Source organism: Ralstonia sp. 110700041-2, from assembly GCF_056280165.1.
Map to the genome: position 1 here is coordinate 1 of NZ_JBSFAI010000001.1, position 57671 is coordinate 57671.

46 protein-coding genes (1 of these 46 running past the window's edge) are annotated in these 57671 nt (G+C 62.9%); 22 read left to right on the plus strand and 24 right to left on the minus strand.

What is annotated here, in order from left to right; translation table 11 throughout:
- Positions 1–985 precede the first annotated feature (985 nt).
- The 3 genes from ACUXH0_RS00005 (at position 986) to ACUXH0_RS00015 (ending at position 6170) form a co-directional block, all read left to right on the plus strand.
- Entirely contained in the window at positions 986–1669 is a 684-nt protein-coding gene (locus ACUXH0_RS00005) for a type 1 glutamine amidotransferase domain-containing protein (RefSeq protein WP_004631575.1), read from the plus strand.
- Positions 1670–2283: 614 nt separating this feature from the next.
- Entirely contained in the window at positions 2284–4974 is a 2691-nt protein-coding gene (locus ACUXH0_RS00010; RefSeq protein WP_182593652.1) for an excinuclease ABC subunit UvrA, read from the plus strand.
- 35 nt (positions 4975–5009) lie between these two features.
- Entirely contained in the window at positions 5010–6170 is a 1161-nt protein-coding gene (locus tag ACUXH0_RS00015; RefSeq protein WP_182593650.1) for a low temperature requirement protein A, read from the plus strand.
- A gap of 771 nt (positions 6171–6941) precedes the next feature.
- On the opposite strand, the gene ACUXH0_RS00020 is transcribed toward ACUXH0_RS00015, so the two are convergent.
- Positions 6942–7136, minus strand: coding sequence for a hypothetical protein (locus ACUXH0_RS00020; RefSeq protein WP_259393653.1), 195 nt, complete (start codon positions 7134–7136; stop codon positions 6942–6944).
- A gap of 384 nt (positions 7137–7520) precedes the next feature.
- On the opposite strand from ACUXH0_RS00020, the gene ACUXH0_RS00025 reads away from it, so the two are divergent.
- The 3 genes from ACUXH0_RS00025 to ACUXH0_RS00035 all read left to right on the plus strand — a co-directional run bounded on the left by ACUXH0_RS00025 (position 7521) and on the right by ACUXH0_RS00035 (position 11457).
- Positions 7521–8528: a GGDEF domain-containing protein gene (locus ACUXH0_RS00025; protein ID WP_310735943.1), complete on the plus strand. Its 1008-nt coding sequence runs from the start codon at positions 7521–7523 to the stop codon at positions 8526–8528.
- 286 nt (positions 8529–8814) lie between these two features.
- A complete protein-coding gene (locus ACUXH0_RS00030; RefSeq protein ID WP_024541805.1) occupies positions 8815–10239 on the plus strand; it encodes an alkaline phosphatase family protein in 1425 nt (474 codons plus the stop codon).
- A 3-nt stretch (positions 10240–10242) separates the two neighbouring features.
- Positions 10243–11457, plus strand: a complete 1215-nt coding sequence (locus ACUXH0_RS00035; RefSeq protein ID WP_004631569.1) for an alkaline phosphatase family protein — start codon at positions 10243–10245, stop codon at positions 11455–11457.
- A 91-nt stretch (positions 11458–11548) separates the two neighbouring features.
- On the opposite strand, the gene ACUXH0_RS00040 is transcribed toward ACUXH0_RS00035, so the two are convergent.
- The 3 genes from ACUXH0_RS00040 to ACUXH0_RS00050 all read right to left on the minus strand — a co-directional run bounded on the left by ACUXH0_RS00040 (position 11549) and on the right by ACUXH0_RS00050 (position 13636).
- Complete coding sequence (locus ACUXH0_RS00040) at positions 11549–11710, minus strand: hypothetical protein (protein ID WP_249262951.1); 162 nt, start codon at positions 11708–11710, stop codon at positions 11549–11551.
- 429 nt (positions 11711–12139) lie between these two features.
- On the minus strand, positions 12140–12589 hold the full coding sequence (locus ACUXH0_RS00045) for a hypothetical protein (protein WP_024541803.1): 450 nt from the start codon (positions 12587–12589) through the stop codon (positions 12140–12142).
- 180 nt (positions 12590–12769) lie between these two features.
- Positions 12770–13636 (minus strand): CHAD domain-containing protein, encoded by an 867-nt coding sequence (locus ACUXH0_RS00050; RefSeq protein WP_004631567.1) that lies wholly within the window; start codon positions 13634–13636, stop codon positions 12770–12772.
- Between the two features lie 381 nt (positions 13637–14017).
- Here ACUXH0_RS00050 and ACUXH0_RS00055 point away from each other — a divergent pair, with 381 nt between their 5' ends.
- From ACUXH0_RS00055 to ACUXH0_RS00065, 3 genes are all read left to right on the plus strand, one after another.
- Positions 14018–15562 (plus strand): methyl-accepting chemotaxis protein, encoded by a 1545-nt coding sequence (locus ACUXH0_RS00055; RefSeq protein WP_024541802.1) that lies wholly within the window; start codon positions 14018–14020, stop codon positions 15560–15562.
- Positions 15563–15858: 296 nt separating this feature from the next.
- Positions 15859–16923, plus strand: a complete 1065-nt coding sequence (locus ACUXH0_RS00060; RefSeq protein ID WP_004631565.1) for a porin — start codon at positions 15859–15861, stop codon at positions 16921–16923.
- Between the two features lie 863 nt (positions 16924–17786).
- Positions 17787–18950, plus strand: coding sequence for a GGDEF domain-containing protein (locus tag ACUXH0_RS00065; RefSeq protein ID WP_024541800.1), 1164 nt, complete (start codon positions 17787–17789; stop codon positions 18948–18950).
- 478 nt (positions 18951–19428) lie between these two features.
- On the opposite strand, the gene ACUXH0_RS00070 is transcribed toward ACUXH0_RS00065, so the two are convergent.
- Together ACUXH0_RS00070 and ACUXH0_RS00075 are read right to left on the minus strand one after the other, a co-directional pair.
- The gene (locus tag ACUXH0_RS00070) at positions 19429–19815 is read right to left on the minus strand and encodes a hypothetical protein (RefSeq protein ID WP_024541799.1); all 387 of its coding nucleotides are present in this window, start codon (positions 19813–19815) and stop codon (positions 19429–19431) included.
- A 156-nt stretch (positions 19816–19971) separates the two neighbouring features.
- A complete protein-coding gene (locus ACUXH0_RS00075) occupies positions 19972–20424 on the minus strand; it encodes a hypothetical protein (protein ID WP_024541798.1) in 453 nt (150 codons plus the stop codon).
- 714 nt (positions 20425–21138) lie between these two features.
- Here ACUXH0_RS00075 and ACUXH0_RS00080 point away from each other — a divergent pair.
- From ACUXH0_RS00080 to pdeM, 4 genes are read left to right on the plus strand one after another with little or no spacing between them, the layout of a single operon-like run.
- Entirely contained in the window at positions 21139–22203 is a 1065-nt protein-coding gene (locus ACUXH0_RS00080) for a ligase-associated DNA damage response exonuclease (protein WP_024541797.1), read from the plus strand.
- The gene (locus ACUXH0_RS00085; RefSeq protein ID WP_024541796.1) at positions 22200–23846 is read left to right on the plus strand and encodes an ATP-dependent DNA ligase; all 1647 of its coding nucleotides are present in this window, start codon (positions 22200–22202) and stop codon (positions 23844–23846) included. The genes ACUXH0_RS00080 and ACUXH0_RS00085 overlap by 4 nt, the downstream gene beginning before the upstream one ends.
- On the plus strand, positions 23843–26458 hold the full coding sequence (locus tag ACUXH0_RS00090) for a ligase-associated DNA damage response DEXH box helicase (RefSeq protein ID WP_024541795.1): 2616 nt from the start codon (positions 23843–23845) through the stop codon (positions 26456–26458). Before ACUXH0_RS00085 ends, ACUXH0_RS00090 begins: the two co-directional genes overlap by 4 nt.
- On the plus strand, positions 26455–27114 hold the full coding sequence (gene pdeM / locus ACUXH0_RS00095) for a ligase-associated DNA damage response endonuclease PdeM (RefSeq protein ID WP_024541794.1): 660 nt from the start codon (positions 26455–26457) through the stop codon (positions 27112–27114). Before ACUXH0_RS00090 ends, pdeM begins: the two co-directional genes overlap by 4 nt.
- A 266-nt stretch (positions 27115–27380) precedes the next feature.
- On the opposite strand, the gene ACUXH0_RS00100 is transcribed toward pdeM, so the two are convergent.
- A complete protein-coding gene (locus tag ACUXH0_RS00100) occupies positions 27381–28250 on the minus strand; it encodes a manganese catalase family protein (protein ID WP_024541793.1) in 870 nt (289 codons plus the stop codon).
- Between the two features lie 143 nt (positions 28251–28393).
- Between ACUXH0_RS00100 and ACUXH0_RS00105 the strand changes: the two genes are divergently transcribed.
- Positions 28394–29689 carry an Nramp family divalent metal transporter gene (locus ACUXH0_RS00105; protein ID WP_024541792.1) on the plus strand — a complete coding sequence of 432 codons (1296 nt, stop codon included), beginning with the start codon at positions 28394–28396 and terminating at the stop codon, positions 29687–29689.
- A gap of 306 nt (positions 29690–29995) precedes the next feature.
- On the opposite strand, the gene ACUXH0_RS00110 is transcribed toward ACUXH0_RS00105, so the two are convergent.
- Positions 29996–31198 (minus strand): DUF2252 family protein, encoded by a 1203-nt coding sequence (locus ACUXH0_RS00110; protein WP_004631553.1) that lies wholly within the window; start codon positions 31196–31198, stop codon positions 29996–29998.
- Positions 31199–31390: 192 nt separating this feature from the next.
- On the opposite strand from ACUXH0_RS00110, the gene ACUXH0_RS00115 reads away from it, so the two are divergent.
- Positions 31391–31816, plus strand: coding sequence for an HU family DNA-binding protein (locus tag ACUXH0_RS00115; RefSeq protein WP_004631552.1), 426 nt, complete (start codon positions 31391–31393; stop codon positions 31814–31816).
- Between the two features lie 117 nt (positions 31817–31933).
- On the opposite strand, the gene ACUXH0_RS00120 is transcribed toward ACUXH0_RS00115, so the two are convergent.
- The 5 genes from ACUXH0_RS00120 to ACUXH0_RS00140 form a co-directional block, all read right to left on the minus strand.
- Positions 31934–32569, minus strand: coding sequence for a DUF2894 domain-containing protein (locus ACUXH0_RS00120; RefSeq protein ID WP_024541789.1), 636 nt, complete (start codon positions 32567–32569; stop codon positions 31934–31936).
- Positions 32556–33209: an OmpA family protein gene (locus ACUXH0_RS00125; protein WP_004631550.1), complete on the minus strand. Its 654-nt coding sequence runs from the start codon at positions 33207–33209 to the stop codon at positions 32556–32558. The genes ACUXH0_RS00120 and ACUXH0_RS00125 overlap by 14 nt, the downstream gene beginning before the upstream one ends.
- Positions 33206–35512, minus strand: a complete 2307-nt coding sequence (locus ACUXH0_RS00130; protein ID WP_024541788.1) for a DUF802 domain-containing protein — start codon at positions 35510–35512, stop codon at positions 33206–33208. Before ACUXH0_RS00130 ends, ACUXH0_RS00125 begins: the two co-directional genes overlap by 4 nt.
- A gap of 18 nt (positions 35513–35530) precedes the next feature.
- On the minus strand, positions 35531–36265 hold the full coding sequence (locus tag ACUXH0_RS00135) for a DUF3348 domain-containing protein (RefSeq protein WP_024541787.1): 735 nt from the start codon (positions 36263–36265) through the stop codon (positions 35531–35533).
- A 145-nt stretch (positions 36266–36410) separates the two neighbouring features.
- Complete coding sequence (locus ACUXH0_RS00140; protein WP_182593648.1) at positions 36411–37538, minus strand: DUF4034 domain-containing protein; 1128 nt, start codon at positions 37536–37538, stop codon at positions 36411–36413.
- 344 nt (positions 37539–37882) lie between these two features.
- On the opposite strand from ACUXH0_RS00140, the gene ACUXH0_RS00145 reads away from it, so the two are divergent.
- A complete protein-coding gene (locus ACUXH0_RS00145; RefSeq protein WP_024541785.1) occupies positions 37883–39037 on the plus strand; it encodes a methyltransferase in 1155 nt (384 codons plus the stop codon).
- A gap of 9 nt (positions 39038–39046) precedes the next feature.
- Here ACUXH0_RS00145 and ACUXH0_RS00150 read toward each other — a convergent pair whose 3' ends face one another.
- On the minus strand, positions 39047–40309 hold the full coding sequence (locus ACUXH0_RS00150) for a TIGR03862 family flavoprotein (RefSeq protein WP_024541784.1): 1263 nt from the start codon (positions 40307–40309) through the stop codon (positions 39047–39049).
- A 216-nt stretch (positions 40310–40525) separates the two neighbouring features.
- On the opposite strand from ACUXH0_RS00150, the gene ACUXH0_RS00155 reads away from it, so the two are divergent.
- On the plus strand, positions 40526–41368 hold the full coding sequence (locus ACUXH0_RS00155) for a class I SAM-dependent methyltransferase (protein WP_024541783.1): 843 nt from the start codon (positions 40526–40528) through the stop codon (positions 41366–41368).
- A 44-nt stretch (positions 41369–41412) separates the two neighbouring features.
- Here the strand turns inward: ACUXH0_RS00155 and ACUXH0_RS00160 are convergent, their stop codons facing one another.
- A complete protein-coding gene (locus tag ACUXH0_RS00160) occupies positions 41413–42885 on the minus strand; it encodes a sensor domain-containing diguanylate cyclase (RefSeq protein WP_024541782.1) in 1473 nt (490 codons plus the stop codon).
- Positions 42886–42968: 83 nt separating this feature from the next.
- Complete coding sequence (locus ACUXH0_RS00165) at positions 42969–43157, minus strand: hypothetical protein (protein WP_161779849.1); 189 nt, start codon at positions 43155–43157, stop codon at positions 42969–42971.
- Between the two features lie 295 nt (positions 43158–43452).
- Between ACUXH0_RS00165 and ACUXH0_RS00170 the strand changes: the two genes are divergently transcribed.
- Positions 43453–45693, plus strand: coding sequence for a M1 family metallopeptidase (locus tag ACUXH0_RS00170; protein ID WP_024541781.1), 2241 nt, complete (start codon positions 43453–43455; stop codon positions 45691–45693).
- Positions 45694–45800: 107 nt separating this feature from the next.
- On the opposite strand, the gene ACUXH0_RS00175 is transcribed toward ACUXH0_RS00170, so the two are convergent.
- The 7 genes from ACUXH0_RS00175 to ACUXH0_RS00205 form a co-directional block, all read right to left on the minus strand.
- Positions 45801–46124 (minus strand): P-II family nitrogen regulator, encoded by a 324-nt coding sequence (locus ACUXH0_RS00175; RefSeq protein ID WP_024541780.1) that lies wholly within the window; start codon positions 46122–46124, stop codon positions 45801–45803.
- Positions 46121–49270 carry an efflux RND transporter permease subunit gene (locus ACUXH0_RS00180; RefSeq protein WP_182593647.1) on the minus strand — a complete coding sequence of 1050 codons (3150 nt, stop codon included), beginning with the start codon at positions 49268–49270 and terminating at the stop codon, positions 46121–46123. Before ACUXH0_RS00180 ends, ACUXH0_RS00175 begins: the two co-directional genes overlap by 4 nt.
- The gene (locus ACUXH0_RS00185) at positions 49267–50487 is read right to left on the minus strand and encodes an efflux RND transporter periplasmic adaptor subunit (RefSeq protein WP_024541778.1); all 1221 of its coding nucleotides are present in this window, start codon (positions 50485–50487) and stop codon (positions 49267–49269) included. Before ACUXH0_RS00185 ends, ACUXH0_RS00180 begins: the two co-directional genes overlap by 4 nt.
- Positions 50484–51830 carry a TolC family protein gene (locus ACUXH0_RS00190; RefSeq protein ID WP_024541777.1) on the minus strand — a complete coding sequence of 449 codons (1347 nt, stop codon included), beginning with the start codon at positions 51828–51830 and terminating at the stop codon, positions 50484–50486. The genes ACUXH0_RS00185 and ACUXH0_RS00190 overlap by 4 nt, the downstream gene beginning before the upstream one ends.
- A gap of 113 nt (positions 51831–51943) precedes the next feature.
- Positions 51944–52471 carry a hypothetical protein gene (locus ACUXH0_RS00195; protein ID WP_024541776.1) on the minus strand — a complete coding sequence of 176 codons (528 nt, stop codon included), beginning with the start codon at positions 52469–52471 and terminating at the stop codon, positions 51944–51946.
- Positions 52472–52535: 64 nt separating this feature from the next.
- Entirely contained in the window at positions 52536–52937 is a 402-nt protein-coding gene (locus tag ACUXH0_RS00200) for a winged helix-turn-helix transcriptional regulator (protein WP_004631535.1), read from the minus strand.
- Between the two features lie 168 nt (positions 52938–53105).
- Complete coding sequence (locus ACUXH0_RS00205; protein ID WP_024541775.1) at positions 53106–54194, minus strand: tartrate dehydrogenase; 1089 nt, start codon at positions 54192–54194, stop codon at positions 53106–53108.
- A 283-nt stretch (positions 54195–54477) separates the two neighbouring features.
- Here ACUXH0_RS00205 and ACUXH0_RS00210 point away from each other — a divergent pair, with 283 nt between their 5' ends.
- The 4 genes from ACUXH0_RS00210 to ACUXH0_RS00225 all read left to right on the plus strand — a co-directional run bounded on the left by ACUXH0_RS00210 (position 54478) and on the right by ACUXH0_RS00225 (position 56693).
- Positions 54478–54807, plus strand: a complete 330-nt coding sequence (locus tag ACUXH0_RS00210) for a DMT family transporter (RefSeq protein WP_024541774.1) — start codon at positions 54478–54480, stop codon at positions 54805–54807.
- A 20-nt stretch (positions 54808–54827) separates the two neighbouring features.
- A complete protein-coding gene (locus ACUXH0_RS00215; protein WP_024541773.1) occupies positions 54828–55664 on the plus strand; it encodes an FMN-dependent NADH-azoreductase in 837 nt (278 codons plus the stop codon).
- Entirely contained in the window at positions 55547–55984 is a 438-nt protein-coding gene (locus ACUXH0_RS00220) for an Rrf2 family transcriptional regulator (RefSeq protein ID WP_024541772.1), read from the plus strand. Before ACUXH0_RS00215 ends, ACUXH0_RS00220 begins: the two co-directional genes overlap by 118 nt.
- A 97-nt stretch (positions 55985–56081) precedes the next feature.
- Positions 56082–56693, plus strand: coding sequence for an NAD(P)-dependent oxidoreductase (locus ACUXH0_RS00225; protein WP_024541771.1), 612 nt, complete (start codon positions 56082–56084; stop codon positions 56691–56693).
- Positions 56694–56728: 35 nt separating this feature from the next.
- On the opposite strand, the gene ACUXH0_RS00230 is transcribed toward ACUXH0_RS00225, so the two are convergent.
- Positions 56729–57671, minus strand: partial view of an ATP-binding protein gene (locus tag ACUXH0_RS00230; RefSeq protein ID WP_024541770.1) — the 3' portion only. Its footprint extends 545 nt past the window's final position; the window shows 943 of its 1488 coding nt (coding positions 546–1488); the start codon falls outside the window, past its right edge — the gene reads right to left on this strand; its stop codon occupies positions 56729–56731.

Sequence of the window (57671 nt, forward strand, 5' to 3'; positions counted from 1 at the left end):
TAATCTGTTCTTCGGTGAATCGCTTCTTCATGACCGTTCCTCTCTTGGGAACGGACTCTACATCGTCAACGTACTAATCGCGGGGAGCAGGTCAGGGCATCCTCATCAATCGGTCGCACAACGTACTGCTCAAGTTGCTCGACGACTTCCTCTCGGCCAGGGAACTCAGCTGCGGTCAAATCGGAGATGAGGTTTCTTTCGTCTGCCGAGGGCGGGCGAAAACTATTGAAGTTCCCACCTCTACGCTTTACGGGTCCCCTTACGGTCGCCCTCGTCAAGAGGGCACAAGGACGTTGCCACTCACTCAGACTCACCTCGACTGAGCCTAGGTTTGCGGCTTGGCCTCATCAGGCTCATAGCCCAGTCGCTCCCACCGCTCAACCTAAGCGGCAACTTCACCTACAGCGACATTCTTCGGGCCCCTTGACCCTGCAGTGACTTGGGCGGTCGAAGTGAATCTTCGGGACGAAAATCGCAATACCGAACTTCCGTTGCGCACGCGGTTTCAGCTTCGGTAGACGCTGAACGGCAGTTCGCGGTGATGACATGAAATTCCTTTCTCCATCCGAATGTTCAACACGGCTGGAAAGTGAGGGCTGTTGCGAGAATCCGTACGGGGGACAGCACTAAGCACGGCCTCGTATCTACAGTTCGCAATTCCTAAATTCGATGGCAGAGGCGCCCATACGGTAGATGCCATCCGTACTTGCGTTGGGTCACCGCGACCTTGCCTCTTTCAGGTTACCGATTGGTCGCGTTATGCGGAGCTTAGGAATTCGATACTGGCGGAACTGGAATCGACATGTTCCGGCGACCTCCGACCGTTCGATGCCGACGTGGTCAAGGGGCGGGGAAGAACACAGCACAAAAACCGGCAACACCCTCAGCGCTCCTGACAGCCGCCTATACTGCCAGAATGACTTGGGTCGACGACACCGCTCTTCGGCTCGTTGCAACGTGAATTGAACGGACTCGCGAGGTTGTCATGAAGATTCTGGTGGTACTGACTTCACACGACCAGCTCGGCGATACGGGCCGGAAAACCGGATTCTGGCTCGAAGAGTTTGCCGCGCCTTATTTCGTGTTCAAGGACGCAGGCGTCGAGATGACGCTCGCTTCGCCAAAAGGCGGCCAGCCGCCTCTCGACCCCAAGAGCGACGATCCGGATTCGCAAACCGAAGCAACCCGGCGTTTCAAGAACGATAACGAAGTGCAAGCGGCCCTGGCAAATACAGCGAAGCTCTCAACTGTCTCGGCCGCGGACTATGATGCCTTGTTCTATCCCGGCGGACACGGACCGCTCTGGGATCTGGCAGAAGATCCGCAGTCGATCTCATTGATCGAAACCATGTATGCGGCGGGAAAGCCGGTCGCCGCCGTTTGCCATGCACCCGGTGTGCTCCGTCATGCAAAGGCGCCCGATGGCTCTCCGCTCGTGCGCGATAAACCCGTAACCGGCTTTGCCAATTCAGAAGAAGCGGCCGTCGGTCTTACGGAAGTGGTGCCATTCCTCGTCGAGGACATGTTGAAGAAGAATGGAGGCAAGTATTCGAAGGGGCCGGATTGGCAATCCTATGTGGTCGTCGCGGCAAGCCTGATTACTGGACAGAATCCCGCCTCGTCGGAAGCAGCGGCAAAAGCGCTGCTCTCGAGGCTGAGCATGGCTTGATACGTCGCCGGAGTTGAAGGAGTGAGTCATGCAAAAGGAGAGTGGGCCAGCAGATCCGAAACCCGAAACCAATCGAAGGACGTGATACATGCGCCCGAGCCGAACCTGAACCGGCGCGCACCAAGCACTTTGCTTTGATCGCACAGGGAATCTTTTCAGAAAATCGGCGTCGCTGGCTGGTAGAAGCGCGAACGATGATCGTTTGATCATGTCATGGGGCTTTCTGTTGCTGTCCGTGTCAGCCCTGGCTGGTCCCCCTGATTGTCTAAAAAGAATGGAGGAGCCGCGTCATGCAATCTTCCCTTGAAGAACACATGCTCTTCGATATGACACAGTGCGGAATTCGTTGCAGGCATCCTCATGCTGGTCTCGCACATCATGTTTGAATCTTTAGGGATGGCTCTTTACAGTCTCGGCTGTCTGGGGAAATGTGCCGCTGTCATGCTGGCGCTTCGGGTTTAATTGAAGCGGTGAGGATGCCCCGACAATGCTGGCCGCAGCGGCCATCCCCGCCCTCGTTGCTCAACAACCTTCGAGCCCGAATAGCCTGTGCCGAGCGCCTTCATTAGTTTTCGCTCGATTAGCCGAGCCATGCTTATTCGTTACTCATCGATATGGACGCCATCCGCAACGAAGCTCGCTCGACGCCGGCGCAATCCGACGCACCCGCTTTCACCGGCTTCGTGTGCGTGCGCGGCGCTCGCGAACACAATCTGAAAAACATCGACGTGCAGATTCCGCGTGATGCGCTAGTCGTCTTCACCGGCGTGTCGGGATCGGGAAAATCGTCGCTGGCATTTGGCACGTTGTACGCCGAAGCGCAGCGGCGCTATTTCGAATCGGTCGCGCCGTATGCCCGGCGCCTGATCGAACAGGTCGGCGTGCCCGAAGTGGACGCGATCGAAGGCCTGCCGCCCGCGGTCGCATTGCAGCAGCAGCGAGGCACGCCGAGCGCGCGCTCGTCGGTTGGCAGCGTGACCACGCTGTCGAGTCTCGTGCGCATGCTCTATTCGCGCACTGGCGACTATCCGCCAAAGCAACCCATGCTGTTCGCCGAGGATTTCTCGCCAAACACGGTGCAAGGCGCCTGTCCGACTTGCCATGGACTCGGCCGCGTGTACGAGGTTACGGAAAAATCCATGGTGCCGGACGACTCGCTGACCATTCGCGAGCGCGCAATCGCTGCATGGCCGCCGGCCTGGCACGGACAAAATCTGCGCGACATTCTGGTGACGCTCGGCTACGACGTCGATAAACCGTGGCGCGATTTGCCGAAGAAAGTCCGCGACTGGATTCTCTTCACCGACGAACAGCCGACCGTGCCCGTCTACGCCGGCCTCACGCCGAAAGAAACCCGCGCCGCGCTAAAGCGCAAGGACGAACCGAGCTATCAAGGGACATTCTCCGGTGCGCGCCGCTATGTGCTGCACACGTTCGCGAACACGCAAAGCGCGCTGATGAAAAAACGCGTGTCGCAATTCATGGTCGGCAGCGTCTGTCCGACCTGCCATGGCAAGCGGCTCAAGAAGGAAGCGCTGTCGGTGAAGTTCGCCGGGCTCGATATCGGCGATTTTGCTCAGTTGCCGCTCGCCAGACTTGCCGAGATGCTCGAACCGATCGCGCGCGGAAAATGGCCCGAGCCGGATGCCGCTCATTCGGTCAAAGACGCCGCCAGAGGCAGCGTGCTCAGCAGGAGCGCCATGCGCGATGCCGTCGAAAAGCGGGTCGCCGCAGGCGGTTCCGCGCACAAAGCCTCGCCCGACGTGAGGCGCACGCCCAACCTGTCCGAGGAGAAGCGCGTCGCTGCCCAGCGTATCGCAGCCGAACTTCTAGAGCGCCTGACGACGCTGGTCGATCTGGGCCTGGGCTATCTCGCGTTGGAGCGCAGCACGCCCACGCTGTCATCCGGCGAAACGCAGCGCCTGCGACTCGCCACGCAGTTATCGTCGCAGTTGTTCGGCGTCGTGTACGTGCTCGATGAGCCATCAGCCGGTCTGCATCCCGCCGATAGCGAAGCACTCTTCAGCGCGCTGCAGGGATTGAAGGCGGCGGGCAATTCGCTGTTTGTCGTCGAACACGATCTGCAGATGATGCGGCGCGCCGACTGGCTGGTCGACGTCGGCCCCGCAGCGGGTGAGGCCGGCGGCTATGTGGTCTATAGCGGGCCGCCCGCCGGACTCGCGAAGGTGGAGGCGTCGCAAACGCGCCGGCATCTGTTCGCGCCGCCGGCGCCAGTCGAACGTATGCCGCGTAAACCTACCGGCTGGCTGCGGCTCGCCGGCATCACGCGCAACAATTTGCTCGGGCTCGATGCCGCGTTTCCGCTCGGCTGTCTGACTGCCGTCACAGGCGTGTCGGGCTCGGGCAAATCGAGCCTCGTGAGCCAGGCACTGCCCGAGCTGGTCGCTAGCCACCTTGGACGCGCCTTCGAAAACCCGGACAACGACGAGCAGGACCCGTTGTTCGCCGCCACCGCCGTGCCGACCGGAGGCCGCATCACAGAAGGGATGGACACCGTGCGGCGACTCGTGCGCGTCGATCAGAAACCGATCGGCCGCACGCCGCGTTCCAACCTTGCCACTTACACGGGCCTGTTCGACCATGTGCGCAAGCTGTTCGCCGACACGCCGCTCGCCCGCAAGCGCCGCTACAGCGCGGGCCGCTTTTCGTTCAACGTGGCGCAAGGCCGTTGCCCGACTTGTGAAGGCGAAGGCTTTGTCAGCGTCGAACTGCTATTTCTACCGAGCGTCTACGCGCCCTGCTCGACATGTCACGGCACGCGCTACAACGCGCAGACGCTGGAAGTCACGTGGCGCGATAAAAACATCGCCGAGGTGCTCCGCCTGACCGTCGACGCCGCCTGCGACTTCTTCGCCGACGAAGCCAGCGTGATGCGCGCGTTGAACGTGCTGCGCGACATCGGCCTGGGCTATCTGCGGCTCGGCCAGCCGGCCACCGAACTGTCCGGCGGCGAAGCCCAGCGCATCAAACTCGCCACCGAACTGCAACGCGCGCAGCGCTCCGACACGCTGTATATCCTCGACGAGCCGACCACCGGCCTGCATCCCGCCGACGTGGACCGGCTCATGGTGCAACTCCAGGGACTCGTGGATGCCGGCAATACCGTCGTGGTGGTCGAACACGACATGCGGGTGGCCGCGCAGAGCGACTGGGTTATCGACGTCGGCCCGGGCGCCGGCGACGCCGGCGGCAAGATCGTGGCGAGCGGCACACCAGTGGAGATCGTGCGCGCGAAGGAAAGCCGCACCGTCGAGTATCTGCGGCAGTACCTCAACAACCACTGAAGATTGGTGCGCTAGCATTACTTGTTAGGCCCAAAATGCAGAACACAAAATATTTCGAACTCAATCGCCGTGCCACCTGGCTCGAGTTGTTCTTCGACCTGATTTTTGTGGTGGCGATCGGTGACGTAACGAATATCCTGAACCACACGCACGAGGGTCATCTTGACCCACCCCAGTTCTGGCAATACGTCCTCGCTTTCATACCCTTGTGGTGGATTTGGGTCAGCCACACGATGTATGCCAACCGGTTCGACGCGGATGACCGGAAGCATCGGCTCGCAACCCTGTTCATCATGTTCCTGATGATTATCATCTCAGGCTTGATCGACCAACGATTCCTGGCCAGCTTTGAGGCCATCATCGTCTGCTACGCTTGTTCGAAATACATCATCGCCATGATGTATTTCGTATCGAAGCAACGGCATAAGGAAAGCGTGCATCTCACAACGGCAGTTGGGTGGGTGACCCTCGCTGGCGCCACCATCAGCCTCGCTTCGATCCTGTTCCCGGCGCCACAGCGATATGTCGTGTTTTACCTTGGAATACTGTTCGATCTGGTTGCGTTCCTCTTTTTTTTGCCCCGTCATCTCCAGGGTATCCCAGTGCATACCGAACACCTGATCGAGCGTGTGGGCCTGCTCACGCTCATCTTACTGGGAGAGTCCGTTATCAGCCTGTCGGCGGGACTGGCCAATATTAGCTGGACTGTGGTGAGGCTGATGACCGCCGCCACCGGCTTCGTGACGATATCCAGCATCTGGTGGGTCTACTTTGACAGTTTTCACCTGTTGTCCAGACAGAAGCTCGCGACCGGTCATTCGGTCGCGTATTCGCATCTTTTTGTTTTCATCGGCCTGTCGATCCTGGCGAGCCTGATCCGGCATGCGATCCTGGACGACATGCAGGTATCCGATTTCCGGATACTGTTGGTCATCGGCACGGTCTGCTTTTTCATTGGCAGGCAGTACGCCTATTTCATGGAGCGTCCTGAGTTGCGGCGCCAGTTGGTCGTCAACACCCTGGTCGTGTTTGTGTTGACCGGGCTTGCCCTGCTATTGCCCAGAACCAGTTACATCCTGCTTGGCCTGACCGCTACGGTGATTTGTTATGCTTTCCTCAGTCTCAAATACCTGACCGTCCCCCGTGGGCGTCAGGATCATCCACGCAACAGCGCTATCACGGGAGACCAGCCATGAGCGACACAGCAAGTTCGGGTGCGATGCGGATGGCGTCCCAAGTTATCTGTGTCGAAGTAAAACGAGTCGAAACGGCCGGACTTCTGGCGGTTGTCGACGGCGAATATAGGCGCGAGCCCCTGCATCCTGCTACCGGCGTTGTACGTTGGATCAACCTGCTGTCTAATAGACAACGTCGCTGTCTATTAGAGAACGCCGAAGTAGGCCGTTCGGCACATTCCTACGACCCGAAGCTTAATTCATTGGAAGGTCGGAGGCAGTTCCATTAGGGCCAAAGATTTCAGCCCTGCCCGTGGCTCTATGCCCTACCGCCTGAGCCGAGCAGCAGCATGCGTCGTCATGATCAGTAGGTAGACGGTCCAATGACGAACTCGCGACTCGGGACGCTCTGCTACAACGTCCCAAGACCCGCATTGCGCGGGCCTCAACGGGAAGAAATCCGTTTGGACAGGTTATGCCTTATTCCGTCCCATTGGGCCAAGTTGTGCTTTATGGCCTAGCGCCAAGCCAGACTAAGCCCCTGTGCAGCCGGCCACGTTATGCTTTATTCGTCGGCCACGTTATGCTTTATCGGCACGGCGCACCTTAACGGGCGGGTCTTCAAACGGTCGCAAAACCGATGGGCAAAAAAAGCTGACGTTTGCGCGTCGGCTTTTTTCATTGCGGTTACGCTTCGGCGACCTTCAGTCCGCCTCCATACGATCCCGCGCTTCCTGCAGCAAGGTGATAACCCCTCTAACGCTGCCAAGCGCCTCTTGCGGACACGCTTTCTTATTTCGCGAAAATTGATCGCTCCCCTTCGCTGAGGATTTCCTGGCATGCGGCATCAATCGCATCTCGGGCTTTTTCCACGCTCTGCTCGCCCCGGCGTCGCATATGCTGCCGCCAGCGCTCCAGTTGACCACGAATATCGTCCCAGACCAAGGTTCGACGCGGGGCGCGCTGCGCTGTGCGATGAAACAGCATGGTCACTTGTTTGCAAGTGTCGGCCGGTGGGGACCGGTTCTTCAGAGCGGCGTCAGTACTTTGGCAAGTGATCCCAGCGATCTGAGGAAGCGCTGGCAATGTAGGCATGCCGCGATGCTTGAGCCAGTGATGTACCGTAACGTAGATGAACGACGTCAATATATATGTGCCCCCCTCGAGAGGGGGGACGCCCTACATCCACCAACGTCGGTAATCAACGGTTCGATTTGGTTTGCGCGGTCGCGCAACCCCACCAATTAACTACGTTGGCAGATGAACCGAAGCGCCTGCGCATCAACTACACTCGGCCAAAACAAGAAAGGTTGTGGTTTGCGAATTCATATGAGATGGGCAGATTTACTTGGCGTAAGCGGAGCCCGGCGTTTGAGCACCGTTGAAAGGCTGCCGGAGTATGAGCAAGCGCTGTTGCGGGTCTATCTAGGCCCGTTCCCCTTCCTGGCCTATACAGTCGTTGCACTCATCCAACCAACGCCTGAGGCATACCGAACGCTATTGGTATGTCTTTTTTATGCCGTATTCAGCGTCGGTACGTATTTGGCTGTCAACACAGTGTCCGCCCCATCGCGCACGCGCTTAGTGACGACCACCGTCATGGACCAGGCGTCGGTGGTGATGATTCTTGCCGCAGGAGGCCGGATTGCATTGCCCATGCTTTGGGCCTTTTTCTGGTTTTTGGTAGGCGCAGGGTGTCGCCATGGCAAGCGCATGTTGGCACTCTCCTGTACTGTCGCGCTTGCTGGCATTGTCACGCTCATGCGATGGGCACCGTGGTGGCAAGAGAATTTTTCCGCCGCGCTGGGCATCGCCTTTGGGGTTACCGCAACCTCGATCTACTTGTCAGTGCTGGTCAACAGGCTCGAGAAGCGAGCCGCTACCGACCCTTTGACGGGTCTGAGCAATCGCAAGAGCCTTGAGAAGGCCGTCGCACGCGTCCTTTCTGCTCAAGACGGGGAAGCGTACCGAACGGCTCTGTTGCTCATTGATTTGGACGGATTCAAACAAGTCAACGATGCATATGGGCACGGAGTAGGAGACTTGCTGCTGCAACGCTTTGCCCATGCCTTGCAAGCTCGGATGCGCCGGGGCGATACGCTCTCCCGCTTGGGAGGCGACGAGTTTGTGATTCTGGCGCGCGACCTTTATAGCAAGACAGACGCGCAAGCCATTGCAGATGAAGTCCAATCGGTACTGAATGCGATTCAAACCGTTGATGGGCATCCGGTTTCTGTGTCGGCCAGCATCGGCGTCTACCTGTTTTCAGCCGACACGCGAGACGCCCCACTCGACATCCCCGCCATCATGCGTCGCGCAGATAGTGCGATGTATCGCGCGAAGACCTCTGGCAAGAACCGGACTGTGTTCATCGACTAGCGTTTCCTCTGTGATAGCGGGTGAGCTGACAACTCGCTCGCCTCCAACTGCGATTCCGCTGCCGTTGCCAGATTTTTATCCCGCGCCCGTCCGCCAGGCGTTGCATACCCGCACCTAATCTCGAAGCAGTCTTGACGACGTGTGCACCACACGCCGCATCCAGACCGTTTGAATAAGAGCCACGACTCTACTTCGCGATCCTGTCACATGATGGTCCGAGCACCACTGCTACTGTCCGCGCGTTCTAGGGATGCCCTCAGGGCGATAAATAAGCAGGAGAAGTAGCGTGACTCAGAAGATTTCAACGGTGCGTTTCCAGACGCGCCGCCGATTGCTTGGTGCGGCGGCCGCAACGCTCGCCGGTGCCGGCTTGTCTGCATGTGGCGGAGGCGGCGATGGCAGCCTCTCGGGGGATTCAGGTGGCGCCTCATCTACGGGCAGCGCGCCCGTGCCAACCCAGTTGGTGCCACCGGTCTTGCCCGGTCCTGCGCAGTCGGGTATCGACCACGTCGTGCTGGTGGTGATGGAAAACCGATCGTTCGACCACTATCTGGGCTGGCTGCCAGGCGCCCACGGAAAGCAGGCTGGACTCCAGTTCATCGACGCCTTTGGCAATCCGCAGAATTCGTTCCGCCTCGCGACTGATCCCAAGTATGGTTTCCAGGGCTGCGGCTTTGCCGATCCGGATCACAGCTACGAGGGAGCGCGCACCCAGCTCAATGGCGGGAAGATGGACGGATGGTTGCTCACGGCCGACACAAACAAGACGCCTGGCGACCTGTTTCCAATCGGCTACTACCAGGCCGAGGATTTGTCTTTCTTCGGATCCGCCGCTCGCGATTGGACGGTATGCGACAGCTACCACTGCGGCATTCTGGCGGAGACGTATCCGAACCGGTTTTACTTGATGTGTGGCGAGACTGACCGGTTACACAACTCCAATGCAACCTGTTCGCTCCCGACGATCTTCGATCGCTTTGCCGAAAAGGGCGTGTCGGCCAACTATTACTTCAGCGACGTGCCGTTCACGGCGCTGTTTGGCGCCAAGTATCTCAATACCTCCAAACCGTTCGCAACGTTTTTGACGGACGCCGCAGCCGGCACCCTACCTGCATTCTCATACGTCGATCCGCGCTTTACCGGGGAGAACCCGCAAGGCGTATCGGCCGATGATCACCCGAACTCGGATATCCGCAACGGACAGGTCTTTCTCAATCAAATCTATGATGCCGTGCGTAATGGTCCAGGTTGGCAAAAAACGCTGCTGATCATCACCTACGACGAGTGGGGCGGCTTCTTCGACCACGTGCCGCCGTTCAAGCGCCCGGTGTCTGCCGCAGAGACACAGTTGGGCAACGACGGCTACCTCGGCTTCCGTGTGCCGATGGTGCTGATCGGGCCCCGGGTCAAGCGTGGGCACGTCAGTCATTGGCCGCTCGACCCGAGTTCAATCCATCAGTTGCTAACCTGGCGCTTCGGGCTGAACGCCCTCGGCGCGCGTGGCGGGCTGCCGGACACCAATTCGATCGCCTACGCGCTCGACTTCGTCGCTCAGCCAAACCTGTCTGCGCCGGCTTACTCGGTCCCGCAAGGTCCGTTCGGGGGCGTGTGCTCCGGCTCCATCACCGGCAGCGTCCCCGGCATCAGCGGCGTTCCTGGCATCAGCTCCCTTCGCACGATCGCCACCTCGTTGGGCTTTCCTCTTCCTTGAATCATGGCCATCATGCGACTTTCCAAATTGAACTGGCTGACCAGCGGCATCCTCGCAACCTTCCTCGCCTGCCTGCTGACGGGCTGCGGCGGCGCGAGCGATGCAGCCAACTCGACAGGTGGGCCTTCGGCAGCAGTGTCGCCGGCTCCAGTCTCGCCACCCGCGCAGGCCCCAGTGACGCCAACCGCAAGCCGGATCGGCCATGTGTTCGTCATCGTGCTGGAGAACAAAGGCTATACCCAGACTTTCGGCTCTGGCAGCCAAGCGCCTTACCTCGCAAACACGCTGACGAGCCAAGGCGCGTTGCTGACTCAGTACTACGGTACCGGCCACAACAGCAACGATAACTACCTGACCATGATCAGCGGTCAGGCACCCAATGCGCAGACCCAGGCTGACTGCCAGTACTACACCGACTGGTTGGGCACCATGAGCCCCGATGCCAACGGGCAGGTGACTGGAACCGGCTGTGTCTACCCTGCCGCCATCGGCACGATCGCCAGCCAACTGGATGCCAAAGGGTTGGCTTGGCGCGGCTATATGGAAGACATGGGCAACGATCTCACGCGCGACGGCAGATCGACCTGCTCCCACCCCGCCCTCAATGGCAAGGACGGCACGCAGTCCGCCATCGCGACGGACGGATACGCGACGCGCCACAACCCGTTCATGTATTTCCACTCCGTGATCGACAACCAGTCGTATTGCGACAGTCATGTGGTGCGGCTCGATTCGCTGGCCACCGATCTGAACAGCGTTGCAACCACGCCCGCGTTCTCCTTCATCGTGCCAAACCTGTGCAACGATGGTCACGACGAGCCCACCTGCGCGGACGGCAAGAGCGCAGGCGGACTGCCGGCGGTCAACCGGTTCCTGCAGGCCTGGGTGCCGCAGATCATCAACTCACCGGCGTTCCAGTCCGATGGCCTGCTGATCATCACGTTCGACGAAGCGGATACGAATGACACCTCGGCCTGCTGCGGTGAGCCGACTGGGCCAAACTCGGTCGCGCCGGGCCTGACCGGCCCTGGCGGTGGCCGCGTCGGCGCGGTGGTGCTCTCCCCCTTCGTCAAGCCGGGCACGGTCAGCAATACGCCCTACAATCACTATGCCCTGCTCAAGAGCATCGAGGACGTTTTCGGGTTATCGCATCTTGGCTATGCTGGCATGAACGGCCTGCAGGGCTTTGGCAGCGACGTGTACAGCGCCGCGCGCTGATCTCTCCCGCGATGCCGTCGCGATCGACATCGGGCTGGCCAAAAAGACTACGGCGAGATGCCCTCGGTGGCTGAGGGCATGCGCCAAGCTGTCAGATGGGCGTCTGCGGCTCCGTCTGCCCCCCCTCAAGGAACGCCGGGAACCACCGCTCGGCGATCACACGACCCTCGCGCATGCCTGCGGCGATCGCTGCATCGGCCGAATCAAGATCGGCGGACACACGATGGAGCCGCTGCATCTGCGGATAGGACATGGCACCGTCCCGTGGTGCGCAGATAAACCCTGTGTATGCGTATCTGAATCCGGAGCCCCTGCCGAGCACGGCCAGCACCTGTATTGAGCAGCCCCTGAACTGCTGAATTGCCCACTGCTGCATTCCAGCGCCCCCAAGTATTCATCGCTGTCTTGATATTGTCGGCAGGCGACGGCTGCAAGGCAATTGTCGAAGACTTACATTACATGTATGACATTTTTGTCATTGCTTTCATGTAACTTAATTCAAAGAAGATAGGTCGGGTTTTTCCTCCTCGTGCGCAGCCAAGATGGCTGCGTTTTTTTTGCCGATTCGGTGTTCAGGGGTCCGCTGTAGGTTCGCACCTGTAGGGGGCAAGGGGGCAGTTCGCGTATGCCGGTCCATACAAGCGCTGATTGGCAGATCGTCGTCAGCGTGAATACCGCACCATCAATCCTTTGCTGGTCGGCCCGTCTTCACAGACTCTAGTTTCGCTACGACGGCGAGCAGACGATTCGCCGGCATCGCGGCCAGTAGGTTGACTCCAGCGCGCAAGAGTTCGCTCTTCTTGACCTTCCTACCACCTGCGAGACACCTCTCCTTGATCTCGGCGAGCATTCGATAGTCTGATTCCGGCATCGTGAAACTGTCCCGCACAACCTTGGTTTTCTTCGGCTTCTCCGGTGCCATCTCTCCCGCTGGGGTAGCCACGCTGGCAGCACGCTTTATCTTCTTCTGGTTCTTCTCTTGCCCGGTTGGCAATGCCGCCGGCTTGGCCGAGCTTTGTTTGGTTGCTCGCGCGCCTGCGCTCGCTTCAGATTTGGTTCGGCCAGTCTTTGCTGTCGCACTGGACGATGCGTTCTCAGCCACTGCCGCTTGCTTTGCCATTTCGAGTTCCATCTGGTGCCCCCTTTTCTGATGTGTACTGAAACAGTATATATAGTTTCCGACGGGCAAAAAATTTGAACACACCGATCAGGCTGAGGCCCGACGCCTCCTGACAAAGCTCGGACCGGATCTTGCCCACTGCTTCTGTGGATAAGTGACTGCACCTCCCCGACCGGTGCTCCAAGTAGAACCTCAGCGCTCGCAAGGAAGACACCCTAATGCGGCAATAGCAGCACGACGTCGGGCCTTCTTCTCCTTTCTAAGCCATTGCACAAACAGTTCGTGGGCTGTCGCGTACTCCGGCCTGACGGGGACTTGGGAGATGTAGGTTGCCCCGACAACCACGTCGTTCAGCTCTCCTAAAGCGTCTTGAAGCTGTTCCAGTCGGCGAATTCGTTTGATGTCCTTCTTTCCCAACACGGGCGAGAAGAACTCAAGCAGGTAACGCAGTCGCTTGATTTGGATACGCGTCTGATGCAATTCCTGCAAGCCACCATTCGACGCGCGACGAAGCGCTCGATTCACCCGCCTGGACGCCGCTGCAATACTGGCGGGCGCAAACTTTCCGAGCGTCTCGCTGGTCTCTGGCTGTGCCTGCGTTGCGTTGCCAATCGCTTCTCTAAAGTCAGCCATCAGCTTCTCAGGCCCGATGCCTTCGAAGGTAACGCGGCTCTCGGCACGCGCGCGCTGCCTGATGTCTTCCAACGCCTCCAGCAAGATCAAGGCAGAGGGCTGGCTCGGCGGAACGGCAGCGCGCAACAGCACGTTGACGATGATGTCCCAGTTCCTCGGCGGCCCAATTTGAGCCGCAACATCCGCTAGCCTGCATCGCCAGTCATCGGCCAGCGCCTTCGGAAGCAGGTCCCGATAGGCCCACAACAGCGCCCGCAGTCTACGGATGGCGACTCTCATCCGATGACCGATCTCGGGGTCGTTGCTCCGTAGATACTCTGGTGCCCAGTGCTCGACGATTGCGATCTCAGGCGTGGCCAGCCGAGAGAGCATCGACAGGGCCTGTGCTTCGGCATGCAAAGGAGATGATGCGGCGGAGTTGACCATCAGAATTGCCCATTGAGATCAGAGCACCGGTCGCAGCGAGCAGCCCAATCTCCCAATTGAATCGATGCGCGGCTTGCTGACACACACATGCAGTCTCATCACTCCATTGAGAGGTAGGAGCCAAGCCGGAGACGTTGGCCACCAGACTATCAGCCCACTGTAGACGAGTCCTCGGCACTGGCCTTGACACCTATCAACCGTAAATATAGAGGACACGGCGCGGGCGCGTCGCGCTTCAACAGCGGCAGGGTGGTAGACGGCGCACATATTTTCGCAGCAATAGTGCACTGCAAAAATTCATCTTAAGTGGCACGCAGATTGGCCGATAAGAAGACGTCCAGGCGAGGACCAGGTCTCGCCGAACTCGTCTTACCCGTCATCATGAAACTGTCGATCAAACTGCCCCTCGCCTTTGGTATTGCGCTGCTGCTGATGTTCTCCGGAGCAATCTACGGAATCGCTTCGCTCAACCACTCCATCGTTGAATACAACACCACCGTGCAGGCCCGCGTCGCCGATGAGCGGGCGGTGACGAAAATGCTCGTTACCTTCAAAACGCAAGTGCAGGAGTGGAAGGACACGCTTCTGCGTGGTGAAGACCCAGTCAAGCTGGACAAATATTGGGCGGCCTTCCTGAAAGGTGAGCAGGCTGTTTCTGATCAGGCAAAGGCGCTGCAGGATTCGCTTCCACCTGGCAAGAGTCGAGACCTGATCAAGCAATTTGCCGAAGCGCATGTCGCCATGGGCGTCGGCTACCGAAAGGGCCACGATATGTTCGTCGCCGCCTCGTTCGACCCTACGGTTGGCGACAAGGTCGTAGCCGGGGTCGATCGCGAGCCAGCACGCCTGCTGGATGAAGCGGCTCAAGAGATCGCGAAGGAAAGCATCGCCGTATCAGCCAAAACGGCTGAAGCCGCGCACACCGCATTGGTCGTCAGCTCCGCACTGATGCTCGTGGCATTCGGGCTGGGGCTGGCCGGCGCTTTCATATTCAGCCGCACCATTACGAAGCCACTTGCCCGCGCGGCGGATGTGGCCAGCGCGGTTTCGCATGGCGATCTAGCCAAGCCGTTTGACTCACGCGGCACAGACGAGATCGGTCAATTGCTCCATGCCCTCAAGCAGATGCAAACCAACCTTGCCAACGTGGTGAGCGAAGTGCGTCGGAATGCCGAAGGCGTTGCCGCTGCCAGCTCACAGATTGCTGCGGGCAACCTGAATCTTTCGTCGCGTACGGAAGAACAGGCGGCGTCGCTGGAAGAGACCGCCGCGAACATTGGGGAGCTGACCTCAACCGTCCGACGCAATTCGGAGAGCGCCGTGCAGGCCTCCTCGCTCGCGGGGCACGCTTCCGACACCGCAGCACGCGGCGGCAAGGTCATGAACGAAGTTGTGCAGACCATGCAAGGCATCTCTGAGAGCTCTGCGAAGGTGGGCGAGATCATTGGTGTCATCGACAGCATTGCCTTCCAGACCAATATCCTGGCCCTCAACGCTGCAGTTGAAGCGGCCCGTGCCGGCGAGCAGGGCCGGGGCTTTGCCGTCGTGGCAGGCGAGGTGCGCACGCTCGCGCAGCGTAGCGCCTCGGCAGCCAAGGAAATCAAGGGCTTGATCAGTCAATCCACAGAGCGCGTGGAAGCGGGGGCGCGGTTGGTGCACGAAGCCGGCACCATCATCGATGACATCGTCACCTCGGTGCATCGCGTGACGCAGATCGTTGGCGAGATTTCCGCAGCTTCGGCCGAGCAAAGCACCGGTATCGATCAAGTGAACGTTGCCGTGGGCCAGATTGAAGAAGTCACCCAGCAGAATGCGGCATTGGTGGAAGAGGCGTCGGCTGCCGCGCATGCCATGGCCGAGCAGGCCGATTCACTGCGCCGCGCGGTTGCAGTCTTCAAGCTCAGGGACAGCGCGGTGGGCGCCTGACGAACAGGCCACGCGGTATGCAGGAATCTGCGGATGGCATCACCTGCTCATCGAGTTGCTGAGCGCAGGGCTTGATGCTGGCAAGCGCACTGCAGCCTGTCTTTCGAGTAGCGCAATACTCGGATCGATTATTTCTAAAAAAGAAACATTAAAGAGCCGTTCATCTGGATTGTTTACTTATTGCTGTCACATAACTGACGCATTATCTCGCCTTAGCGTTCGGGGGCGCGTTCATTAGCTGGTTACGACAGGCCCCATCGCAGATTCATTCGTTCAAACAGCAATTGAGGCTAACAGTGAAAAAAACTCTCCTCGCAGTGACAATCGCGGCCGGCACCGTGCCTGCCGCCGCATTTGCGCAGTCGTCGAATGTCACGCTTTACGGCATTGTTGACGCCGGCGTCAGCTATCAAAGCCACGTGAAAGGCGGTGCCAACAGCAACGGCTCGGTCACCGCGCTCACCTCTGGTGGACTATCTGGGTCGCGCTGGGGCATCCGTGGCGCTGAAGATCTGGGGAATAACCTGAAGGGTATCTTCGTATTGGAAAGCGGCTTTGACATCGACACCGGCAAATCTGCGCAGGGTAGTCGGTTGTTTGGTCGCCAGGCCTACGTAGGCTTGCAGGGCGATTTCGGCGCCGTCACGCTGGGGCGTCAGCAAAACGCGCTGTACGACCTGTTCGCAGCTTACGATCCGATGGCCGTTGGACCGAACTACTCGCTGAATTCGGTGGACAACCAATTCAATGGCCGCGCCGACAATGCAGTCAAATACACGGGTAAGTTCGGCGGGTTGACTGCGACGGGTTTCTATAGCTTCGGGCGCGACAGCAATTCCGGACTCGGCGGTGAGGTCCCAGGCAGCTTCAAGGTCGGCAAGAACTATGGCGCGGGCGTAGCTTACGCAAATGGTCCGCTTTCGGTGGGTGTCGCCTATGACCAGTACCAGGGCAGCACCATTGCTGCCTCAGCACTCGATGCCAAACGCGCTGCCATTGGCGCGTCTTATGCAGTAGGCGATGCCAAGGTGTTTGCTGGTTATCGCTGGTTGCGCGATGAAGTCACGACCGGCACTGCACGCCACGACAATCTTTACTGGCTCGGCGCGCTCTACAAACTTACCCCTGCGTTCACTCTGACGGGCGCTGCCTACTATACGAACGCACGTACCGACAGCAACAGCTCCTGGATGTTCGTGCTGAACGCGGACTATGCGCTGTCCAAGCGTACCGACGCCTACGCGCTGATCGGCTATGTGAACAACAAGGGAAACGCAACTTATGGCGTGACTGGCACGGCTAACACGCTGCCGGGTCAGAACCAGACTGGCGCGATGGTTGGCGTGCGTCACCGCTTCTAATTCAGCCCAATAAGGCAGGTCGACGCGTCGGGGGACGTGTCGCCGCTAGATCATATCGACCTTGACTTGTCACCGGGTTCAAGGACGTTTGGCCGGCGCTTTCGCCGGCCATTTTTTTTGGAACGCGGCAGGCGCCACACTCTTAACGAGATGCGCTGCAGGACCGCTGCTACGCACCTATCCGGGCAGGGCTGCCGTCGTTTCGAGCGGTTAAGACGTGACGACGGAAGATTCCCAGCTCAATGGGGGCGAGGATCGTCCGCTGCGCTTGGAGCCTGGGTGTCTCGTGAATGTTACTTTCAGGCCGGGAAGAAACCTCCCTCTGCCAAGCCCGACCAACCGTTAGCACGAGGCATACGCCATCGACCCACGACGCTCCACCCGATGCCGTAGCAGCGTCTTAAACCGACACGCTGATAGACGGCGCTCTTTTCTTGGTCCGTCATGGCGCTTTGCATTGCTGAAAACAGTATTAAGTGGCACGCAAATTAGTCGATAAGAGGACGTAGAGGCTGAGACCCTGCCCGGCCGTCATCGCCTTACCCAACACCATGTACCTGTCGAGCAAGTCAGCACGGCCGTCGATCGGATCGAGGAGGTCACAGAGCGGAATGCAGAACTGGTAGAAGAGCGTTAGGCCGCCGCTCATACAATGGCCGAGCAGGCCGATGCACTGTGTCGCGCGGCCAATCTTCAAGCTCGGGAACAGCACGGTGCGGTGGCCGCTTGAGAGCCACGCAACTGCTATTCCCAAAATCTAGCAACAGAATCGCCTGCCAGCGGATTCGTTCGTTCTGCGCTCAGTTGTCGAATACGGTTTTGCTCCTCTTGTTTCGCCAATTTTTTGTCACCACCCCGATCTCATGCTCAGCCCCCTCATTCTGGTAGGTATTGTGATCATGTCTTGCCTGATGAGCGTCGCCATCCTTGGTTCGCTGCTTCGGACTGGGGTGATGGGTATAGGTCGCTGGTGCTTAGCTCATGCACTGTTGGCCACTGCTTTGGCGTGGATGTTGGTCGCCGGTACTCAGCCAGGACAGTTCACGACCATTGGGGCTGCGTTGATTGCGGTGACGGCCATGCTGTTGCTCGTGCAGGGGATGCGGCAGTTCTTCGGCATGAGTTACGTACGGCACGACGAAACTGCGGCATTCGCCATCGCCTTCGCAGCGTTGGTGTACTTTACTTACGTGTCGCCGAACTTCGGTGCGAAGATCGCGCTCGTCTCCATTTTGCTCGCTTATTCACGAATCGCTGTGGGTACGTTGGCGCTGCGTCACGCGCCGCGTGACGGTGCGCGCTACCCATATCGATTCGTTGCGGCGGCCGCCTATCTGGGCGCGTTATTCCATATCGCGCGGGCCGTCGCTGGAGGCTTCGGTGTGCCGCAAATGGCTCTTCTGGATCCCTCGCCCTGGAACGTTCTGTTTCTCGGGCTCGCAATTGTCACGTTGCCGTGCCTGTCAACCGGGATGGTGATGCTTGCACATGATCAGCTCGCGCGAAGAATGGAACAGCTCGCGAGTATCGACGAACTGACCGGTGCACTGATGCGACGAGCCTTCATCGAAAAGGCGAACGCGGTGCTTCGCGAAGCGGTTGCAAAGGGCAAGCCGGTATCGATCGCCATTCTGGACATCGACGAATTCAAAGCCGTCAACGACGCTTTTGGCCATGCAGTCGGAGATCGGACCCTTAGACACGTCGCATCTGTTGTGACCGCACGACTGCGGTCGAGCGACCTTTTCGGGCGTCTAGGCGGGGAGGAATTCGCGATTATTTGTGTGGATGCACAAAAGGCAGACGCAGCGGCGTTGATAAACGAACTGCGGCTTGCCGTCGAACGATCGCCAACAGAAGGCGTCCGCTGCACATTCAGCGCCGGGGTCGAATGCGTCATGCCCGGAGATACGTTGGAGGTTGCCTTGGCGCGGGCTGACGCGGCACTGTATCTGGCAAAAGCCACAGGGCGCAATCGAGTCGTCACGGCGCCAGAAGTCGAAGAGCGCGACGTTGAAACGCATTGAACCGCAGCCACTTTGAAATCCAATCTACTGAATCACGATGGCCGAACTGTGGTTTTACGATGACCATCGCATAACTTCCCGACTCGAAACCAGTTCAGCTAGGTGGCTTTCAACGGAGAGTACGCTTCTCCCCTCTAATGGGTGGTTAAGTTTCTTTTCAATCCACTGATAATGAAAGAACGTAGAATATTCAATGGTTCCCTATTGTTGCGTGCTCTGCGTTTTCTGACGCTCTTCCGGAGGGATGAAGGCGTCTGCGCCCGAGTCGTGTGCAGGGGCGCTTTTTTTCTATCAGAAGCAAACGTTTGACTCACATGAGAAGGCCGACGTCCTACTCTCATCAGGGAGCGTCGTGGAGCGATGCTAGCTAGAAAAGCCCCAGAGGCTCCGCCGCCCATCCCAGCTGTAAGTTACGCCCTCTGCCCGCCACCCAATGTGAACAACGACGCAAAGCGCTATCCGCCCTGCGACCGAGCCGTTACGGCCGCTGTAAATTGCCGCTTGGGTGAAAGATGCTTCCGGGGACCACCGCGCAGATATCGAAGCCCATCTCGTTGTCGTCGGTCTCTTCTGCGCCTTCGAGCGCCCAGTGCGCCCAATCCTTCAATCGCCCGCACGTACTTGCACGAGCGTCGATCGACTGGTGAAAGTAGGCCTGCAACATCAACTCCGTCAGGTGAAATGAAAACGAGTTGACCTGCTTGGCGCCTTGCGGGCCTTCTACTATCCACCACGCGTGGACGCCTATCCCGTCTAGCTCATCGCCTTCAAGTCGCAGGACGGCGCGACGGGGCAGCGTCTCAGTTAGCGCATCTTGGAGTTCACGCAGACAAGTCGTCTCGGCTTCGCTGATCCACTCGCGCATAAGGCCTCCGCATTTCCGCATGCCCACATTGACGGGCCGCCATTCGAAGGTAGATGCTGCGTAACCCCGTGCGTTGACGGCGCACAACGAACCTGCGTTTAGAGAGTCAAGCAGCGGACAGGACAGAACCCAGCCGCTGTTGGACAGAACTTCCGCTCACATCAGTGGCGGCAATGACGCGCCACGATAGAGCGAAAAATCGTGTTCCCGGTCTTCACGGCCCACTTGAATGGCGTCTCGCTCATCGAGAAAGAAGACGTTTGGCGCGGTGAGCACCAGGTCGTAGCCTGTGTCTGCGCACAACTCTCCGCCCTGAAATTCCAACTGGACGTACAGCCATTCGCTCACGCGCCGACAGATCTCCTCCCGTCTTGGGTGGTTCAATCGGCAGTACGCTTTGGCCTCTGCCAGGCTGAAATGCACGGCTAACGCACATTCCTGCCGATTTCCACGGACTGTCGACATCGACCATTTCGCTGCCACGTCATAGCCGCCGCAGTGGGCTCGGGCCGACCTGACGAGCGCTCCTCTGGGTAATGCACGGCACACCGAGGACTCCAGTTCCCAAAGAGCGGCGGCGACCACCTCGTCTGGTTGATGCTCAAGCATGATGCTCCCCCGTTTTTAGCCTATTGGATGGCTCTTTCTAATAGGACCCCACGGTATGTCGATGCTGGCCTTCGCTGGCTGATACAGATCAAATTCTGGATGGGTCGCTCAGCAACTGAGAAGTAGCGCTCACCGGTTTTCGGAGGTCCAGGGCCGCTGACCGTCCTTTTTCCCACCCTTGAAGAAATGGCCAACCGCCTCCTCAGCCGCGACCCCCGACCGCTCCACAACCGCTCTGCAATCGCCCGCCAGCACGCCTGGCATGCCGGCTGCTTCCTCCACGGGAGCGCAACGGAGCCCATGCATGCATCAGGGATTACGAGCAGCAAAACAAGCAGCCGCAGGTTGGTTATTCTTTCTGGTATCGACGTCCGGCAGCGGGCTTTCGCTTGCGCAGCCGGCTGAGCCGCACCCGGCATCGCCAGACGCCGCTCCAGCGGTTCAACCCAAGACGGCAAAGCACTCCTTGTCGCGGTATCCGGACACCATGCCGGCCTCCGCACCGAAGTCGCCCGCCACGCAGCCCGCGGACACTTCCGCGGGAACGCGTCAGCCTAGTGGTGGTGATTCGGCCGGCCCAGGTGCCGCCGCCGCAGGGCCCGGGGGCCCGGCCGACATGCGTGCCGAGCCCGTACGCAAGCAGCCATTGCGCTGACGCTGTCGCGGGCGGCTGTCGCGGGCGTCGGATGAGGGGGCATCTAATGAGAGCAATCGATGACCAGCGCAGCGGACCTGATCGTAACCACGCCCAGCGGCCTGTATTGCACGGCAGGCGACTTCTACGTTGACCCATGGCGGCCGGTTGACCGCGCCGTCATCACGCACGCCCACAGTGACCACGCCCGCGTCGGGCACCAGCACTACCTCGCTGCCGCCCCTGGGGCCGGCGTGCTGCGCGCGCGCCTGGGTGCCGATATCCCCCTGCAGACGCTGCCGTACGGCGAATCCATCGTCCACCACGGCGTCCGGCTGAGCTTCCACCCGGCGGGTCACGTGCTGGGCTCCGCGCAGGTGCGGCTGGAATACGGCGGCGAAGTGTGGGTCGTGTCCGGCGACTACAAGGTCGAGGCGGACCGCACCTGCACGCCGTTCGAGCCGGTGCGATGCAATACCTTCATCACCGAATCCACCTTCGGGCTGCCGATCTACCACTGGCGGCCGCAGACCGAGATCTTTGCGCAGCTCAACGCATGGTGGCGCGGCAATGCCGACGCGGGGCGCGCAAGCGTCGTGTTCTGCTACGCGTTCGGCAAGGCGCAGCGCATTCTTTCTGGCCTCGATACCGACATTGGGCCGATTGTTTCGCACGGCGCCATGCTGCAACTGGATGCCGCCTATCGACACGCGGGCGTGGCGCTGCCACCCACGCAACTCGCGACCGACGTGCCACGCGCGGACTTGCGGCGTGCCCTCGTGCTGGCACCGCCCTCCGCACAACGCACGTCGTGGATGCGGCGTTTTGGTGACTATGCCGATGCGTTTGCCAGCGGCTGGATGCAGCTTCGCGGCGCACGTCGGCGGCGCGGCGTCGATCGCGGCATCGTGCTGTCCGATCATGCCGACTGGCCCGGCTTGCTGCAGGCCATCGACGCCACGGGGGCCACGCGTGTCTATGTCACGCACGGACAGGTCGCGCCCATGGTGCGGTGGCTGGGCGAACGCGGCCTGGATGCGCGCGCCTTCGCCACCGAGTATGGCGACGAGGCCGAAGAAAGCGAAGCCGCCGGAACAGGTGATACGCCCACCGCAGGCGCGCCAGAGGACACGCCCGCGTCATGAAAGCCTTTGCCGATCTGTACGCGCAGCTCGACGCCACCACATCGAGCAACGGCAAGCTGGCCGCACTGGTGGCCTATCTGCGCACCGCGCCCGATGCCGACGCTGCGTGGGCTGTTTACTTCCTGGCTGGCGGCAAGCCGCGCCAGCTGGTGCCGGTGCGCGTGCTCGCCAGCTTTGCGCAGACCACCTCCGGCTTGCCCGAATGGCTGTTTGACGAGTGCTACCAGGCCGTGGGCGACCTGGCCGAGACCATCGCGCTCGTCCTGCCCGATGCAGATCACGCAGATGACGCCAGCCTGGCCGAATGGATGGAAGCCCGCCTGCTGCCGTTGCGCGGGCAGCCACCCGAAGTGGTGCTGCCGCGTCTGGCTGAACTGTGCCGCGGGCTCCCGCTGCATGCGCGGCTGGTGTTGATGAAGCTGATCACGGGGGCGTTTCGCGTGGGGGTGTCGAAACTGCTGGTCACGCGCGCGCTGGCTGAGGTGGGCGGCACCGACCCCAAGCACGTCGCGCAACGGCTGATGGGCTATACCGACATCGGGCAGGCGCCCGCCGCGGAGCGCTACCGGGCGCTGCTGGCCGATGCCAGCGTCGACGGCCACGCGCTCGATACCGGGCACCCGTATCCGTTCTTTCTTGCGCACCCGCTGCAGGCCGAAGTGGACGCCTTCGATAGCCTGCTCGGCGCGCCCGCTGAATGGCAAATCGAATGGAAGTGGGACGGCATCCGCGCGCAGCTCGTGCGCCGCGCCGACAGCGCATGGCTGTGGTCACGCGGCGAGGAACTCATCACCGAACGCTTTCCCGAACTGTCCGCCATGGCGGAGGTGCTGCCGTCCGGCACCGTGCTCGACGGCGAGATCGTGGTGTGGCATGCGGGCCGCGTACAGCCGTTTGCGCTTCTCCAGCAACGCATCGGCCGCAAGACGCTGAATGCGCGCGTGCTGCGGGAAGCGCCGGCCGTGCTGCTGGCGTATGACCTGCTGGAATGGCAGGGGCAAGATCTGCGCGAGCGCACGCAGAGCGAGCGGCGCGCGCAACTCGAACGCGTGATTGCCGAATGCATCCATCCGGCGCTCGAGCTGTCTCCGCTGCTTCAAGGCGACGACTGGCAGCATCTTGCGCAGCAGCGGGAAGCTTCGCGTGAGCTGGGCGTGGAAGGGCTGATGCTCAAGCGACGCAATGCGCGCTACGGCGTGGGCCGCACCAAGGATGTGGGCGTCTGGTGGAAATGGAAGGTCGATCCGTTCTCGGTAGACGCTGTCCTCATCTATGCGCAGCGGGGCCATGGCCGGCGCGCGAGTCTGTACACCGACTACACCTTCGCCGTATGGGATGCACCGCCCGACGCGCCCGAGCGCAAGCTGGTGCCCTTTGCCAAGGCGTACTCCGGTCTGAGCGACGCAGAGATCCGCCAGGTGGACGCGCTGATCCGCAAGACCACAGTGGAGAGCTTTGGCCCGGTGCGCAGCGTGGCGCCGACGCTGGTATTCGAACTCGGCTTTGAAGGCATTGCGCGCAGCGCGCGGCACAAGAGCGGCATCGCGGTGCGGTTTCCGCGTATGCTGCGCTGGCGACACGACAAGCCCGTCGCAGAAGCCGATACGCTGCAGACGCTGGAAAGCCTGTTACCGCCGTCATGAACGAACCTGCACTGCCCGACCTTGATACGTGGTTTGCTGCGCGTGGCTGGACGCCCATGCCCTTCCAGCGCACCGTGTGGTCGGCCATGGCACGCGGCGAATCGGGCCTGCTGCATGCCACCACAGGTGCGGGGAAAACCTATGCGGTCTGGCTCGGGGCGCTGCAGCGGCTGGCGCAGGTGCGCGGGCGCGGCGGCGCACCGCCGCTGTCGGTGCTGTGGCTCACACCCATGCGCGCGCTGGCGGCCGACACCACGCGCGCATTGACCGAAGCCGCACAGGCATTGGCGCCGCACTGGACGCTCGGCTTGCGCACCGGCGACACCGGCAGCGCCGAACGCGCCGCGCAATCACGCCGCTTGCCCACGGCCCTGGTGACCACACCCGAAAGCCTGTCGTTGCTGCTCGCACGAGCCGATGCACGCGAGGCCCTCGGCTCGGTGCGCGTGGTGGTCGTGGATGAATGGCACGAACTCGTGGGCAACAAGCGTGGCGTGCAGGTCCAGTTGGCGCTGGCACGGCTGCGCACGTGGTCGCCTGATCTGATCGTGTGGGGGCTTTCCGCCACGCTGGGCAACCTGGCGGAAGCCATGGACGCGCTGGGCGACGCAGGAACCCCCACCGCCGGCACGCTGGTACAAGGGCACCTGCCCAAGCGTATGGAGATCGATACGCTGCTGCCCGATGGCGTAGGCCGGTTTCCGTGGGCCGGACATCTTGGCATGGCGATGCTGCCGCACGTGTTGGAAGAGTTGGAAAGTGCCAGCACCGCGCTGGTGTTTCTCAATACGCGCTCGCAGGCGGAGTTGTGGTATCAGGCGGTCATCAATGCGCGGCCGGAATGGGCGGGGCTGATTGCGTTGCATCATGGCTCGCTGGATCGCGCAACGCGCGACTGGGTCGAGACGGGGCTCAAGCAAGGCATGCTCAAGGCGGTGTTCTGCACGTCAAGCCTGGATTTGGGTGTGGACTTTCTGCCGGTGGAGCGCGTGCTGCAGATCGGCTCGCCCAAGGGCGTGGCGCGGCTGTTGCAGCGTGCGGGGCGATCTGGCCACGCACCTGGCCGGCCCTCTCGCGTGACGGTGGTGCCCACGCATAGCCTTGAACTCGTGGAAGGCGCTGCGGCCCGCGCTGCGGCCATGTCAGGACAGGTGGAGGCCCGCACATCGCCACACAAGCCGCTGGATGTATTGGTCCAGCATCTGGTGACGGTCGCACTGGGCGGCGGCTTTGTGCCCGACGCGCTGCTGCAGGAAGTGCGCCGCGCCTGGGCCTACCGGGATCTGCACGACGACGAGTGGCAATGGGCGCTCGATTTCGTGCGACAGGGCGGCCACTCGCTCACAGCCTACCCCGACTACCACCGCGTCATGCCCGATGAACACGGCATCTGGCGCGTGCCCGATGCACGGCTCGCGCGGCGACACCGCATGAGCATCGGCACCATCGTCAGCGATGCAACGATGACCGTGCGCTGGTGGCACGCGTCCGGTGGCGGCGCACTGGGGTCGATTGAAGAAGGTTTCATTGCGCGGCTGCGCCCCGGTGACAACTTCATGTTTGCAGGCCGCCTGCTGGAGCTGGTACGCGTGCAGGACATGACCGCCTACGTAAGGCGTGCCACCGGCAAACGCGCCGCCGTGCCCCGCTGGAACGGCGGCCGCATGCCGCTTTCCACCGAGCTGGCACACGCGGTGGTGACGCAGCTCGACGCGGCAGCACATGCGCGCTTCGACAGCCCCGAAATGGAGGCCGCGCGGCCGCTGCTGGAGTTGCAGGCGCGCTGGTCTGCGCTGCCCACCACGGCAATGCTGGTCGCCGAGACGCTGCACTCCCGCGAGGGCTGGCATCTCTTTCTCTACCCGTTTGCCGGGCGGCATGCGCACCTGGGCCTGGCGAGCCTTCTGGGCTGGCGCGCAGCCAATCGCACGCCGGCCACCTTTTCACTCGCGTTCAACGACTACGGCCTCGAACTGCTGTCGGCCACGCCCATCGACTGGCCGGCGCTGCTGGCCAGCGGCGAACTCTTTGCCACTCACACGCTGATGCACGATGTGCTGGCCAGCCTCAACGCCGGAGAACTGGCGCAACGCCGCTTTCGCGAGATTGCACGCGTATCGGGTCTGGTGTTTCAGGGCTACCCCGGTGCGCACAAGAGCGCGCGCCAGTTGCAGGCATCTTCGGGCCTGTTCTATGAAGTCTTCCGGCGCCACGACCCGGGCAATTTGCTGCTGTCGCAGGCCGAAACCGAAGTGCTGCGCCAGGAATTGGATCTCGACCGTATCGAAGCCGCCCTCGTCCGCATGCGCGGCTTGCAGCTCCAGCTATGCGCACTGAAACGTCCATCGCCGTTCGGTTTTCCGTTGATGGTGGAGCGGTTTCGCGAGCAGCTTTCAACCGAGAAGCTCGCTGATCGGATCGCACGCATGCTGGCCGAAGCAGAACGCGCCGCCGGTCCCGAGCCCACCGACCCGGATGCCGCAACACGGCCGGAGATCGAGACAGATGTACAGGCCGCATTGCGCCTGACCGAATCGCCCGACGCAGCAGGCAAGTCCAGCCGCCGCACGCGCCGGCCACGCAAGACTTCGAAGCCGCTCCCACTGCTATGACGCCTCCTCAGGACCTCGTCATCCGATGCGCGGGCGAAACCGTATGGCTCCTGCCCGAGCGCGCGCTGTGGTGGCCCGCACGACGCATGCTGATGGTGGCCGATGCGCACTTCGGCAAGGGCGCGACATTCCGCGCGCGCGGCGTGCCGGTGCCCACCGGAAGCACCGGTCAGGCTATCGCCCGCTTGGATGCGATGCTGGCGCGGCTGCCCGTCGCACAGATCGCGTGGTTGGGCGACCTCCTCCACGCGCGCGAGGCACACGCAGCGCTGGACGCCCTTGTCGCCTGGCGCGCCCGGCACGCCGACGTAGCCTGCACGCTGGTCCGCGGCAACCACGACCGTCATGCGGGCGACCCGCCTGCGGGCTTGCACTTCAACGTGGTGGAAGAGCCGTGGCCAATCGGCCCCTTCGCGCTATGCCATGAGCCGCAGGTGGTGCCCGATTGCTACGTCATTGCCGGTCACGTGCACCCGGGCGTCGTCATCAGTGGGCGCGCAAAGGACCGGCTCCGGCTGCCATGCTTTCGCTTTGGTCCCACCAGCGCGTTGCTGCCCGCATTTGGCGAGTTCACAGGTTTGTGGACCGCACCGCCCGAGCCGGGGGAAGCGCTCTTTGCTATCGCCAACGACCGCGTCTGGCCGCTGCCGAGCTAAGGCGCAACTTCTCGTTGTTCGTGCGGGGGATCGACTCTCGAGTGAATCGGCGCGCGTTGTTGTTCGCCTGCCCCGAACACACCGGCGGGTAGGCCGCGGGCGAGCGAGTAGATGGCAATCACGGCAAGGGTGAGCGCCGCGATCGCAAGCAGTTCTCGCATATGCATGAGCGCCTCCATATTTGTTCGGGCTTGAAACGCGCGGTGTCTGACGCAGACGCAATGTCCAGGCCCGAGTGACGCTGCACCCGGGCCTGGATGCGGTCATCACGCCTTCGCTTCACCAAGCTCCGCACCGGTGGTCGGATCGACAGCCGGGTCCGAAGCCAGACGCGTCTTCATGGCCTCCAGCGCAGCCAGTTCGGCATCGGTCAGGTTGACCGACGCGTTGCCGTCTCCGCCGTCCGCAGGCATCGGGGGGTCTGCGACCAACTCAAGACCCGTACCGCTATTCCACGGTGCCTGCACGATGGGACCACCGCGCGACATCTTGAAATACGCATCGCTGAACTCCGGCACCGGCGGCAGCTTGCCGGGGGGGAAGTTGCCGTTGATGGCGTAGAGCGCCTTCTCGAACGACTTCTGATGCGCCACCTCGCGCGTCATGAGAAAGCCAAGCGCATCGCGCACACCGGGGTCGTCGCTCACGTTGATCAACCGTTCGTAGATGATCTTGGCGCGGGCTTCGGCCGCAATGTTCGAACGCAGGTCCGCCGTCGGCTCGCCCAGTGAATCGATGTAGGCGGCCGTCCACGGAACGCCTGCTGAGTTGGTCAACGATGGGCCCCCACCATAAAGCACCTGCGTCACATGGCTGTCGTTACCGGCGCCATTGAGCTTGCGATACAGCTCCGCCTGCTCATCCACCGCTTCCGCCAATTCCCCCTTGGCACCGCGATTGAGCATGGCGACGATGGTGCCGATGATCTCAAGGTGGCTCAGCTCCTCCGTCGCGATGTCGTACAGCATGTCCTTGCGGCCTGCATCCTCTTCTGCCACGGCTTGCGTGAAATAGCGCATGGCGGCAGCAAGCTCGCCTTGCGGGCCACCGAACTGCTCCAGGAGCAGGTTGGCCAAGCCAGGATCGGTTTCGCTGACCCGTACGGTGTACTGCAATCGCTTGTTGTGCATGAACATGGGTGTTCTCCGGAAAGGATGGGTGCCTTCATGGCGCGTCCCTTCTCCGCAACACCCATTCCATCGCACGCTGCACGCTTGGCCAGCGAGCCATCGGGTACGAGCGTTGCGAAGGGCCCTGCGCCGCCTATCCTGGAGCATCCATGGACGACAGTCTCGCGCTTGAACCCGACGGCTCTTCTGCATCGAGATGCGTCATTGCCCACGCGCGCGAAGCGCTGGACGGCCGGCGACGTGGTTGGCGCACGTTCACGCCGTTTGTCGGGCCGGCCGTGGTGGTTTCGGTGGCGTATATCGACCCGGGCAATATCGCCACGGGCATTGAAGCCGGCGTGCGATACGGATATCAACTGCTTTGGGTCGTGCTCGCATCCAGCCTGGTGGCGATGCTGTTCCAGATGCTCTCTGCCCGCGTGGGCATCGTGACGGGCCGGAACCTGGCGCAGCTCTGTCGCACGCACTTGCCCGCGCCGGCCGGGCTTGGCATGTGGTTCATCAGCGAGCTTGCGGCCATGGCGACCGACCTTGCGGAGTTCGTCGGTGCCGCCGTCGGTATCGCTCTGCTGACCGGGATACCTTTGCTGTACGCCATGGTCCTCGCGGGTGTGCTGACTTATCTTTTGCTGATGCTGCAAGTGCGGGGGTTCCGCTCTGTCGAACTCATGATTGGCGCGCTGGTGGCCGTCATCGGTATCTCTTACATCATCCAAGTGTGGATCTTGCCTGTCTCGTGGGCGGCGGCGCTGCGGCAAACCTTCGTTCCCACCGCACTGCCGCCCGATGCGTTCATGTTGGCGGCTGGCATTGTCGGGGCCACGGTGATGCCTCACGCGCTCTTTCTCCATTCGGGACTGGTCAATACGCGCGTGCGCCCACGGAGTGCGTCTGAGACATCGCAACTGCTTCGCTATTCCAACCGCGAGGTGGTGGCAGCGCTGGCCGCCGCGGGCTGCATCAACCTCGCCATGGTGGTGGTATCAGCAGGCGCGTTTCACGGCGCACATGCGGAGGTGGCTGGCATTGAGGATGCCTATATCACCCTGGCGCCGTTGTTCGGGGCATCGGCGGGGCTGGTGTTTCTGGTCGGGCTGATCGCATCGGGGCTCTCAAGCTCCGCGGTCGGCACGATGGCGGGCCAGATGGTGTTGCAAGGCTTCCTGCGTGTACGCCTGCCCGTATGGATGCGCCGACTGATCACCATGGTGCCGGCGTTCATCGTCATCGGCGCAGGCATGGATGTCACGCAGGCACTGGTGCTCAGTCAGGTGGTTCTGAGCATGGTGGTGCCGTTTCCCATGGCGGCGCTGATCTGGCTGGCACGCCGGCCGGACCTGATGGGGCAGCATGCCGCCGGGCGCGGCCTGGTTCTAGTGGCGACGGTTGGGGCCGTGCTGGTGGCTGGGTTGAACGGCGCGCTGCTCGTTCATCTCGTCGCATAGCGATGCGGGATGACGCTACCGCCCTGACCCGGTCAGGCGGGCGCCGCACATACCCACGCTGCCGCAAGGAAGTCGGCCAGCGAAACATGGCCCAGCACGACGTCCGCCGGTTTGTCGAAATCCTCGTCCAAGGTCACGGCAGTCATCTTTGCATAGGCGCGCCCATCGCCATGTGCACCGCGCCACGTTGCCGTTGTCTTGACTGCGCACTTCGGCAGCCGAGCGCCATCCTCCATCATTGCCTCGCGATGGCTCCGAAGGCTCGATAGCAGCGTTTGTGCCCGTGGAGAGATGCAGCGCAGCAGATCAGCCTGCCCAGGCGCGACAGTGCTCGAGATACTGGCGCTCATGCAGCCCAAGCAGATCGACAATCGAAGACCAGAGCCAGAACGGCGCGTCGATGGAGCGTCCATGACGCGCCCGCAACTCACGGTGCCATGCCATCGCGACATCCCGGGGCATCTGGCTGCCATGCGCAAGGCCGACGACGTTGCCCAGATATGCGGCCAGGACCGTGGCGTCCTTGTGCTCCAGCTTGTCGACCGACAGCTTCAGGTCTTGCGGTTGCAGCTCGCGCATGAAAAAGCTACCGCCAAGCATGCGCCCCCATGCCATTCGATCGCCCAGGTCAGGAGAAAGACGGCGCGCGCCCGTGACCACGCGCTCGCCGTTGATCCGGGGCATCTCGCCTGAAGAAGCACTGGGCGCCGCCGCCTTGCCCGCCTCCTTGATATCGATCAGCCGATACCGCGGCCCGCGGTCCTGATCGACGGCCAGCAAGACGGCATAACGCCGCTGACCGAGCGAGCTGCACCCTTTGACCCAGTACGCCGCATCCACAATGCTGACAGAGGCTTCGCCCGGCATTTCGTAAAGACGCGCCACCAGGGCAAGCACCTCGTGCTGGCTCACCAGATGTTTCAGTTCGCGCCGCTCTTCTCGTGAGAGCGGCCAGAAATGGCGCCCTAGCGGAATGGATGGAGACGTGTCACTCAGCCGCTCCTTGGCCAGCTCTTTCCACGTACGTGCAGTCGCCGCTTTCATGGCTGTGCGCACGGATGCAGGGCGCGGCGGCAAGCGCAACGCTGCATCGGGGTCGATGCCGTGCAGGTACCCCGCCATCAGCGCCTCCACCATGCGTGCGGTCACGATGCCAGGGAGGTCCGAACCGCGTGCGGCCGTCGCCAACGAGACGCCAAGCCGGATCAGGTCGTGCGCGGGATTGCCCAGCACCGTCTGGTCCAGATCCCGGATCTGTATGCGCGCGGCGCCGGAAGTATGGCCGATCGGGCCGAGGTTGCCGACATGGCAATCGCCGCAAATCCAGATGGTCGGCCCCTCGGGAAACGTGTGCGACTGCACCTCGCTCAGCCACTCGTAGAACTTTGCGGTGCTGCCGCGAACGTACGCATGCGTGGAGCGCGTCATCTTCGATTGGCGCAGCCGGGCGAGTATGGGCGCACGGTTTTTGGGGCTCACCGCGCTGTGCGACGATTTTCGTTGGGACATGTCTGTGCTGAACCTGGGATGCTTTAACTGGGTGATGGACCCCAAACCGCATGCAATAAGTGTTCCCTGGCCCCTAAAACAGCCTAGATAACGCCTCCACGGCGGTCAACCTTTGCTATGCTTGCTCGAAGCGCGCTGCACAGGTGTCGCTTCCATTGAATGGTCAACTTTACCCAACCATCTATTTTCACTATGGCCACCAAAACCAAGACCGCTGCCAAGACCGCTGCAAAGAAGGCCTCGCCGGCAAAGAAGGCCGCGCCAGCAAAGAAGCCTGCTGCAACGACGCCAACCCTGAAGCCTTTGAAGGACACGTTCACCAAGGCGAGCCTGGTGAGCCATCTGGCTGAACAAGCCGCCGTCGACGCCAAGGCGGTGAAGGCGGTGCTGCTCCATCTGGAGAACACCATCGTGGCTTCGCTGCACAAGAAGGGCGCGGGTGAGTTCACGCTGCCGGGCCTGTTCAAGGTGACGTCGGTCAAGGTGCCGGCAACCAAGCGCCGCTTCGGCAAGAACCCCTTTACCGGTGTGGATCAGTGGTTCGAAGCCAAACCGGCAACCGTGCGCGTCAAAGTCCGCGCCTTGAAAAAGGTCAAGGACGCAGCGGTCAACAGCTGATCGCCGCCGCAAAAAAAAGGGAGCTTCGGCTCCCTTTTTTTGCGTGCTTGCCGGTCGAAAGAACCGGCGGGCAGTGCGGCCGATGCCGCCTCGCCGAATGACTCTCTGCTGTGATGCCTAGCGCGCCTTGCCCCGCGCCGCCTTTCCACCGCTGCGGGCAGCATCCTGGCCGCCGACAGCGCCATCCCCGCTCATGCGCTCCAGCCACGAAAGCGCATCCACATACGACAAAAACTGCCGCAGGTAATCGGGCGACACCTCACGCATCAACAGCAGCGACCGATGCACGAGACTGCTCGAATTCAGCGGCCCGGCATTCACCGGCACCTTGTCCAGGGCCTCACGCAACTGCTTCTCGGCGCTGACGCGGGACCAGGTCTGCCGCACGTCTTCGAGCATCTTTAGTTCCGGCAATGCACGCAGATGAGGCTCAGAACCGCCATCTGCAGCCTTGCCGACATCCGAGCGTTGCCGGCTGGCAATGTCACACAGCAGTTCGGCCAACGCGCTGTCGGCCGGTGCCTTTGCATCGCTCGCGTCGGACGTTGCCGTCGTGCGATCGACGTGTTGCGCGTAGGCTGCGATCAGCTCGCCGAGCCGCGCATCGAGAAGGCGCCGCGCCTCGCCGGTTTGGCCGGCCGCACGCCGATGCAACGCCTCGATGAAGGAAAAGCGCACGCGGTCCAGCCGATCCGCGCCGCTTGCGCGCCAGCTGTCGAGCGTGGCCTGCGCGGACACATCAATGCGGCTCACGGCGTCCACCGTTGGAAGCGGCTTGCCTGGGAACAGGCGCGATCTCCACACGCCGGTTCTTGGCGCGGCCGACGTCGTCTGCATTGGAGCTCACGGGCTGCTGCGAACCAAACGCTGCCGCAAACACGCTCGATGCGGGAATGCCTTCGTCGATCAATGCGCGCGTCACGGTCAACGCGCGCTTGGCGGACAGCTCCCAGTTATCTGCAAACAGCCGATTGCCGGCACGCACCTGCTGGTCGTCGGAAAACCCGCTCACCATCAGGATCTCTTCACGCGACGTGAGATACGCGGCCAGCGGCCCCGCCAGGCTCTTCATCAGCGTGCGGCCCTCGGGTTGCAGCTGATCGGAGTTGATCGCGAACAGCACATTGCCATTGATGCCGATGCGCCCGTTGACGAGCGTCACGCGTCCGGCTGCCAGCGGGCCGGCCAGCGCCTGCTCCAGCGTCTTGCGGCGCTGCGCCTCGGCCTCGCGCTGCTTGACCTCGTTCTCCAGCTTGGAGGACAGCTCCAGCTGCACGCCGATTACGCCCACCAGAATCAGCACGAACGCGCCCAGCAGCACCGACATCAGGTCGCCAAACGCGGCCCAGACCGGTGCTGTGGCCTCGATGCCACCGTCAATCTCGTCGTTCATGCCGCTTCGGTCCCGGCCAGCGCGCGCTGGTCACCCAGCCGTTGCAGGTCTTCCAGGATCTGCTTCTGAGACAGCATGCTCAGGTCGATCACCTCGCGCGCCTGCGCCACGTAGTAGGCAAGCTGTTCGTCGCTGCGCGTGAGCGACTTGCCGAGCGCGGCTTCGATACGCTGCAGCTGGGCTGCAAGCTTGTCGTTCGACTCGCCGAACAGCTGCACGGCCACACCAAACGCCTCGCCAAGGCTCGCCACCTCGACCGCGCTGCCGGTCACCTGCGCGGCCACCGCGCCGAGCTTGCCGGTCTCGGCCTCCACCCGATCGGTGAACCGCACGCCCACGCGCTCCAGCAGATCCGCCGACGTTGCCACCAGCGCATCCACCGCCGTGCGCTGCTCGGTCGATGCATGGTTGACCGCGTCGAGCAGCGTTTCCAGCGTGCCCAGCAGGCGCGCACGCTCGTCCAGCATCGCGGTATCGCGCACCATGCTGTCGGACAGCTTCTGGCGCAGCTCGGCCACCACTTCGGCCGCGGCCTTGGGCGCTTCCGACGCGGCTTGGACCAGGCGCGAAATCTCGCCGATCGTGTCGTTGGCGTGCGCCTGCGTTTGCGCGGAGATGTCGCGTGCGGTCTGGGCCAGTGCGTCGCAAATCTGTTGCTGACGGCTTGCCGTATCGGCGCCAGCCTTTTCCCACGCCTCGCTCAGCTTGGCGCCCATGGCGCCGAGGGCATCGGTCCAGGCCGCCAGACGTTGTGCGTCCCGTCCTTCCAGCGCAGCTTGCAACGCGGCATGCGACTGGCGCGATGCGTCCTGCTGCGCGGCGATATCGCGCGCTGTCTGCGCCAACGCATCGCAGATATCTTGCTGACGATTCGCCGTATCGGCGCCGGTTTTCTCCCACGCCTGGCTGAGCTTCTCGCCCGTTGCGCTGAGCGCCTCGGTCCAGGCCGCGAGACGTTGCGCGTCTCGTGCTTCCAGTGCGGCTTGCAGCGCCGTATGCGACTGGCGCGACGCGTCTTGCAACGACACGGCGTGCTGCTCGAACGTGGCGGCAGCCGCCTCCAGCGCGCGCTGGTTCTGGGTGGCCAGCTCGGCGTGGGCGTGTTCCTGGCGGGCCAGCGCATCGCGCCAGGCAGCGGACAGTCCGTCTGCGGCGGCATCCAGGCGCTCGGCCACGCTATCGAGCAACCGCGCCGAGCGTTGCTCGAATGTCTGAGCAAACCGGTCGAGCGACGTGCCGACCTGACCGACCAGCGCCTCACTCGAGCGTTGATGCGCCGACAGGGCGTTGTTCCAGATACCGGAGACCGCCTCCGCCGTCGCCTCGAAGCGCGTCGACAGGCCATCCAGTTGACGCTGCACCGCGTGCGTGACCGTCTCCTGCAGCGCGGCCGATTCCCGCGCGAGGCCCGCCATCGTCGTTTCCACCACCGGCTGCAGCGCTGCGCTGGCAACGCGTGCGCTCTCCGCTGCGCTGTCCTTCAAGGACTGACCGACCGACGACGCAAGCTGGCTGTAAGCGGTCTGCGCCTTGTCGAGAAATGCCTGCTGGGCGGCGATCTGTCGCTCGCTGCTGGCCGCGCCCTGCTGCTCCAGCGACGTCATCATCGCCTGCAGCCGATCAACCAGCGCGGGCATCACATCGGATTGCCGCTGCAGAAGCTTGAACGTCTCTTCACGCTGATGTGCGTGCGAGTAGATGCGCAGCGTGGTCGCGATCTTTGCGTCGAGCGCCTGCACGGCCTGCAGCCGCTCGCGCCGGCACAGCGCCGACAGCAACCCCAGCATGGCCGACGTTGCCACACCGGCAATCGAGGTGCCGAACGAGAATCCCAAACCCTTGATCGGGGCGGCCAGCGATGCGCGGATCGCCTGCAGGTCCGTCGCGCTTTCCAGCGCTGCGCCCGTGCCTTTGAGCGTCACCACCATGCCGAGCAGCGTACCGAGCATGCCAAGCAGCACGAGCAGGCCCACCAGATACGGCGTCAGCGCGGGCGCAGGCAGCGCAACGCGCTCGCCTTCCACACGCAGGCGCACGGCATTGCGCACGCTGGGGTGCAGTTGCTCCAGCCATGCCGCCAGATTGGGCGGCGTCTCGGACAACCCTGCCACGGCATGGGCGACCGTGCCCGTGGCTTGCCGATAGCGGCGCAGCTCCAGCGCGCCTGCCACATAGGCGGCACCGATCACGAGCGTGACGGCCAGCGCCAGCAGGTTTCCGCCAACGAGGTAGCCGACGGCAATCCACCCCAAGGCCGCCAGCCCGACAGAAAAAACGATGAGATTCAGGTGATGTCTGGACATGAATGGTGTCTGTCCCGCTTAGCGGGGGCGAAGGGCTGCGAGCAACCCGTCGACCGGTTGAAAACGAACATCGAGCTCGGCCAGGAGCACGCTCTGCATATCTTTGCGGAACGCATCCAGCCAGGCGCGGGATGTGGATTGGGTGGCCGGGCCCTCCGCGGGCAGCTCGGCCTGCCGCTGCTGCTCGGCCGCGCGCAGGCGCTCGAAGTACGGCCCCAGCATCGACGGAATGGCCCCCAGCAACGAACGTTCGCGGGCCGCGAGCGCCTGCTCCATGCTGTCATCCAGCACCGCAAGGCGCGCGAGGTCGGGCGTCCTGGCAGCCAGCAGGCGCCGCAGGCGGCCACGCAGGTCACTGATCTCCAGTTCCATGGTCTGCTGCATCAGCACGTAGCGCTGCCGGAAATCGGCGTAGTCGACCACCACCGGCACCGACGGGTTCTGGATCGGCGCGCGTGGCCCAGGCCTGGCATCGGGCGCACAGCTGGACGCGATGGACTTCGTCAACGCCGCGCGGACGCGGCCACCGATGGTTTCGGCGTCCGGGCCGACGGGCCGCGTGCTGGAGGCACTGGCGGGCGGTGCCACGCTCAATGCCGACGAAAGCGTGATGGCATCCGTCCAGCTGAGCCATTGGCTCAACCGGTCAGAAAGGGGCTGCGCAGATGCGGAAACGTCGACGTCCGTCAGGCGAGCAAGAATGCGGATCAGCGCGGGGCCGCTGAGCGCCCTGCGTTGCTGGGCGTGCGCCATGCTACGAGTGCCGAAAAAAGGCTGGAGTTTACACTGCCTGCCGGGTCGGACTGGGGTCCATGAGTGGCACCGAAGTCACTTACCGCAAGAAACCTTCATGCGAGCGCGCCCGCACTGAAATGCACGGGGCTGCCTCGCCTCTTCGTCACTGCGTCAAGGCCCAGGCAAGATTGTTCTGTGCATCTTTATTGCCCTGCTCGGCAGCTTGGCGAAACAACTTGAGCGCGCGTTCCTTGTCCTGACGCACCGCAATCCCAAACCAGTAGAACTTGCCCAGCTCGTTTTCGGAGTAGGCGTCGCCCAAATCTGCGGCCTGTGCGTAGTCTTTTGCGGCTTGGTCGGACTTCTTCATGCGGTGATAAATCGAGCCTCTGGCCGACAGCGCGTATGTGTCACGCGGCTCGAGGCTGATGAGCTTCGACAATGGGCCAAGCGCCTGCTCGTATTTTTGCTGGCGAATAAGGACATGGCCCATTTGCGTCAGTGCATCCCGATCATCCGGGTTCAGCGAAAGCGCTTGAGCGTAGTCCTTTTCGGCGCCCGTAAAGTCTTTTTTACCTATCTTGACCCAACCGCTGTCCGCAATGGCCAGCGCCGAAAATTCCTTCAGCGTCGCTGCCGGCACATTTGCCTTTCGACACTCATCGACAAAAGCAGCCATCTCTTCCGGGCTACCGTTCCATTTCGAACGTAGCGACTTGAGATAGGCCCGCCTGACCACCACCGTTTGCGGGTCCTTCCTGAGCGCCTGCTCCAGCAGCACCCGGTTGTGTTTTTTCATCCCTTGAGCCTTACCGATTTCAATCCCTTCCCGATAGGACAAGATCGGCTTTGGATCCAGTTCAACAGACTTCGATAAATCGCGTAGCGCCATACTTTGGTACGCGCCCATTCCCGCGAACTGTTCATCGGTGGTGTCCCGCGCATACTTGCTTCCGCGCCGCGACCATCCCATCGCCATGTAGTAGATCCCGCGCGACAACAAGGCCGCATAGGAACGTGGAAACTCCGCGACCCATTGATCGAGCTTGGTTTCCATCGCCGAATCAGAGTAGTAGAAGGCTCTGAATGCTCCCGACAACTGCTCGTCGCTGATCGCTCCGCGTCCATAGGCCTGCTGCAGGCCAGACATCTGCCGGTCCAGCTCGGTATAGCGCCCTTCCATCAGCAGGGCACGCCGTTGCGCGGCCTCGCTAGTGGGCGGCTCTGCCGCCGAACTCATTGATTGAAATGCGACGCAGACAAGGCAACAGAGCAAGATTCTTTTGATCATTTTTGTACTCGCTATCAATGCAGCGTTTGGACCGGTTGCTTTAACTGCCCCCGTAGCGCGCACTTTCGAACATGCAGGAAACCGGAAAGACGAAAGACTCGCGCAGCCATGTTCCCCCACAGTTTTGAGAAGCATAGAGACCACCAGCAGCTAGCACGAAGATAAAAGGAATTAAGCCAAGTAGGGTAGCCAAGTGCCGCGCCTTTTGTCCGGGCACACGTGCGCGCATGGCGTGATCGGCACGGCTGCGGAGACGGAATCACCGCTTAACCTTCGGCTCGCACCCAAAAAGCGGTATCGTGTCGCCCACTACCGCACCCTCCCCGCTTTCTCGCCCATTTGCCGTGACCGATCACCCCACCCTCACCTGGACCGACGACCGCCCTGAAGCCAGCAGCGACGCCGTCCATACCGCTGTCTGGCGCTCCGAAGCCGGCAACCCGCCGCCCAAGCGCGTGGCCATCGCGGACGATCGCACCACAGCCGATGCCGCCTACCGCCTCGCGTGCGAAGGCACGGCATTGCTCTGGCAAGGCGATTTCCAGAACGCGCGCCAACTGCTGCAGGCCATGTCCCGCCGCACGGATCGCAAACCTGGCAAGGCGCGCAAGGAACCCGCCTCGCCCATCGATGCGTTCAACCTGCATCGACAGGCGCAATCGCAGCGCGCCCGCACGCTCGGCATGCTGCTGATTCCGCTGGATGCGGATTACACGATCCCGCTGCGCCGCGCCCCCGACATGCGCGACGCCTGCACGGAGGCTTACGGCACGAGCCATACCGCTTCCGTCGTCTCGCTGCGTGAGCTGCTTGGCTTGATCGGCGCGCATGAGTGGCGCAAGAAGGGTGTCGAGATTCCCGCGCTCGGTGGTGAGCGCATTCACCCGCACTACGGCGTGTTCTCGCCCGTGCGCGGCGAATACATCGAGCTGGTGGCGAATGCACCGTTGCCTTCGAAAACCCTGGCGTTCGATATCGGCACGGGCACGGGCGTGCTGGCAGCGGTGCTCGCCAAACGCGGCGTGAAACGCGTCATCGGCACCGATCAGGACCCGCGCGCGCTGGCCTGCGCACGTGAGAATGTGGAGCGCCTCGGTCTGCAGACCCAGGTTGAGGTTGTCGATGCGGATTTGTTTCCCGGAGGCCGAGCGCCGCTGATTGTGTGCAACCCGCCGTGGCTGCCGGCACGGCCCAGCTCGCCCATCGAGCGCGCCGTCTACGACCCGGACAGTCGCATGCTGCGCGGCTTCCTGGACGGCCTCGCCGCCCATCTGGAGCCGAATGGCGAGGGCTGGCTGATCCTGTCGGACTTTGCCGAGCATCTTGGCCTGCGCACGCGCGATGCCCTGCTGGCGATGATCGACGCGGCCGGCCTGCAGGTGGTGGGCCGGGAAGACATCAAGCCGAAGCACCCGAAGGCGTCCGATGAAAACGACCCGCTCTATCGGGCCCGGGTTGCCGAGGTGACGTCGCTGTGGCGCCTGAAGGCCCGCCAGTAAACCAGTGACTCAGCGCGCCATCGTCGCCAGGTAGTCGAGCGCGCCCTGCCCCGCAGCGGCGCCGCTCGCAAAACACGCCGTCAGCAGATAGCCGCCCGTCGGCGCTTCCCAGTCGAGCATCTCGCCTGCGCAGAACACGCCCGGCAGACGCTCAATCATCAGCTTTGCATCCAATGCTTCAAATGCAACGCCGCCTGCGGTGCTGATCGCCTCGTCGATGGGTCGCGTGCGTATGAGCCGCAACGGCAGCGCCTTGATGGCTTTGGCCAATTGAGCCAGATCGGCAAACGCTTCCTTGCTCAGGCACTCGCGCAGCAAGCCGAGCTTTACGCCCGTGATATTCAGCTTGCTTTGCAGATGACTCGACATTGAACGCGCGCCGCGCGGGCGCATCAGTTCATCTGTCACACGTTGCGCACTCCAGCCTGGCGCAAGATCAAGCCAGATCGTCGCACTGCCCTCTGCGGCCAGCGCATCGCGAATGGGCGCCGACAACGCATAGACAAGGCTGCCTTCAATGCCGGTCTGCGTGACGACGAACTCGCCCTGGCGAAATTGCAGCGCATCGTCATCGCCCGAGCGCAAACCGATGGCGACCGACTTGACGGGCTGCCCAGCAAAACGCTCCTGGAAATACGCGCTCCAATCGGCGTCGAACCCGCAGTTGGCGGGCTGCAAGGGTTGCACCTGCACGCCGCGCGCCTCCAGCAACGGCACCCAGGCGCCGTCGGAGCCCAGGCGGGGCCAGCTGCCGCCGCCCATGGCCAGTACCACGGCATCGGCTTGCACCAGCCGTTCAACGCCGGCGGTTTCAAAGCGCAGCACCTGCGCGTGGTCCGACGGTTCTGCCCAGCCCACCCAGCGATGCCGCATGTGCAGCTGCACGCCCGCCTCGCGCAGCCGGTGCAGCCATGCGCGCAGCAAGGGCGCGGCTTTCATCTCAGTCGGAAAGACACGCCCCGAACTGCCGACAAACGTGTCGATGCCCAGCCCATGAATCCACGCGCGCAGCGCATCGGGGCTGAAGCGGCCAATGAACGGCGCCAGCGCCTCGCGCCGCGTGCGATAGCGGCCGAGAAACGCGTCGATCGGCTCCGAATGCGTGATGTTCATCCCGCCAATACCCGCCAGCAGGAATTTGCGTCCGGCCGACGGCATTGCGTCGAACACCTCCACACGCACGCCGTTGCGCGACAGGACTTCAGCGGCCATGAGCCCGGCGGGGCCGGCGCCGATGACGGCAACGAGAGGGGCATTGGATGTTTCGGACATGCGGGGAGGAACGGATCGAATCGCGCGGGGCAGACAAGCGGGGCGCTATTGTCACATCCCGACTGGGCGCGGGCAAACGAGGGCGCGCATCCCCCCTTTGGTGCGCTTGCCGTCGCCCACCCCGCTTTTCGGTAAACTGGCGCCCTCTTTCCGTTTTTCTCCGCGCCGCCGCACCGATCCCATTCCGTGCGACATGTCGCCCAGGCTGTCCTGACGATGTCCAACAAGACCCACGAAATCCGCCCCAACCAGTCGATCGAGCTGCTCAAGGAACTGCACATCCTGACGCGCGACGGCAAGATGAACCAGGACAGCCGCCGCAAGCTCAAGCAGGTCTATCACCTGTTCCAGTTCATCGAACCGCTGATGGCCGACGTGCAGCAAACCAAGGGGCATGTCACGCTGGTCGACCACGGCGCAGGCAAGTCGTACCTCGGCTTCATCCTGTACGACCTGTTCTGCAAGGAGCAGCCGGGCGATGGCACCTCGCACATTTACGGCATTGAGACTCGCGAAGAACTGGTCGCCAAGTCGACCGAGCTTGCCGCGCGGCTGGGCTTCAAGGGGATGTCGTTCCTGAACCTGTCGGTGGCGGAGTCGATTACGTCTGAACAGCTGCCGGCCACGATCGACATCGTGACCGCACTGCATGCGTGCAATACCGCCACGGACGATGCGATCCGCTTTGCGCTCGAAAAGCATGCGCAATACATCGTGCTCGTGCCGTGCTGCCAGGCGGAGGTGGCCGGCGTGCTGCGCAAGAACAAGGGCAAGTCGCTCGGCAATGCGCTCACGGAAATCTGGCGCCACCCGCTGCACACGCGCGAATTCGGCAGCCAGGTCACCAACGTGCTGCGCTGCCTGCAGCTTGAAGCGCACGGCTATCAGGTCAGCGTGACGGAACTCGTCGGGTGGGAACACTCGATGAAAAACGAACTGATCATCGCGCAATACAAAGATCTGCCGCGTCGCCGCCCGACCGAGCGGCTGAACGAGGTGATCAGCACGCTGGGCCTGGAAGAGCTGCACGAGCGGTTCTTTGCACCGGCCGGCTCCTGAAGAGAGAAGAAGCAGTAGCGCACCCGACGCACAGATCTCCGCCGTTATGCCAGACGCCTGCCTTCGTGCTGCACCCGCTTGTCTTCGTACATCGCAACATCGGCCTCGCGCAGCGTTTCTTCCAGACGCCCGCCTTCGTGGCAGGTGGCGTAGCCCATGGAAAACCCAAGCTCCGCGCCCGGATAGAACTGGTTGTTGAGTTCGACCAACTTGCGCAGGCTTTCCACCAAGGCCGCACCGGCGTGTGCGTCGGCGCCGGGCAGCAACACGGCAAACTCGTCGCCGCCAATGCGCGCAGCGTGTGCAGGTTTGTCGATGGCCTTGCTGAGCACCTCGCCGGCGCGACGCAGCAGCGCGTCGCCTGCGGCGTGGCCGAGCTGGTCATTCACGCGCTTCAAGTCGTTCAGGTCGATCATGATGACCGTGACCGGGAACGGGCCCTTGCGCTCCAGCCGGTTGATCTCGTCTACGTAGAACGAGCGGTTCTTCAGCTTGGTGAGCACGTCGTGCTTGCCCAGATATTCCAGGTACGACTCGGCTTTCTTGCGCGCGGTGATGTCGGTCAGCGCCAGCAGCACCATGTCCCAATCCTGCTCGCGGCCGGGGAACACCGAAAACTGCAGGTGGATGTTCAGCGTGTTGCCATCCAGCCCGTAATTGACGACCTCGCGCTGCTGGAAGAGCTTGCCATCCCACAGGTCGATCAACTGCTCGCGAAAGTGCGGGCGCATGTCGTCGCGAAAGATTTCCGGCAAGCGGCCAAGCAAGTCGTTGCGGTTGCGCGCCTTGAACATCTCCAGCGTGAAGCCGTTCACGTCGAGCACCTGGATCTCCTGCATGCAGCGCTCGACAAACTCCGGATGCACATCGGTAAACGTGCGGAAATCGGTGATGCCCTGCATGCGCACTTCGTCCAGCAGCATCTTGATGGTGCTGAAGTTCTCCACCCACAGCGACACCGGTGCATGCTCGAACACGCCGCGCGCGTAAAGCTGGCTGGCGGCGGCTCGGCGGCGGGCGTCTTCGAGTTCGGTGATGTCGTCCACGGCCACCAGCACGCGGTCCCACGGCTGATCGTGGTCAGGCAGGACAACGCCCTTGAGCAGGATGTCGAGGCGGCGGCCGTCAAGCGTGTAGTTGACGCTGCGGCTTTCGAACCACGGCTCGCCAGACCAGAGCTGGACGAGTTCGCCCACGTGCGCTTCAAGCATGTCGTCGCGCAGCACGTCAGCCAGGCGCGCGGTGAGGGTTTCCGTATCCGGGGCGGCGTACATGGACAACGTGCGCCGGTTCACGCGCAGCACCTTGATACAGGCCGAACACGCCGCCACGCGAGATACGTCCTCTTCCAGAAAGCGCTGCAGGTCGGTTACGCCGGCGGCGCGCCACTGGGCAAAGAGGCGGTGCAGATCGCTGTAGTCCTCCAGCCACAATGACGTGGGGGTGACATCGAAGAAGTCGATCAGGTTGACACCCACAGCCGCCGGGCTGTTGACGCTATCGGACGCGGATTGCATGAATCGCTCTACGGAAAACAGAAAACACTTCGCAAACCTTGCGAGCGTACCGGTTTTGTGAAAAACCGCGCACAGCGTCCGTCTCATCCGGAAGGATTACCCCCATGCAGGCGATGCGCGGTCAGCTGCTGCAGCGCAACACCTCGTTGAATACCGGGAAAGTTCCCCGGCCAGATTTTCCGACGCTGCGCCGCATTTAGTTTTTCTTTATCTGACGTTGTAAAAATAGCCGCTTCGATTTTTAAGATATTTTCATGAAGCGGGGTATGCATTTCATTTTTTCAACGTGCCTTGCAGAAGTCGCCCATCGCTCGGGAAGGCGCCCGCAGCTTTGCGGATGCGCATACCAAAAACTGCAAATTCCGCTGCAGATTCTCTCGCGCGTGATTTAAAAAACTTCGTCTCGATTCGCAGGCCGTTTCCTCCAGAATCCGTGCATCCCGTGCGCGGGCAGTGATTTGCACCGCGCAAGAAGCGGGTAATTCCTTGTCCCGATTCTGCGGCCTGCCCCCCGATTTTCTTTTGAGCCCTGGGCCGCCGATTCGTTTCCACCCCAGGAGAAATGCAATGCGGGATTCGACAACCCACCGTCGTACGGCCACGACACACACCGGACGGGCCTCCAACGCCCGGACACGTCGCTCGTTCAAGCTGGCACTCGTGGCACAGGCTGCGGCCGCGCTGATTCTGGCCGCGTGCGGCGGCGGCGGAGATGACGCGCTCACGCCGGCCGGCGGCAAGCTGGACGCAAACGGCTCGCAGCAGCAGGGCAATACCAATACCGGCAACACGAATGCACCAGCGCCGGCAGTCGACGCAACGGTGCCGCCGGTGGAACTGCCGGACTACATCAGGCCGGTCAACTACAAGCTGTGGTTCCGCCCGAGCGCAGACCTGAACAGCTTCTCTGGCCGCGCCGACGTGGAGATCAAGGTCACCAAGCAGACCGGCGCCGTGACGCTGGCCGTGCGCGACCTGAAGCTCGACGCCTCGCGCCTGACACTCACGCCCACCTCGGGCGGCGGTGCATCGCGCGTGCTGGTGCCGATTCCACAATCGCAAGGCGCCTTCTACGACCTGCGCGACCCCATCGGAGACATCAAGCCCGGCAACTATGTGCTCCACATGGAGTGGACGGGCACGATCAACTTCACCAAGGCCGAGGGCATCTTCAAGCTGGGCCTGCAGGCGGCAACGGGTGAGAGTTCGGACGCCATCGTCACGCAAGGCGAATCGAACTTCGCGCGCGAGTGGTTCCCGAGCTGGGATGAACCGGCCTTCCGCAACACCTTCGAGGTGACGGCGGAAATTCCGGGCGACTGGAAGGCCGTGGCCAACGGCAGGCAGACGGGCGCCACCAAGCTGCCGGATGGCTATCAGCAGGTGTCGTTTGCCAAGACACCGTCGATGCCGGCGTACCTGCTGTTCTTCGGCGGCGGCAAGTTCGACATCCTGGAAGACCAGTTCACCAACCCGCTCGACGGCAGCAGCATGCGCCTGCGCTGGTGGGTGCCGCCCGGCGAGGCGCACTCGGCGGTCTCCGGCATGCAGTTCACCAAGGAAGCGCTGAACCACTACTACAACTACTTCCAGATCCCGCTGCCGTTCGACAAGATGGACACCATCGTCGCCAACGACAGCTACAACAACAAGAATGCCGGCTTTGGCGGCATGGAGAACTGGGGCGCCATCTTCGAGTTTGCCGACCAAGTGCTGGTGCCGCCCGATGGCGCACCGACAACGGTCCACTCGATGGGCAAGGCGCGCTCGTTCGTCGTGGTGTCGCATGAACTGGCGCACCAATGGTTTGGCGACCTCGTCACGCTGGACTGGTGGGACGATATCTGGCTGAACGAGTCCTTCGCCAACTGGTTCGAGAACGTCACCAAGATCGCGCTGCACCCCGAGTTCCAGGGCAACACGTGGGCCGACTATGCAGCCGTCAAGCAGCGCGTCTACACGTTGGACCTGCAGCCCACCGCCGTACCGGTACAGCACAACCTGAGCGATGCCGGCTCGATGGACTTCCTCGACCGCTTTGCCTACAACAAGGGCGGCCATGTCCTGCAGACGATCGAGAATTACGTCGGCAAGGACGCCATGCGCCGTGGCCTGCAGAGCTACCTGAACAAGTACAAGTTCGGTAACGGCACGCCGCCGCGCCTGTGGGCGGAGCTGGAAGCCGCCAGCGGCAAGCCCGTCGGCAAGGTGGGCGACAGCTTTGTGCGCCAGACCGGCGTGCCGCTTGTCACCATCGATGCACAGTGCAACCCGGCCACCAACCAGAACGTGCTGACGATCACGCAGAAGGCGTTCCCGAACAAGAACGTCTATTCCGGCTATCAGTGGAATATTCCGCTCACCATCGCCTATGGCGATGGGCTGGCGCAAACGCAAACGGTCGTGCTGGACCAGCAGACCGCGCAGGTCACCCTGCCGACGTGCTCGGCCGTGCTGGCGAACCCGACGGGCCTGGACTACTACGTGACCAACTACAGCCCGACGCTGTGGAGCGCGCTGCTGGCGCAGGCCGGTGCCATCAGCAACAAGGCGACAACGACCAACATCGCCGGCGATGCGACGCAGTTGTACAACGCGCAGATCATCGACAAGGCGCTGTATGACCAGATCGTCGGCATCCAGAACATGCAGCCGGCGGTGGCAACGCTGCGTGCCCAGGCTGTGACGCCGACGGGCTCGCTGCGTCCGCAAGCGGTGCAGTTGCAGGAAATGCAGTCGATGGATCGGCCGATCCACAAGTTCCGCTATGAAGGTCTCATGAAGCATCTGACCGACATCAAGCGGTAAGCACCAAAGCAAGCGGGCCGCGTCTTACGATGCGGCCCGCTGCAAGGGTGGCTCCTGATGTTCGGCGGACACAGTCCGCCGTTTTTCATGCGCGCATCACACGGTCCTCACCCGGTGCGATGCAGGAAGGTGGCCTGAACTACGTCGGTCATCCAAATAGCGCTTTCGCCGGTCTGGCCGTGCTCCAGCACCTTGACGGCGCTTTCGAACAGCACGCTGGCCAGCGCATCGGAAACGATGATCTCGATGCGCACGCGCGGCACAAACTCCGTCAGGTCTTCCTTGATGGAATGCGCGCCGGCCTGTGAAGCCGCTGGCGGATAGGCATTCACCTCACCCACCGTCATGCCCGGAAAACCTGGGCAACTGCGCAGCGCTTCATGCATGCGTTCCAGCAGTTGCGGGCGCACTACGATGCGGATTTCCTTCATGCCTTCGACTCCTCATCAAACCATTTGTACAGCGTGGGCAGCATCACCAGCGTCAGCAGCGTGCAGGTCAGCAGACCGCCGATCACCACGATGGCCAGCGGCCGTTGCACTTCCGAACCCGGCCCCGTGGCAAACAGGAACGGGATCAGGCCCAGCATGGCCACGGTGGCCGTCATCATCACGGGGCGGAAGCGCATGCGCGAACCCAGCCGCACGGATTCCTCCACCGACATGCCCTGCTCGCGCAGACTGCGGATCGTGCTGACCAGCACCACGCCGTTGAGCACGGCGATGCCCCATAGCGCCACAAAGCCGACCGATGCCGGCACGGAGAGGTATTCACCCGTGACGAACAGGCCGATGATCCCGCCCACCGAGGCGAACGGCAGCACCAGAATGATCAGCGTGGCATAGCGCACGGAGTTGAACAGCAGGAAGAGCAGGAAGAAGATGGCCGCCACCGTGATCGGCACGATCACCTTCAGGTGGCCCATGGCGCGTTCCATGTTCTGGAACTGACCGCCCCACTCCAGGTAATAGCCCTCGGGCAGCTTGACCTTCTGCGCGACAGCCGCCTGCAGCTCGGCCACGAAGCCGCCCAAGTCGCGGTCGCGCACATTCACGCCCACCACCACGCGGCGCTTGCCCAGCTCACGGCTGATCTGCGCGGGGCCGTCGGTCACATCGATGCGGGCGATGCTCTCCAGCGGCACCTGTGCGCCATTGGGGGCGGCCACGATCAGGTTGCGGATGGCCTCTACGCTGCCGCGATACGCGTCCGGCAGACGCACCACCGCGCTGAAGCGGCGCTCGCCTTCGAAGATTTCCGTGGCTTCCTTGCCGCCGATGGCGGTCTCGATCACGTTGTGCACGTCGGCGGCGTTCAGGCCGTGACGCGCAATGGCCTGGCGGTCGATCGCGATCTGCAGATACTGCTGGCCGGTGATCCGCTCCACGCGCATGCCCTGCGCACCCTGGATGCCCTGCGCGACCTTGGCGATCGCCTCGGCCTTCTCGCGCAGCGTGTTCAGGTCATCGCCAAACACCTTGATGGCCACATCGGAACGCACGCCGGTCACCATCTCGTCCACGCGATCGGAAATCGGCTGTGCCATGACGATCTGCACGCCGGGTAGCACCTGCAGCGCCTTGCGCATCGCCTCGGCAATGTCGTCCTGGTTCCAGCCCTTGGGCCATTCATTGCGCGGCTTGAGTGAGACGATCGGCGTCGATTCGTTCTGGCCCTGCGGGTCGGCCGGAGACTCGCCGCGGCCCACGCCCGAGACGGCCGACTTCACGCCCGGCACTTGCATCACCAGGCGCATGGCTTCCATCTCCATGCGGATCGACTCTTCCAGCGAGATGTTCGGCGCGCGGTTGATGCCGGGCACCACCGAGCCTTCCCTCATCTCCGGAATGAACGCGGTGCCCAGGAACGGCATCAGGGCACCGGTGGCCAGAAACACCGCCACCGCCACGATCACGGTCTTGCGGCCGTTGTTCAGACTCAGTTCCAGCAAGCGCAGATACGGCTTCTTCATCTTGCGGATCAGCCACGTGTCATGGGCGTCGTGCTCGGCGTGGGGGTCGTCGCTGTGTTGGCCTTCCACGTGCTTGTGCACCTTGGGCTTGAGCAGATACGACGACAACACCGGCGTCAGCGTGAGCGACAGCACCAGCGAGAAGAACAGCGCAATGGCAATCGTGAACGCCAGCGGCGCGAACATCTTGCCTTCCATGCCCTCCAGCGTCATCAGCGGCAGGAACACCAGGATGATGATGCCCACGCCAAAGATCACGGGCGTCGCCACCTCCGTCACGGCATGGAGGATGACGCGCGCGCGACTCTCGTTCGGGTCGCGCGGCTTGGCGAGGTGCGCGAACGCGTTTTCCACCACCACCACGGAGCCGTCGACCATCAAGCCGATGGCGATCGCCAACCCGCCGAGTGACATCAAATTGGCCGAAATGCCGAGCTTGTTCATCGCCATGAACGTGAGCAACGGCGTGAGGATCAGCGTGCCGACCACGATGAGCGATGAACGGATGTCGCCCAGGAACAGCAGCAGCACGATCACCACCAGCACCACACCTTCGGCCAGCACCTTGATGACGGTCTTCAGGGCCGAATCCACCAGCTCCGAGCGCTCGTAGTACGGCACGATCTTCAGGCCGTCGGGCAGCATGCCGTCGTTGTTGATGGCCTTCACGCGATCCTGGATGCGGGCGACCACTTCCTTCGCGTTGCCGCCGCGCATCATCATCACGACACCGCCGACGGATTCCGTCACACCGTTCTTGACCACCGCCCCCGCACGCACCGCCGTGCCGATCTTCACATCGGCCACGTCGCGAATCGTGAGTGGTGTGCCGTTGACCTCCTTGAGCACGATGGCGCCAATGTCGTTGGTGTCGCGCACCAAACCCACGCCGCGGATCAGGTACTGCTCCGCAAAGTGCGGCAGCACCCCGCCGCCCGAGTTGGCGTTGTTGGCGGCCAGCGCCTCGAACACCTGCTTGACGGTCACGTTGTGGTGGCGCAGGCGCTCCGGGTTGACGAGCACCTGGTACTGCTTCTCGTAACCGCCCTGCGAGTTGATCTCGGCCACGCCCGGAATGGAGCGCAGCAGCGGCCGCACCACCCAGTCCTGCGCAATGCGGCGCTGGGTGAGTTCCTCGACCGAGAGTTCCTTGTCGCCGTCATCCGGTTTGTCGAGCGTGTACTGATACACCTCCCCCAGGCCCGTGGATACGGGACCAAGCACTGGCGTCACGCCTGCGGGCATGCGCGACTGCACCTCGATCAACCGCTCCATCACAAGCTGGCGCGCAAAGTACACATCGGTCTCATCGGTGAAGACGAGTGTGATGAGCGACAGGCCCGGCTTGTTGAGCGAGCGCATCTCTGTCAGCGCCGGCAGACCCGTCATCGCCATTTCGACCGGCACAGTCACAAAGCGCTCGACCTCTTCCGGCGAGCGCCCCGGCGCTTCCGTAGCGATCTGCACCTGCACATTGGTCACGTCCGGAAACGCGTCAAGCGACAGCTTGCGTGCGGCGTCAAACCCGAAGAACAGCAGCACGGCGGCGATCACCGCCACTACGAGCCGTTGCTTGAGCGCGCCGCGAATCAATGCGTCGATCATGCGCCCTCCATCTCGGCGCGCTTGCGCTCGTTGTTCAGATGGAAGCCGCCTTCAACGACGATCGGCTGCCCGGCCTGCACGCCGGAGACGACCGGGCGCACCCCGTTCGATTCGTCGCCGAGCTTGACCGGCGTGAGCTGGTAGTTCGTGTCGCTGGCACGCACGAACACGTAGTCGCGGTTGTCTTCACGGACCACGGCGGACGTCGGCACCACCACGCGTTCTTCCGGGCGCGACTGGATGATCAGCGTGGCCAGCATCGACGGTTTGAGCGTGCGCTCCACGTTGTCCACTTCGGTGCGCACCGTGACCGTACGCGTCTGCGGGTCGACAATGTCCGACACCCAGATCAGCTTGCCGACAATGCGGTCGCCCGCGCCGGTATCGATCTCCACGGCCTGGCCGGCGCGCACGCCGGCGGCGGCGTTCTCTGGCACTTCGCCCACCACCCACACGCGCGACAGATCGGCCACGGTAAATAGCTCGTCGGCCGGCTGCACGACCTGACCGCGCGTCACCTTGCGCTCCACCACCGTGCCGCTGATGCTTGCCACCACGGGCGAGATCGACGACATGCCATCCGTGCGCTTCTTCGCCAGCGTGCCGGGCGACACGCCCATCACGCGCAGTTGGTCGACGGCCGCGCGCACTTCGGCATCGGCCATCGCCAGTTCGCTCTGCCGCTTCTGCAACTCGGCTGAGCCGATCACGTCGGCAGCCAGGAGCAGCTTCGCGCGTTCCAGCGCGCGGGCCTGCAAGTCACGCTGCGCGGCGGCCTTCTGGTAGGCGAGCTGCGCGGCGCCAAGCTCCGTGCTGTGCAGTCGCGCCAGGATGTCGCCTGCCTTCACGCTCTGCCCCGGCGTGGCGAGCAGCTCCGTCACACGGCCCGTGACAGTGGCACCGATACGCGCAACGCGCTGTTCGTCAAACGCAATCTGCCCGGGCACGCGCAAGTGCTCGGCAATCGGTTGCTTGCCCACGGGCGCCACTTTCAGGCGCTGCAACAGCGTGGGCTGTGCAACCACCAGGTTGGGGGCGACGGCCTGCTGTGCGGCCTTGGTGTCGTTGGCGGCGTCTTTGCCGCAGGCGCCCAGCAACAGCATCGCCGCCAGGGCAACACCGGCCAGCCGGATCGAAGAAGAGAAAGAAGAAGGTGCGGTCATGGTCTGGCTGGATTCGTAAGTTCGTGAGGCAACACGGCGACTCGGGCGTGTCATTGGGCCTCCGGGCGCAGGCGGTCGAGTTCGACGGCAGCCGTGCGCAGGTCCGCGCGTGCGGCAATCAGGTCGTTACGTGCTTGGCGAAAAACGCGCTGGGCATCGAGGTAATCGAGAATCCCGCGCTCGCCGTGGCGGTATGCGGCTTCGGCCACGCGCAGCGCCGATTCGGCCTGCTTGATGACGCCGGATTCCAGCGCGCTGACTTGCGACTCCGCAATCTCGTATTGGCGATAGGCCGATTCCACCGCTTGGCGCATGCGCAGTTCGCGGTCGCGCAACAGGGCGCGGGCACGTTCGCGGGCGGCCACGGCTTCACCAACGGGACCATCACGGCGGTCGAACAGCGGAATCGACATCACCAGGCCCACGCGGCTGTCTTGCAGATCGGGCTGGCGATCAACCGACCCTCGCAGCGCGAGCGACGGCCAACGCTGGCTGCGCTCGTGCGTCAGCCGGGCTTCGGCCTCGCGCACGGCGGCGCGGTCGGCTTCCAACTCCGGATGCGTGGCGAGGACCGTACTGACCAGATCTGCCAGAGGCGGCAGATGCGCCACGGAGGGCGTTTCCGCACCGGCATCGACATCGAACGTCTGCGGCAGATCGGCGCCAATGGCGCGGCGCAACTCAGCCAGCGCCTGCTGCACGCGCAGTGCAGCGGCCTGCTCGTTGCGCTGCGCATTGAGCAACTCTGCGTCGCCACGAATGAGTTCGTAACGCGGGGCTTCACCGGTTTCCACCCGCACGGCCACGCCACGGCGGATCTGCTCGACGAGCGTCACGTCTTCGCGCGCGTTGCGCTGCTCGGCCTCGCGGCGCACCACGTCGTAAAAACGCAGCTTGAGATCGGCCTCTACGTCGCGTGCCTGCGATCGGGCGGTGGCTTGCGACGCTTCGTACGCGGCGTCGGCGGCTTGCGTACGGGCGGCGCGCTGCCACGGCAAATCGAGCTTTTGCGTGATCGACACGCTATTGGTGCGGCCTTCCGCCGCACCCGACATGCGAGCACGCTGGCGGCCGGCCATGGCTTCTACCTCGGGGTTGGGCCAGGCGCGCGCGGTGGCGATGCCCGCCTGCGCCGCCTGCACCTGCGCCTGTGAAGCGGCGAGTGCCGGGTGGTTGGCGCGGGCCAGCTCAAGTAGCTGCTGCAAGGTGTAGCGGGGCTGCGCGGGCGCCTCATGAGCCCGGGCGGTGGAAGTCTGTGCGCCACGTTGCGAAGGTGCCGAGGGTGCGGCGTTGGCGTGGACGGCAATTGCAGCCAGCACTGCGGAAAGAACAGCACGTCGCGACACGCGCGCACCCGCTGCGGGGCGCGGGGTGGCCGCATCCTGATTGGACAACATCCGAAATCATCCTGAAAAAGAAGAACAGGCAAGCGCGAACGCCCAGCCGGTCAACGGTCCGGTTGGCGCAGCACTAGCAACTCAAGGGGATGGTTTCCGGCGAAAGCCGGAGATCAGGCGCGTGCGGGAGGACGCAGCATGGGGGCCGGCGTGGGGCCAGCCTGGAACGGGGGAAGACAGACACGGACGCGCGCGACACGCAAGCCGGGCGTCAACACCATAGGAGGCGGCGGGAGCCAGAGTTCCGGCGCGTCGCTGGGGTGGTCGGGGGCGGCGGCGCTGGTCGTAGGCGCATCGGGTGCATCGGATGCGTGCGCAACCCAATGTTCAACGCTGAAGCACTGGCCGGGCTGCTTGACCGCCTTGCCGAGCGCGACCTTGATGGCGCGCTCGAAACCCTTGCTAGGCTTGGCAACGGGCGGAGCATCGCCGGGCATGTCGTCGACCACGGCTTCGATTGCTTCCAGCGCGTCATCGGCGGCTTGGCCATCGGGGAAATGCGTGGCCGAGAACACCGAAACGGTGAACAACAAGCACCAGATCGTGACGATCCACCGTACGCCCCGCGCGCGCGACAGCGCGCCCCGCGCGGTCGCGCGAGACAACGTCGGCAAGGCGGAGGAAAGATTCGTCACAAACATGGGCCCGGAATACTATCGGAAAAATGCTGCATCTGCACACAACGTCTGGCAGATCGCGCGGATGTCAATCGGAATCGACCTGCGTTTTGCGGACCCGTTCCATTTCAGGCCAATGTGCGCGCACCCAGTCGTCCAGGCCGACGAGCGTGCGGTTGAGCGATTCGCCGAGCGGACTCAGACGATATTCGACGTGCGGCGGGACGCTGTCGTAGATGGTGCGCAGGATGAGGCCGTTGGCTTCCAGCTCGCGCAGCGTCTGCGTAAGCATTTTCTGCGAGATGCCGTCGCCCACGCGGCGCAGGAGTTCGTTGTTGCGCACGGGGCCGTTTTCCAGCGCCGGAAAGATGCGCAGCGCCCATTTGCCGGCGATCAGCTCGAGTGCGCGCATGGACGGGCAGGCGTCCACGGTGCCTTCAGGGAAATTTTTCGGCGTTGATGATGAGGACGGAGCCATGCTGTCGGCCATGGGGCCTCCGGAACACGATTGGGATACATGTGACCGTACCGCCAATCGTGCCGCCCTGTAACGCGCCTCGTCAGTCGAGTTGGCCCTGGCAGACGTACTTGGTGTGGAGGTAATCGTCCACGCAGGAGCCGCACTCCTCGTCCGCGTGATCGATCCAGTCAATGAAGATCAGTGAGCAGCAACGCGCGCGGCAATCGCCTCGCCCACCTGCGTGGTATTGGCGGTGCCGCCCAGGTCAGGCGTGCGCGGGCCGTCCTTGAGCACCGCTTCGATGGCCGCGACGATGGTGTCGTGCGCCGCCCGCCCCGCGCCCTGCCCTTGCGTCAGGAAATCCAGCATCAAGGCGCCTGACCAGATCATCGCGATCGGGTTGGCGATGTTCTTCCCGTAGATGTCCGGCGCCGAGCCGTGCACGGGCTCGAACAGCGACGGGAACGTGCGATCGGGGTTCAGGTTGGCGGAAGGCGCCAGGCCGATCGTGCCGGTGGTGGCGGGGCCAAGATCGGAAAGGATGTCGCCGAACAGGTTGGTGGCGGCCACCACATCGAAGCGATCCGGCTGCAGCACGAAGCGCGCGGTCAGGATGTCGATGTGCTGCTTGTCGAGCGTGACGCCCGGGTAGTTTTGCGCGACTTCCTCCGCGCACTTGTCCCACCACGGCATGCTGATGGCGATGCCGTTGCTCTTGGTGGCAAGCGTCACGTGTTTGCGCGGGCGGCTCTGTGCGAGGTCGAAGGCAAACTTCAGCAGGCGCTCTGCGCCCTTGCGCGAGTAGACCGATTCCTGGATCACGATCTCGCGGTCGGTGCCTTCGTACATGATGCCGCCGAGCGATGTGTACTCGCCCTCGGTGTTCTCACGCACGACGTAGTAATCAATGTCGCCGGGCTTGCGATTGGCGAGCGGGCACGGCACGCCTTCAAACAGGCGCACGGGGCGCAAGTTGATGTATTGATCGAACTCGCGGCGGAACTTGAGCAGCGAGCCCCACAGCGAAACGTGATCGGGCACCGTGGCCGGCCAGCCGACCGCGCCAAAGAAAATCGCGTCCATGCCATTGAGCTGCGCCTTCCAGTCGTCGGGCATCATCTGGCCGTGCTGCTGGTAGTAGTCGCAGCTGGCCCAATCGATGGGGTGGCACTCAAGCTGCAAGCCAAAGCGCTTGGCCGCTGCCTGGATGACGCGTAGGCCTTCTGGCATCACCTCGCGGCCGATGCCGTCTCCTGGAATGATCGCGATGCGGAATGCGGGAATCATGTCGTTCCTTTTGCTTCTCTGTTAGATGGAAACCGCCGCGGAATGGGCCGCCGTGCGGTCCCGCTCGTCAAGCCAGCCCGGGCGCAGTTCGGGCACCGAGTTGGCTGGTTGCTCGCAGTATGGATGATGCGGGCCACCACGATCAAAATCGGACGCCCATACCCACGCCGCCCATGGTGGTTACCTTCAGGTGCGTACTTGTTCCCGCACCGCACCGTCCTTACTCTGGGTGCATCGCAACGCATCCGCTTGCCAGCCCGGCAGCGGACACCTCGGAGGTTCCATGCTTCAAACCGCCTGGCTGTGGCTGCTGGCAGCCGGGGCTGTGGAGATCGCCATGGCGGTCTCGCTCAAATTTGCGCAGGGGTGGACGCGCCCGATCCCCAGCGTGCTCGGCATCGTGACGGCGCTTGCGAGCGTCTTCCTGCTCACGCATGCCATGCGCGGCCTGCCTGCCGGCACGGCCTACGCCATCTGGACGGGCATCGGCTCGGTGGGCGTGACGGTGCTGGGCATCGTGCTCTTTGGCGAGAGCATGCAGCCCGCGCGCCTGGCCTGCATCGGGCTGGTGATTGCCGGCACCGTCGGCCTCAACTTCTTCAACGCAGCGTAAAACCGCATCAGGAGTCCACCATGACCCGCCTGCTCCATATCGAAGCCTCACCCATGAAAACGCTGTCCCACTCCATCGACGTGGCGAAGCAGTTTCTCGACGCCTACCGTGCCGCACACCCCAACCACGAGATCGACACGATCGACTTGTGGAGCCAGAACATTGACCTGCCCGAATTCGACGCCGATATGATCGGCGCCAAGTTTGCCGTCCTGCGCACCCAGACCGCCACGCCGGAGCAGCGTGCGCAATGGCAGCGCGCCGTGGCGCTGTCGCAGCGCTTCAACGCGGCAGACCACTATCTTTTCTCCGTACCGATGTGGAATTTTGGCGTTCCCTATCGGCTCAAGCACTTCATTGATGTGGTGACACTGCCAGGGCAGAACTGGAACTGGTCGCCCGCCACGGGCTATCAGGCGCTGCTTTCGGGCAAGAAGGCGGCGCTTATCTACGCCAGCGCCGGGGCGTACGCCGCGCACACGGAAGGTGCCAGCGAATCGCCGGACGATTTCCAGAAGCCCTATCTGCGCCGTTGGCTGCGTTTTCTCGGCATTGAAGATGTGACGGAGATCAGCGCCGCGCCCACGCTGACGGCGCCCGATCTGCTCGCGGCGACCAAGGCCGATGCCAAAGCGCGGGCGGCGGCATTGGGCGCAGCCTTCTGGGATGCACGTCTGCCCGCGGGGTTGACCGCGAACCAAAGTGTATCTAACATGGTTACACTTTTGCGCCTAACCCCATGTCTACCAGCAGCCGCTTCGCCGTCGCCGTCCACATCCTCACCCTGCTTGCCAGCGCAGAGGGGCCGGTGCCGTCTTCGCTCATTGCGGGCAGCGTGGGAACGAACCCGGCGCTGATCCGGCGTCTGGTGGCGCAATTGGCGGATGCCGGTTTTGTCGCCTCGCAGATGGGCGCAGCGGGCGGCGCCACGCTGGCGCGGCCGGCAGAACGCATCACGCTGCTCGACGTCTTTCGTGTGGTGGAATCTCCGGTGCTGATTGCGCTGCCGCCCAATGCGCCCAATCCGGCGTGCGAGGTGGGCCGTGAGATCACCGGCGTGCTGGAGCGCGTGACGGAACGCGCGCAGGCCGCGCTGGAGGCCGAGCTGGCTGCGCAGACCATCGCCGGCATCCTCAGCGAGGTGGGGCACGCGCAGCGCCGCCGCCGTCGGGCCTAGTCGGGCCGCATGTCGGCCTATTTTTTTATTCCTATATGTAACTGCATTAATTACATATAACGTTTCAACCACCCAGACCAACCACAAGGAATTGACCATGAAGATCGCAATCATCGGCGCCACGGGCCGCGTGGGCACCCGCCTGATCGACGAAGCACTGCGCCGCGGCCACCAGGTGACGGCCATCGCGCGCACCGCCTCGAAGCTGCCGGAGCGTGCCGGCCTGACGACCAAGGATGTCGACGTGGCCGACCAGGCGGGGCTCGTGGCCGCGCTTGCCGGCAACGATGTGGTTTACAGCACCGTGCGTTTTCTGCAGGCGAATGCCGACCAGATTGTTGGAGCGGTGAAGAAGGCCGCCGTGCCGCGCCTGCTGGTCGTCGGTGGCGCCGGCAGCCTGGAAGTGGCACCGGGCGTCGCGCTGATCGACACGCCACAGTTCCCCAAGGAGTACTTTGAAGAAGCCTCGGCCGGCCGCGATTTCCTCAATGCGCTGCGCAAGGAAACCGAGCTGAACTGGACCTTCGTTTCGCCGTCGGCCATCTTCGAGCCGGGCGAGCGGACGGGGCACTTCCGCGTCGGCAAGGATTCGCTGCTGGTGGATGCAAACGGCAAACCCTGGATTTCGATGGAGGACTACGCCATCGCCTTCCTCGACGAAACGGAAAAGCCGGCACACCCGCGCCAGCGTTTCACGGTCGGTTACTGATCAGCGGCAGGTGGAAGGCACGGCCAGTGCGCCAATCAATGGCTGGGCGTGTCGGCCATGCCGGGAGGCGCATCGTCGGGCTCGATCGGCTCGGGCGCGGAATCCAGCGCCGGCAGGCGGATCACGATCGCGCAGCCCCTGCCCTCCGCATGCGTCAGGCCGTCTTCGATGGCCACCGAGCCATTCCCCAATTCAACGATACGGCGCACGATCGCCAGGCCCAGGCCACTGCCCTGCGACTGGCTGGTGCGCGGGCGGTAGAAACGCTCGAACACGCGATCGCGCTCGTCGGGCGGGATACCGGGGCCGGAATCTTCAATGCGCAGTTCGACCATCGGCACGCCCGCCTGCTCGATGCGCTTGACGGCCACGCGCACCTCGCCACCGTTGGGCGTTTCGCGCACGGCGTTGTCGAGCACGTTTTCCACCAGCGTCGCGGCGTCTTCATGCGATACCGAGACCCACGCCTGGTTGGCGCCGTCATACGACAGCGTGATGTTGCGACGCTCGGCGCGCGAGGCTTGCTGAATCACGCCGCTGCGCGCACAGCCGGCCAAGTCCGACAATGCGCCCTGCGCAAGTTGCGCCTCCACGCGGCGCGCGTCCAGCCGGGCAATGGCGAGCAGCTTGGCGAGCGACTGCGTTGCGCGCGAAATGCCACGATCAAATTCGCGCAGCGCGGTAGAACGGTCGTCTTCGCTGTCGGAATGCGACACGACATACGCCTGCGCCTGAATGGCCGCCAGCGGCGTGCGCAGTTCGTGCGCGGCATCGGCAAAGAAACGGCGATCTGCCTCGATGCCGCGACGCACGCGCGCAAACAGCCCGTTCAAGGCTTCGACCAGTGGCTTCAGCTCGGCATGCTCGACGCTTTGCACAGGGTCGAGGTCGGCAGAATCGCGCGCCTCAACCTGACGCGTGAGCGTGCGCAGAGGCTTGAGGCCCTGGTGCGCGGCCCAGCCGACCATCACCATCAGT

Bases quoted from the DNA above. Each gene is read 5' to 3' on its own strand.
- ACUXH0_RS00005 (WP_004631575.1), top strand. From the start codon at position 986: ATGAAGATTCTGGTGGTACTGACTTCACACGACCAGCTCGGCGATACG.
- ACUXH0_RS00010 (WP_182593652.1), top strand. From the start codon at position 2,284: ATGGACGCCATCCGCAACGAAGCTCGCTCGACGCCGGCGCAATCCGAC.
- ACUXH0_RS00015 (WP_182593650.1), top strand. From the start codon at position 5,010: ATGCAGAACACAAAATATTTCGAACTCAATCGCCGTGCCACCTGGCTC.
- ACUXH0_RS00020 (WP_259393653.1), bottom strand. From the start codon at position 7,136: ATGCTGTTTCATCGCACAGCGCAGCGCGCCCCGCGTCGAACCTTGGTC.
- ACUXH0_RS00035 (WP_004631569.1), top strand. From the start codon at position 10,243: ATGGCCATCATGCGACTTTCCAAATTGAACTGGCTGACCAGCGGCATC.
- ACUXH0_RS00040 (WP_249262951.1), bottom strand. From the start codon at position 11,710: ATGTCCTATCCGCAGATGCAGCGGCTCCATCGTGTGTCCGCCGATCTT.
- ACUXH0_RS00045 (WP_024541803.1), bottom strand. From the start codon at position 12,589: ATGGAACTCGAAATGGCAAAGCAAGCGGCAGTGGCTGAGAACGCATCG.
- ACUXH0_RS00050 (WP_004631567.1), bottom strand. From the start codon at position 13,636: ATGGTCAACTCCGCCGCATCATCTCCTTTGCATGCCGAAGCACAGGCC.
- ACUXH0_RS00055 (WP_024541802.1), top strand. From the start codon at position 14,018: ATGAAACTGTCGATCAAACTGCCCCTCGCCTTTGGTATTGCGCTGCTG.
- ACUXH0_RS00065 (WP_024541800.1), top strand. From the start codon at position 17,787: ATGCTCAGCCCCCTCATTCTGGTAGGTATTGTGATCATGTCTTGCCTG.
- ACUXH0_RS00070 (WP_024541799.1), bottom strand. From the start codon at position 19,815: ATGCGCGAGTGGATCAGCGAAGCCGAGACGACTTGTCTGCGTGAACTC.
- ACUXH0_RS00075 (WP_024541798.1), bottom strand. From the start codon at position 20,424: ATGCTTGAGCATCAACCAGACGAGGTGGTCGCCGCCGCTCTTTGGGAA.
- ACUXH0_RS00080 (WP_024541797.1), top strand. From the start codon at position 21,139: ATGACCAGCGCAGCGGACCTGATCGTAACCACGCCCAGCGGCCTGTAT.
- ACUXH0_RS00085 (WP_024541796.1), top strand. From the start codon at position 22,200: ATGAAAGCCTTTGCCGATCTGTACGCGCAGCTCGACGCCACCACATCG.
- ACUXH0_RS00090 (WP_024541795.1), top strand. From the start codon at position 23,843: ATGAACGAACCTGCACTGCCCGACCTTGATACGTGGTTTGCTGCGCGT.
- pdeM (WP_024541794.1), top strand. From the start codon at position 26,455: ATGACGCCTCCTCAGGACCTCGTCATCCGATGCGCGGGCGAAACCGTA.
- ACUXH0_RS00100 (WP_024541793.1), bottom strand. From the start codon at position 28,250: ATGTTCATGCACAACAAGCGATTGCAGTACACCGTACGGGTCAGCGAA.
- ACUXH0_RS00105 (WP_024541792.1), top strand. From the start codon at position 28,394: ATGGACGACAGTCTCGCGCTTGAACCCGACGGCTCTTCTGCATCGAGA.
- ACUXH0_RS00110 (WP_004631553.1), bottom strand. From the start codon at position 31,198: ATGTCCCAACGAAAATCGTCGCACAGCGCGGTGAGCCCCAAAAACCGT.
- ACUXH0_RS00115 (WP_004631552.1), top strand. From the start codon at position 31,391: ATGGCCACCAAAACCAAGACCGCTGCCAAGACCGCTGCAAAGAAGGCC.
- ACUXH0_RS00125 (WP_004631550.1), bottom strand. From the start codon at position 33,209: ATGAACGACGAGATTGACGGTGGCATCGAGGCCACAGCACCGGTCTGG.
- ACUXH0_RS00130 (WP_024541788.1), bottom strand. From the start codon at position 35,512: ATGTCCAGACATCACCTGAATCTCATCGTTTTTTCTGTCGGGCTGGCG.
- ACUXH0_RS00135 (WP_024541787.1), bottom strand. From the start codon at position 36,265: ATGGCGCACGCCCAGCAACGCAGGGCGCTCAGCGGCCCCGCGCTGATC.
- ACUXH0_RS00140 (WP_182593648.1), bottom strand. From the start codon at position 37,538: ATGATCAAAAGAATCTTGCTCTGTTGCCTTGTCTGCGTCGCATTTCAA.
- ACUXH0_RS00150 (WP_024541784.1), bottom strand. From the start codon at position 40,309: ATGTCCGAAACATCCAATGCCCCTCTCGTTGCCGTCATCGGCGCCGGC.
- ACUXH0_RS00155 (WP_024541783.1), top strand. From the start codon at position 40,526: ATGTCCAACAAGACCCACGAAATCCGCCCCAACCAGTCGATCGAGCTG.
- ACUXH0_RS00160 (WP_024541782.1), bottom strand. From the start codon at position 42,885: ATGCAATCCGCGTCCGATAGCGTCAACAGCCCGGCGGCTGTGGGTGTC.
- ACUXH0_RS00165 (WP_161779849.1), bottom strand. From the start codon at position 43,157: ATGCATACCCCGCTTCATGAAAATATCTTAAAAATCGAAGCGGCTATT.
- ACUXH0_RS00170 (WP_024541781.1), top strand. From the start codon at position 43,453: ATGCGGGATTCGACAACCCACCGTCGTACGGCCACGACACACACCGGA.
- ACUXH0_RS00175 (WP_024541780.1), bottom strand. From the start codon at position 46,124: ATGAAGGAAATCCGCATCGTAGTGCGCCCGCAACTGCTGGAACGCATG.
- ACUXH0_RS00180 (WP_182593647.1), bottom strand. From the start codon at position 49,270: ATGATCGACGCATTGATTCGCGGCGCGCTCAAGCAACGGCTCGTAGTG.
- ACUXH0_RS00185 (WP_024541778.1), bottom strand. From the start codon at position 50,487: ATGACACGCCCGAGTCGCCGTGTTGCCTCACGAACTTACGAATCCAGC.
- ACUXH0_RS00190 (WP_024541777.1), bottom strand. From the start codon at position 51,830: ATGTTGTCCAATCAGGATGCGGCCACCCCGCGCCCCGCAGCGGGTGCG.
- ACUXH0_RS00195 (WP_024541776.1), bottom strand. From the start codon at position 52,471: ATGTTTGTGACGAATCTTTCCTCCGCCTTGCCGACGTTGTCTCGCGCG.
- ACUXH0_RS00200 (WP_004631535.1), bottom strand. From the start codon at position 52,937: ATGGCCGACAGCATGGCTCCGTCCTCATCATCAACGCCGAAAAATTTC.
- ACUXH0_RS00205 (WP_024541775.1), bottom strand. From the start codon at position 54,194: ATGATTCCCGCATTCCGCATCGCGATCATTCCAGGAGACGGCATCGGC.
- ACUXH0_RS00210 (WP_024541774.1), top strand. From the start codon at position 54,478: ATGCTTCAAACCGCCTGGCTGTGGCTGCTGGCAGCCGGGGCTGTGGAG.
- ACUXH0_RS00215 (WP_024541773.1), top strand. From the start codon at position 54,828: ATGACCCGCCTGCTCCATATCGAAGCCTCACCCATGAAAACGCTGTCC.
- ACUXH0_RS00220 (WP_024541772.1), top strand. From the start codon at position 55,547: ATGTCTACCAGCAGCCGCTTCGCCGTCGCCGTCCACATCCTCACCCTG.
- ACUXH0_RS00225 (WP_024541771.1), top strand. From the start codon at position 56,082: ATGAAGATCGCAATCATCGGCGCCACGGGCCGCGTGGGCACCCGCCTG.